Below are 41,122 nucleotides of genomic sequence, written 5' to 3'. Positions count from 1 at the left end.
CACGGAGGGACGGGCCGTCGCCGCGGTGGCCGGCTCGGTGGAGCCGGTCCGGTCTACTTCGCCTTCTCGATGATCTCCACGATCCGCCACCGCTTGGAGGCGGACAGCGGCCGGGTCTCGGCGATCAGCACGAGGTCGCCGACGCCGGCGGCGTTCTGCTCGTCGTGGGCCTTGACCTTCGACGAGCGGCGCATGACCTTGCCGTACAGGGCGTGCTTGACGTTGTCCTGCAGCTGCACGACGACGGTCTTGTCCATCTTGTCGGAGACCACGTAGCCGCGGCGGCTCTTGCGGTCACCGCGCTCGGGGGCCTGCTCGGCCCCGTTGTTGATCTGCTCGGTCACTTGGCGTCCTCCTCGGAGGTGGTCTCGGCGGTGGTCTCGGCGGAGCCCGCCTGGGGCCGGATGCCGAGCTCGCGCTCGCGCAGCACCGTGTAGATGCGGGCGATGTCGCGCTTGACCGCCTTCAGGCGGGCGTTGTTCTCGAGCTGACCGGTTGCGGACTGGAAACGGAGGTTGAACAGCTCCGTCTTGGCCTTGCGCAGCGCCTCACCCAGAGAGTCCTTGTCGAGGGCCGCGAGGTTCTCGATGCTGAGATCCTTGGATCCAACAGCCATTCTCATTCACCACCTTCGCGACGCACGATGCGTGCCTTCATCGGGAGCTTGTGGATCGCCAGGCGCAGGGCCTCGCGGGCGACCTCTTCGGAGACACCGGAGAGCTCGAACATCACGCGCCCGGGCTTGACGTTGGCGACCCACCACTCGGGCGAGCCCTTGCCGGAGCCCATGCGGGTCTCGGCGGGCTTCTTGGTCAGGGGACGGTCCGGGTAGATGTTGATCCAGACCTTGCCGCCACGCTTGATGTGACGGGTCATGGCGATACGGGCGGCCTCGATCTGACGGTTCGTCACGTAGGCCGGCGTGAGCGCCTGGATGCCCCACTCGCCGAAGGCGACGGTGGTGCCGCCCTTGGCGGCGCCCGTGCGCTTCGGGTGGTGCTGCTTGCGGAACTTCACACGACGTGGGATGAGCATTTAGTTACCACCCTCTGCGTTGGTCGCCCCCGCGGCCGGGGCCTGGGAGGCGGGGGCGGAGTCGCCGCGCTCACGGCGTCCGCCACGGTCGTTACGGTCGGTGCGACGACGGTCGCCGCCGCCACGACGCTCACCCGGACCGCCGCGGCGGTCACGGTCGCCACCACGGCCGCGCGAGGGAGCGGCGGCCTGCTGGGCCGCCAGTTCCTTGGCGGTGAGGTCGCCCTTGTAGATCCAGACCTTCACGCCGATGCGGCCGAAGGTGGTCTTCGCCTCGAAGAAGCCGTAGTCGATGTTCGCGCGCAGGGTGTGCAGCGGCACACGGCCTTCGCGGTAGAACTCCGAGCGGCTCATCTCGGCGCCGCCGAGGCGGCCGGCGCACTGGATCCGGATGCCCTTGGCGCCGGCGCGCTGCGCCGACTGGATGGCCTTCTTCATGGCGCGGCGGAAGGCCACGCGGGAGGCGAGCTGCTCGGCGACGCCCTGGGCGACCAGCTGGGCGTCCACCTCGGGGTTCTTGACCTCGAGGATGTTCAGCTGGATCTGCTTGCCCGTGAGCTTCTCGAGCTCTCCGCGGATGCGGTCGGCCTCGGCGCCGCGGCGGCCGATGACGATGCCGGGGCGAGCGGTGTGGATGTCCACGCGCACCCGGTCCCGGGTCCGCTCGATCTCGACCTTCGAGATGCCGGCGCGCTCCATGCCCGTGGACATGAGCTTGCGGATCTTGATGTCCTCACGGACGTAGTCCTTGTACCGCTGGCCCTCCTTGGTGGAGTCCGCGTACCAGTGCGACACGTGGTCGGTGGTGATGCCCAGCCGGAACCCGTGCGGGTTGATCTTCTGTCCCACTTAGCGGACCTCCTCGCTGTCAGGGCTCGCCACGATCACGGTGATGTGGCTCGTGCGCTTGTTGATGCGGTAGGCGCGGCCCTGGGCGCGCGGCTGGAACCGCTTCATGGTCGGACCCTCGTCGACGAAGGCCTCGCTCACCACGAGCTCGTCCTCCTTGAACGGCAGGCCGTCGCGGTCGGCCAGCTGGCGCGCGTTGGCGACCGCCGACTGGAGGACCTTGAACACCGGCTCCGAAGCGCCCTGGGGGGCGAACTTCAGAATCGCCAGAGCCTCATTCGCCTGTTGGCCACGAATCAGGTTGACGACGCGCCGGGCCTTCATAGGCGTCACGCGGATGTAGCGCGCAGATGCCTTGGCTTCCATTGCTTTCCTTCTCTCGTCTTCTCGAAGTGCTCACGCTGCGGGATCCCGAAGGATCAGCGGCGCTTGCCCTTCTTGTCGTCCTTCACATGGCCGCGGAAGGTCCGCGTGGGAGCGAACTCGCCGAGCTTGTGCCCGACCATCGACTCGGTGATGAACACGGGGATGTGCTTGCGTCCGTCGTGCACGGCGATCGTGTGCCCGAGCATGTCGGGGATGATCATCGAGCGGCGGGACCACGTCTTGATGACGTTCTTGGTGCCCTTGTCGTTCTCCTTGGCGACCTTCAGGAAAAGGTGCTGATCGACGAAAGGGCCCTTCTTCAGGCTGCGTGGCATGTGTCAGGCTCCTTAGCGCTTGTTCTTGCCGGTGCGACGACGGCGGACGATGAGCTTGTCGCTCTCCTTGTTGGGGCGGCGGGTGCGGCCCTCGGGCTTGCCGTTCGGGTTGACCGGGTGGCGGCCACCGGAGGTCTTGCCCTCGCCACCACCGTGCGGGTGGTCGACGGGGTTCATGACCACACCGCGGACGGTCGGGCGGACGCCCTTCCAGCGGTTGCGGCCGGCCTTGCCCCAGTTGATGTTCGACTGCTCGGCGTTGCCGACCTCGCCGACCGTCGCGCGGCAGCGGACGTCGACGTTGCGGATCTCGCCGGAGGGCAGGCGCAGCTGGCCGTACTTGCCCTCCTTGGCCACGAGCTGCACCGACGCGCCGGCGGAGCGGGCGAGCTTGGCGCCGCCGCCCGGACGGAGCTCGACGGCGTGGATCACGGTGCCGACGGGGATGTTGCGCAGCGGGAGGTTGTTGCCGGGCTTGATGTCGGCGCCGGGGCCCGACTCGACGACGTCGCCCTGGGAGAGCTTGTTCGGCGCGATGATGTAGCGCTTGGAGCCGTCCACGAAGTGCAGCAGCGCGATGCGCGCCGTGCGGTTGGGGTCGTACTCGATGTGCGCGACCTTGGCGTCGACGCCGTCCTTGTCGTGGCGACGGAAGTCGATGACGCGGTACTGGCGCTTGTGCCCGCCACCCTTGTGCCGGGTGGTGATGCGGCCGGTGTTGTTGCGACCGCCCTTCTTGGGCAGCGGCCGGACCAGCGACTTCTCGGGGGTCGTGCGCGTGATTTCTGCGAAGTCGGCAACGGAGGAGCCGCGACGGCCCGGGGTTGTCGGCTTGTGCTTACGGATAGCCATGTGTCAGTTCCTCGTTAAAGTGGTCTCCGCTCAGGCGAGCGGACCGCCGAAGATGTCGATGGTGCCTTCCTTCAGGGTCACAACGGCACGCTTGGTGCCCTTGCGCTGACCCCAGCCGAAGCGCGTGCGCTTCCGCTTCCCGGCACGGTTGATGGTGTTCACGGTCTCGACCTTGACGCCGAAGATCTGCTCGACGGCGTACTTGATCTCCGTCTTGTTCGAGTCGGGCGCCACGAAGAACGTGTAGCGGCCCTCGTCGATGAGACCGTAGGACTTCTCCGAGACGACGGGTGCAATGATGACGTCGCGGGGATCCTTGATGGTGGTCGCGCTCACTTGGCGTCCTCCTGCTTCTTCTTGCCGGCGGCCGCCACGAAGGACTCGAAGGCGTCCTTGGTGAAGACCACGTCGTCGGAGACCAGCACGTCGTAGGTGTTGAGCTGGTCGGCGTAGACGGTGTGGACGTCGTCGAGGTTGCGCACCGAGAGCGCGGCCACGTCGTCGTTGCGGTGGAGCACGACCAGCAGGTTCTTCCGGTCGGTCAGCCCGCGCAGGGTCGCCGTGGCGCCCTTGGTGCTGGGGACGGAGCCCTCCACGACGGCCTCCACGACGTGGATGCGGCCGTTGCGCGCCCGGTCCGAGAGGGCTCCGCGCAGGGCGGCTGCCTTCATCTTCTTGGGCGTGCGCTGGCTGTAGTCGCGCGGGGTGGGGCCGTGCACCACGCCGCCGCCGGTCATGTGCGGGGCGCGGATCGAGCCCTGGCGCGCGCGGCCGGTGCCCTTCTGCTTGAAGGGCTTGCGGCCGGCGCCGGAGACCTCGGCGCGGTTCTTGGTCTTGTGCGTGCCCTGGCGGGCGGCCGCCAGCTGGGCGACGACGACCTGGTGCAGCAGCGGCACGTTGGTCTGGACGTCGAAGATCTCAGCGGGCAGGTCGACGTTGACGGTCTGAGTTGCCATGGCCTATCAGGCTCCCTTCACTGCGGTGCGGACGAGGACGACCGAACCCTTGGGGCCCGGCAGGGCGCCCTTGATGAGCAGCAGGGAGTTCTCGACGTCCACGGCGTGAACCGTGAGGTTCTGCGTCGTGTGACGGACGGCGCCCATGCGGCCCGCCATGCGCATGCCCTTGAACACGCGAGCGGGGTAGGACGCGCCGCCGATGGATCCCGGCTTGCGGTGGTTCTTGTGGGCACCGTGGGACGCGCCGACGCCGGAGAAGCCGTGACGCTTCATCACACCGGCCGTGCCCTTGCCCTTGGTCTTGCCGATGACGTCGACCTTCTGGCCGGCCTCGAAGAGCTCGACGGAGAGCTCCTGGCCCAGCTCGTAGGTGTCGGCGTCCGCGGTGCGGAGCTCGACGACGTGGCGGCGGGGGGTGACGCCGGCCTTCTCGAAGTGGCCGGCCAGCGGCTGGGTCACCTTGCGGGGGTCGATCGCACCGAACCCGATCTGCACGGCCGAGTAGCCGTCCCGGTCCTGGTTGCGCAGCTGGGTCACGACGTTGGAGTCCGCCTTGACGACGGTCACCGGCACGAACTTCCCGTTCTCGTCCCAGACCTGGGTCATGCCGAGCTTCGTGCCCAGCAGGCCCTTCACCTGGCGTTCGAAAGTGGTAGTCATTGGGATGCGATCCTCTTTACAGCTTGATTTCGATGTTCACGTCAGCCGGCAGGTCGAGGCGCATGAGCGAGTCGACGGCCTTCGGCGTGGGGTCGATGATGTCGATCAGCCGCTTGTGGGTGCGCATCTCGAAGTGCTCACGGCTGTCCTTGTACTTGTGCGGCGAGCGGATGACGCAGTACACGTTCTTCTCCGTGGGCAGCGGCACGGGGCCGACCACCGTGGCGCCTGCGCGCGTCACCGTCTCAACGATCTTCCGGGCCGAGACGTCGATGACCTCGTGGTCGTACGACTTCAGCCGGATGCGGATTTTCTGTCCCGCCATGGCGTCGTGACTCTCTTTCTTCAAGTACTTCCCTGTGACGGAGCATGTGCTCCTTGTGCATGGCGCCGCCTGCTGGGCGCCCCTCCACGCAGACTGAATCCGGAATCCTCCGGGTTCCTCACCCTGCTGGAGCTCCGACCCCCGAACTCGGGCGTGTCGCCGCGTGCAGCACACGCGGGCGCACCGAATCCGCTGAACGGGGTGGGCTGTATGTGGTCCGTACGTGGCAGCGTCTCGGGCAGCTGGCCCTCGGTTCTGCTTCGGGTCCCGACGACTTCTCGGGTGGTGCCGGTTCGAACCGCTGAGAGCACACGTCGGCGCTTGAACAACGTCGTCCATCCTGCCAGAGATGGGCACCCGGTGCAAACGCACGCGAGCCCGCGGCGGCGCCGGCACCACCGCCGGCACCACGGCGTACCCGACCGTGCCGCAACCGTGAGGCTTCCGCGACCCGCGCCGGCGGGGGCGGCCGTATCCTGGCCGTGTCCGTGCACCGACGTCCGGGGAGATGGGTCCCATGCTGTCCACCACGCGACTGGTCGCGATCGTGCCCGTGCGGGACCTCGACCGCGCCCGTAACTTCTACGAGCAGACCCTCGGCCTCTCCCCCGGTGACGCCCCCGAACCGGAGGGCGTGCTGTTCAGCGAGGACGGGCACACCGGTCTGCAGCTGCTGCTGCGCCCGGACGCGCCCGTGTCGGAGCTGACGCAGGCCAGCTTCGAGGTCTCCGACGTCGAGGCCGCGGTCCGGGAGCTCGAGGGCCGGGGCGTCCGCTTCGAGGACTACGACCTCCCCGGCCTGCGGACCGTGGACCACGTGGCCACCACGCAGGGGATGCGGGCCGCCTGGTTCACCGACTCCGAGGGCAACGTCCTGTGCCTGCACCAGCGCACCGGCTGAGCCGGCCCCGGACATGGCAGGACCCCCGCCGCTGCGCGAGCGACGGGGGTCCTGCTGATCGGCAAGGAGCCCGGAGGGACTACTTGATGATCTTGGTCACGCGGCCGGAGCCCACGGTGCGGCCACCCTCACGGATGGCGAAGCCGAGGCCCTCCTCCATGGCGATCGGCTGGATCAGCGCGACCGTCATCTCGGTGTTGTCGCCGGGCATGACCATCTCGGTGCCCTCGGGCAGCGTGATGACGCCGGTGACGTCGGTGGTCCGGAAGTAGAACTGCGGACGGTAGTTCGAGTAGAACGGGTTGTGACGGCCGCCCTCCTCCTTGGAGAGGATGTAGACGTTGGCCTCGAAGTCGGTGTGCGGGGTGATGGAACCCGTCTTGCACACGACCTGGCCGCGCTCGACGTCGTCACGCTTGAGACCGCGCAGCAGCAGGCCGCAGTTCTCGCCCGCCATGGCCTCGTCCATCTGCTTGTGGAACATCTCGATGCCGGTGACGGTGGTCTTCTGGACCGGGCGGATGCCGACGATCTCGACCTCGGAGTTGATCGGCAGCGTGCCGCGCTCGGCACGGCCGGTCACCACGGTGCCGCGACCGGTGATCGTGAAGACGTCCTCGATCGGCATGAGGAACGGCTTGTCCATCTCGCGGATGGGGTCCGGCACGTTCTCGTCCACGGCCTCCATGAGCTCCTCGACCTTGGAGACCCACTCGGGGTCGCCCTCGAGGGCCTTCAGGGCCGAGACGCGCACGACCGGGGCGTTGTCGCCGTCGAAGCCCTGGTCGGAGAGGAGCTCGCGCACCTCCATCTCGACGAGGTCCAGCAGCTCCTCGTCGTCGACCATGTCGGACTTGTTCAGGGCCACCAGCAGGTAGGGGACGCCCACCTGGCGGGCGAGCAGCACGTGCTCGCGGGTCTGGGCCATGGGGCCGTCGGTGGCGGCGACCACGAGGATGGCGCCGTCCATCTGCGCCGCACCGGTGATCATGTTCTTGACGTAGTCGGCGTGGCCCGGGGCGTCCACGTGAGCGTAGTGACGCTTCTCCGTCTGGTACTCGATGTGCGCGATGTTGATGGTGATGCCGCGCTGCTTCTCCTCCGGGGCGGAGTCGATGGCGCCGAAGTCGCGCTGCTCGTTCAGGTCCGGGTACTTGTCCGCCAGGACCTTGGAGATGGCAGCCGTGAGCGTCGTCTTGCCGTGGTCGACGTGGCCGATGGTGCCGATGTTGACGTGCGGCTTGGTGCGCTCGAACTTGGCCTTCGCCATGGTTGTTCCTCCTAGAACATTTGTCGAAACTTGCTCAGCACTACCCCACCGGGTGTTGGTCGGGGGGAGCTGAGGCACTCAGCAGTACTGAAACCTCTGCAAGTCTACTTTGGCTGTGCGTGATTGATGAAATTCCCGGCCGGGGCCGAGGGGTGGTGCCTACTCGCCGCGGTTCTTCTGCACGATCTCCTCGGCGACGGCCTTCGGGACCTCCGAGTAGCTGTCGAACTGCATCGAGTACACGGCGCGGCCCTGGGTCTTGGACCGGAGGTCGCCGATGTAGCCGAACATCTCGGACAGCGGCACGAGGGCGCTGACCAGCTTGACGCCACTGACGTCCTCCATGGACTGGATCTGGCCGCGGCGGGAGTTCAGGTCGCCGATGACCTCGCCCATGTACTCCTCGGGGGTGCGCACCTCGACCGCCATGAGCGGCTCGAGGAGCACGGGCTGCGCCTTGCGGGCGCCCTCCTTGAAGACCATGGAGCCGGCGATCTTGAACGCCATCTCGGAGGAGTCGACGTCGTGGTAGGCGCCGTCGAGCAGCGTGGCCTTGACGCCCACGACCGGGTAGCCGGCGAGGATGCCGAGCCGCATGGCGTCCTGGATGCCCGCGTCCACGGAGGGGATGTACTCGCGGGGCACGCGGCCGCCCGTGACCTTGTTGTCGAACTCGTAGAGCTCCTCGGCGTCCAGCGGGATCGGCTCGAAGGCCATCTGCACCTTGGCGAACTGACCGGACCCACCGGTCTGCTTCTTGTGCGTGTAGTCGATCTTCTCGACGGCCTTCTTGATCGTCTCGCGGTAGGCCACCTGGGGCTTGCCGACGTTCGCCTCGACCTTGAACTCGCGCTTCATGCGGTCCACCAGGATGTCCAGGTGGAGCTCGCCCATGCCGCCGATCTCGGTCTGGCCGGTCTCCTCGTTGAGGGACACGGTGAACGTGGGGTCCTCGGCGGAGAGCTTCTGGATCGCGACGGAGAGCTTCTCCTGGTCGCCCTTGGTCTTCGGCTCGATGGCCACCGAGATGACCGGGTCCGGGAAGGACATGGACTCCAGCACGATCGGGTTCTGGATGTCGCACAGGGTGTCGCCCGTGGTGGTGTCCTTGAGCCCGATGGCGGCGTAGATGTGGCCGGCCTGGATGGTGTCGACCGGGTTCTCCTTGTTGGAGTGCATCTGGAAGAGCTTGCCGATGCGCTCCTTCTTGCCCTTGGTGGAGTTCAGCACCTGGTCGCCGTTGCCGGCCTTGCCGGAGTACACGCGGATGTAGGTCAGCTGCCCGTAGAAGGGGTGGGTGGCGACCTTGAACGCGAGCGCGGAGAACGGCGCGGTCGAGTCGACCGGGCGGGTGAGGATCTCCTCCTCGTCGTTGAGCGCGTGGCCCTCGACGTTCGGCACGTCCAGCGGGGACGGCAGGAAGTCGATCACGGCGTCGAGCATCGGCTGCACGCCGCGGTTCTTGAACGCGGAGCCGCACAGCACGGGGTAGGCCTGGGAGTTGATGGTCAGCTTGCGGATGCCGGCCTTCAGCTCGTCGAGGGTCAGCTCCTCGCCGCCGAGGTACTTCTCCATCAGGTCGTCGTCGGCCTCGGCCACGGCCTCGACCAGCTCGTTGCGGTACTGCTCGGCCCGCTCCTGGAGGTCGGCGGGGATGTCCTCGATCTCGTACTTGGCGCCCATGGAGACGTCGCCCTTGGAGTCGCCGGGCCACACGAAGGCCTTCATGGTGAGCAGGTCGACGACGCCGGTGAACGCGGACTCGGAGCCGATCGGAAGCTGCATGACCAGCGGCTTGGCGCCGAGGCGGTTGATGATGGTGTCGACGGTGAAGTAGAAGTCGGCGCCCAGCTTGTCCATCTTGTTGACGAAGCAGATGCGGGGGACGTCGTACTTGTCGGCCTGGCGCCAGACCGTCTCCGACTGGGGCTCGACGCCCTCCTTGCCGTCGAAGACGGCGACGGCGCCGTCGAGCACGCGCAGGGAGCGCTCGACCTCGACCGTGAAGTCCACGTGGCCGGGGGTGTCGATGATGTTGATCTGGTTGTCGTGCCAGTAGCAGGACGTCGCGGCCGACGTGATGGTGATGCCGCGCTCCTGCTCCTGCGCCATCCAGTCCATGGTGGAGGCACCATCGTGGGTCTCGCCGATCTTGTGGGAGATACCGGTGTAGAACAGGATGCGTTCGGTGGTGGTGGTCTTCCCGGCATCGATGTGGGCCATGATGCCGATGTTGCGGACCTTCTTGAGGTCGGTAAGCACGTCAAGTGCCACGGTGTTTCCCTTCAGGAGATGGTGCCGGCGGCCTGTCGGCCCGGTGGGGCCGACAGGCCGAAGAAGATTCTACCAGCGGTAGTGGGCGAAGGCCTTGTTGGACTCCGCCATCTTGTGGGTGTCCTCGCGGCGCTTCACGGCGGCACCGAGACCGTTGGACGCGTCCAGGATCTCGTTCTGCAGACGCTCCGTCATGGTGTTCTCGCGGCGGAGCTTGGAGTAGCCCACGAGCCAGCGCAGGGACAGGGCCTGGGCGCGGCCGGGCTTGACCTCCACGGGCACCTGGTAGGTGGCGCCGCCGACGCGGCGGGACTTCACCTCGAGGGCCGGCTTGACGTTCTCCAGCGCCTTCTTGAGGGTGGCGACGGGGTCGGCGCCGGTCTTGCCGCGGACGCCCTCGAGGGCGCCGTAGACGATGCGCTCGGCGGTGGACTTCTTGCCGTCCTGGAGGACCTTGTTGATCAGCTGCGTGACGACCGGGGAGCTGTAGACCGGGTCGACGACGAGCGGGCGCTTGGGAGCGGGACCCTTACGAGGCATTACTTCTTCTCCTTCTTGGCGCCGTAGCGGGAACGGGCCTGCTGGCGGCCCTTGACACCCTGGGTGTCGAGCGCGCCGCGGACGATCTTGTAGCGGACACCGGGGAGGTCCTTCACGCGACCGCCGCGGACGAGCACGATGGAGTGCTCCTGGAGGTTGTGGCCCTCACCGGGGATGTAGGCCGTGACCTCGACGCCGCCGTTGAGCTTCACGCGGGCGACCTTGCGCAGCGCGGAGTTCGGCTTCTTGGGGGTGGTGGTGTACACGCGGGTGCACACACCGCGCTTCATGGGGCTGCCCTTGAGTGCGGGCGCCTTGGTCTTGACGACCTTCGGGGTCCGGCCCTTGCGGACCAGCTGCTGGATTGTAGGCACAGTGTCTCCTGATTGGACGGGCCGCGGCAGCGGCCCGCTGGATGGTCGGCTCCCCCGCGACCGGCCGGGGCCGGGAACGGGTGCAGCGCCTGGCGTGGGCCCGGCGGGCAGGCACCACGGCGTCCGCGCTGCCGGCACGTGGGCAGACGAAAAGGATGGCATTTTGGTACACACCGCGTACCAGAGGACCGAGTCCGTTCTGCCATGGATTCCCGCGGCCCCCGGCGGCGCTGGTGAGCGCCGGCGGACGACCGTGCAATTCCTCGACAGCCTATCAGATCGGCCCGTTCCGGGAAAACAGGGGGCCGGGCGGGCTCAGCGCCCGGTCGCGGCGAGGTCCGCGGAGATCCGCCGGGCGCACTCGAGCAGCGCCGGGACGACGTCGCGCACGGGGTCCCCCGCGCTCGCGCCCGGCATGCCCACGCGCATGGACACGTTGACGGCCGCGACCACGCGCCCCGCCCGGTCCGTGACGGGGGCGGCGAGCGAGCGCAGGCCGATCTCCAGTTCCTGGTCCACGAGCGCCCACCCCTGGGCGCGGACCCGCCGCAGGTCGGCCTCGAGGGCGGCGGGGTCCGTGAGGGTGTGCTCGGTGAGGCGCTCGAGCCGGGCCGTGCGCAGGTATTCGGCGAGCTGCTGGGCGTCGAGTCCGGCGAGCAGGACCCGGCCCATGGACGTGGCGTGGGCCGGGAAGCGGGTGCCGACGGCGATCGCCACGGTCATGATCCGGTGCGTGGACACCCGGGCCACGTAGACGATGTCGGAGCCGTCCAGCACGGAGGCGGAGGTGGACTCCTCGACCTGCGCGGACAGCGCCTCCAGGTGCGGCCCGGCCAGGGCCGGCAGCGACAGCGCGGAGAGGTAGGAGAAGCCCAGCTGGAGCACCCGGGGGGTGAGCTCGAACAGGCGCCCGTCCGTGCGGACGTAGCCCAGCTCCTCCAGCGTCAGCAGGAACCGGCGGGCGGTGGCCCGGGTCAGGCCGGTGCGCCGGGCCACGTCGCTGAGGGTCATGCGGGGGTGCCGGGCGTCGAAGGCGGTGATCACCTGCAGCCCGCGGGCGAGGGACTGCACGAACTGCCCGGGCGTCCCCCGCTCCTCCGCGGGGTCGCTCCGGTCCTGCTCGGTCATCGGTGGCCTCCTCGGAGCCTGGGGCGGGTGCGCGGCGGGCCGCCGCGCACCCGGTGCCGGGCCGTGCTCAGCGGGCGGGCCGCAGCGGGACGTCGACGATCCGCCGCAGCTCCTCGAAGCTCGTGCCGAAGGTCTCGCGCACGCTCAGCCCGTCCGCCTCCACGAGGAAGACGGCCTGGTCGGTGTAGATCCGGGACACGCAGCCCACGCCGGTGAGCGGCATGGTGCACCGCTCCACCAGCTTGGCCTGTCCTCCCCGGCTCTGCAACGACATCATCACGAAGGTCTGCTTCGCCCCGGTGGCCAGGTCCATCGCCCCGCCCACGGCCGGGATCGCGTCCGGGTTGCCGGTGTGCCAGTTGGCGAGGTTGCCGTGCACGTCGACCTGGAAGGCCCCGAGCACGCAGCAGTCGAGGTGGCCGCCGCGCATCATGGCGAAGGAGTCGGCGTGGTGGAAGTAGGAGCACCCGGGGGTCTCGAGCACGGGGATCTTGCCGGCGTTGATGAGATCGGGGTCCACCTCCTCGTCCTGGGCCGCGGGGCCCATGCCGAGCATCCCGTTCTCGGTGTGCAGGGTGACGTCGTCCTCCGCGGTGAGGTGGTCGGCGACGAGGGTCGGCTGCCCGATCCCCAGGTTGACGTAGGACCCCGCCGGGATGTCCCGGGCCACGACGCGGGCCAGCTCCTCCGGGCGCAGGGGCGTCGGGGACGTCATGGGCACGACGCCCGCGCGCTCCTGGCCCGCGCTGTCCTGGCCTGCGCGCTCCTGGCCCGTGCCGTCCTGGCCCGTGCCGTCCTGGCCCGCGCCGCCGGTCCCGTCCGTGCCGGTGCCGGGGTCCGTCCCGCTGCTCGGGTCCGTGCCGCTGTTCGGGTCCGTGCCGGTGTGCTCGCTCATGTCAGCGCTCCTCTCGGGGGTCGGTCCGGGCCGGGGCGGGGATCCGCACGACCGTGTCCACGTAGATGCCGGGGGTGACGACGACCTCGGGGTCGAGCGCCCCGCGTGCGACGACGTCGGTGACCTGCACGATCGAGGTGCCGGCCGCGGCGGCCATGACGGGGCCGAAGTTGCGCGCCGTCTTGCGGTAGACGAGGTTGCCCGCCAGGTCGGCGACGTGCGCCTTGGTCAGGGAGAAGTCGGCCCGGAGGGGGTGCTCCAGGATGTGGTGCCGGCCGTCGATCTCCCGGACCTCCTTGCCCTCGGCCAGCGGGGTGCCGTAGCCGGTGGGCGTGAAGAACGCCCCGATGCCGGCCCCGGCGGCGCGGATCCGCTCGGCCAGGTTGCCCTGGGGCACGACCTCGAGCTCGATCTGCCCGGCCCGGTACTTCTCGTCGAAGTGCCACGAGTCGGACTGCCGCGGGAAGGAGCAGACGATCTTCCGGACCCGGCCCAGCTGGATCAGCCGGGCCAGCCCCACGTCACCGTTGCCGGCGTTGTTGTTGACGACGGTGAGATCGCCGGCGCCGTGCTCGATCAGCGCGTCGATGAGCTCGACGGGCTGGCCGGCCACGCCGAAGCCGCCGATCATGACGGTGGCGCCGTCGTGGATCGGGGCCACGGCCTGCGCGCAGCTCTCTGCGATGTTCAGCATGCGGTGTGCCTTCCTTCGGTGGTCTGGGTGCGGCCCGGCCGGGGTCTCAGGCGTTCTCGTTCTCGAGCACGACGGCCAGCCCCTGCCCCACGCCGATGCAGATGGCCGCCACGCCCCAGCGGGCCCCGGAGGCCTGCAGGGACCGCGCCAGGGTGCCGAGGATCCGCGTGCCGGAGGCCCCGAGCGGGTGGCCGATCGCGATGGCCCCGCCGTGCCGGTTGACGATGCCCGGGTCGACGCCCCAGGCGTCGAGACAGGCCAGGGACTGGGCGGCGAAGGCCTCGTTGAGCTCCACGGCGGCGACGTCGTCCCAGCCGATCCCGGCCCGGGCCAGCGCGAGGTTCGCGGCCTCGACCGGGGCGAAGCCGAAGTACTGGGGCTCGTTGGCGGCGGCCCCCCGGCCGGCGATCCGGGCCAGAGGCGCCAGGCCGGTGAGCTCGGCGGCCCGCTCCGAGCCCAGCAGGGCGGCCGAGGCCCCGTCGTTGAGCGGCGAGGCGTTGCCGGCGGTCACGGTGCCGCCCTGCTCCGGGGTGCGGAAGACGGTCCTCAGCCCGCCCAGCTTCTCGACGGTGGAGGAGGCCCGCACGGACTCGTCGCGGGTCAGCTCCGTGCCGGGCACCGGGACGGTGAGGTCGTCGTAGAAGCCCTCGTCCCACGCCTGCTGGGTGCGCTGGTGGGAGCGGAACGCGAACTCGTCCATCCGCTCGCGGGTGATCCCGTGCCGTTCGGCCAGCTGCTCCGTGGCCTCGCCCAGGGACACCGTCCACTCGGGGTCCATGTTCTTGTTCACGAGCCGCCAGCCCAGCGTGGTGGAGGCCAGGGCCAGGTCCCCCGCCGGGTAGGGCCTCTCCGTCTTCGGCAGCACCCAGGGCGCCCGGCTCATCGACTCGACCCCGCCCACGAGCACCACGTCGGCCTCGCCGGCGCCGATCTGCCGGGAGGCGATGATCGCCGCGTCCAGGGAGGAGCCGCAGAGACGGTTGACGGTGGTGCCGGGGATCCCCACCGGCAGGCCGGCCAGCAGCGTGGCCATCCGGGCGACGTTGCGGTTCTCCTCCCCCGCGCCGTTGGCGTTGCCCAGGACCACCTCGTCGATCGCGGCCGGGTCGAGCCCGGGAGCGCGCCGCACCTGCTCGCCGATCACCAGGGCGGCCAGGTCGTCGGGGCGCACCCCGGCCAGGGCGCCGCCGAAGCGGCCGAACGGGGTGCGCACGGCGTCGTAGATGTAGGCCTCGCTCATGGTGGTCCTTCCTGGCGTACGGGGAACGTCGGTCACGGGGTGCCGGTCACTGGGTGTCGGGCGGGGCGCGGCGGGAGGTCAGGAGGCCGGGGGCACGGAGTCGCCGGCGGCCTCCGCGTCGAGGGCGTCGAGGACCTGCTTCGCGTGCTTGAAGGCGTTGGCGGCGGAGGGCACGGAGAGGTAGATCGCCGACTGCAGCAGGATCTCCTGGATCTCCTCCCGCGCCAGGCCGTTGCGCAGTGCGGCGCGCACGTGCATCTCGAACTCCTCCCAGTGCCCGGCGGCGATGAGCGCGGTGAGGGTGACGGCGCTGCGCATCCTGCGGTCCAGTCCGGGGCGGGTCCAGATCTCGCCCCAGGCGTAGCGGGTGATGAGGTCCTGGAACGGCGCGGTGAAGGCGTCCTTGCCGGCCTCGGCGCGGTCCACGTGGGCGTCGGAGAGCACCTCGCGGCGCACGGCCATGCCCTCGTCGTGCGCCTGCTGCTCGGTTCGGCGGGGGTCCTGGCTCATGCCCGGGCTCCTTCGGGGTCGGTGGGGACGGCGGCGAAGTGCCCGGCCAGCAGGCGGGCGACCTCCAGCGGCGCCTCGGCGGGCAGCAGGTGGGCGGCGCCCTCGAGCACCACGGTGCGCCCGCCGGTGGCGGCGGCCAGCTCCGCCACGGCCTCGGGCGGGACCGGCTGGTCGTGCGCGCCGGCCACCGCCAGCACGGGCGCGTCCACGGCGGCGAGCCGTCCGCGGACGTCGAAGGCGCCGAGGGCCTCGCAGACCCGGGCGTAGGAGGCGCGGTCCGCGTCCTGCAGGTCGTGCAGCAGCTCCGTGGCCGTGACCGGGTTCCGCTGGAGGAACCCGGGGGCGAACCACCGCCGGGCCGAGCCCTCGACCTGGGTGGGGGTGCCGGCGGCGGCCACGAGCCGGGCGCGCTCGGCCCACCCGGCGGGCTCGCCGACGCGGGCGGCGGTGCCCAGCAGGACGGCGGCGCGCACCCGGCCGGGGGCGTCGAGGAGCAGCTGCTGGCCGACGCAGCCGCCCACGGAGTTCCCGGCGTAGAAGAACGGTCGTTCGACCGAGGTCGCCTCCTGGAAGCGGTCGACGGCATCGAGCACCCCCTGGGCGAGCTCGGCCATGCCGAAGGCTCCCGGGCAGGCCGGCGAGGCGCCGTGGCCGGGCAGGTCCCAGCCGACCACCCGGTAGTCGCCCTCGAGCGCGCGGGCGGTGGCCGACCACAGCGAGGTCACGGAAGTGCCGAGGGAGGGCCCGAGCACGACCAGCGGCGCGTGCGCCGAGGGGGCCGGGCGGTCGGTGAACTCGACGAGGGTCAGGGCGGGGACGCTCATGCGGGTGCTCCTGGGGTCGGGCGGGCGGCGGGCGGGGGGCTTCCGGCGGTGCGGCGGTGGCGCTCGAGCACGCGGTCGATCAGCAGGTCGTGGGCGCCGAGGTAGCCGGTGGGCTCCAGCAGCCCGGCCACGGTGGTTCCGTCCACCGGTGTCCCGTCGGGCAGGGTGGTGCCCGCGGCGAGCCGGAGCAGGGCCTCCTCCAGGGCCTGCCGGTCGGTGGCGTGCTCCCGCACGGCCGCCTGCACCTGCTGCGCGCCCGTGCTGCCGTCCGCCGCGGGCGGCAGCAGCGGGGCGAGCGCGGCGCTGATCCGCTCGGCGAGCACCCCGGGACCGGAGGCCTCGAGGTGGGCCCGCATCCGGGAGGCGTCCACGCCCAGCCCGGCGGTGAGCTCGGCCGCGTGCGAGGACGCCGCGACGGCCAGCCGGGCGAGCTCCCGCAGGGCGGGCCACTCGGCGTGCCAGGCTCCGTCGGGGCGCTCGTCCACGACCGCGGCGGCCGCGACGTGGAGCTGGGCCACGAGCTGCGGCGCGGTGAGCGCGGTGCGCTTGAGCAGCACCGACAGCACCGGGTTCTGCTTCTGCGGCATCGCGGAGGACACGCCCCGGCCGGCGGCGGCCGGCTCGCGCAGCTCCCCGAGCTCGGGCCGGGAGAGCAGCAGCACGTCGTTGGCGATCCGGCCCAGCGCCGCGCAGACGGCCGCGAAGGCGTGGGCGGCCCGCAGCACGGGCCGTCGGGCGGTGTGCCACACGTGGGGCGGGCGGTCCAGGCCGAGCTCCCCGGCCCAGGCCCCGGCGAGGTCCAGGGCCTGCTGCGCGGCGTCCGGGGCGCCGGGGAAGAGGGCCACGGTCCCGGCGAGGGTTCCGGCGGCCCCGCCGCAGGCCAGCGGGGGCCGGGCGAGCTCGGCGAGGTCCTCCTCGAGGTCCTGCAGCCCGGCGAGCCAGCCGGCCGCCTTGAGCCCGAAGGTGGTGGGCAGGGCGTGCTGGGTGAGGGTGCGGGCGGCCTGGACCGTGCCGCGGTGCTCGTCGGCGAGGCGGGCCAGGGCGTCCTGGGCAGCGCGCAGGTCCCGGGTGAGGGGTTCGGCGGCGCGGCGGACGACCAGCATCATCGCGGTGTCCATGACGTCCTGGCTGGTCAGCCCGCGGTGGACGAAGCGCACCGCGTCCGGGTCGAGCCGCCCCAGCCGGCGGCGGTAGTCGGCCAGCAGCGGGATGACCGGGTTGCCGCCGCCCTCGGCCCGCCGGGCCAGGTCCGCGGCGTCGTAGTCCTCGGCCCGGGCGGCCGCCCGGGCGGCGTCGGCGGCGGCCGCCGGGGCCAGTCCGGCCCCGGCCTGGGCGGCGACCCAGGCGGCCTCGGCGTCGAGCAGCGCCTGGAGGACCGCGGTGTCGTCCGTGGCCGCGGCGCCGCGGTGGGCTCCGGGGCTGAGCAGCCCGACGTCGGTCATGCGGGTCCTCCTGGGTGGTCGGCCGGCCGGCGCCGGTGCGGTGGGGGCGGCTCCCCGCACGGGGGCCCGGTCCGGCCGGGCCCCCTGTGCGGGGAGGTCACTGCTGGTGGCGGGTCACGGCTCGTGGCGGGGATAGGTGAGGAAGACGGTCTCCCCCTCCCCCTGCAGCCGCAGGTCGAAGCGCAGGGAGCCGTCGGCCTCCCGCTGGGCGATCAGGGTGCGGCGGCGCTCCTGCGGCAGCGAGACCAGCAGCGGGTCCTGCGCCAGCGCCTCGGCGTCCTCCGGCAGGTAGACGCGGGTGAACAGCCGGTTCGTGACGCCGCGGCCGAAGAGGGTCAGCGCGATGAACGGTGCCCGGCCCGGCTCGGTCGGGCCGGGGTCGACGGTCGTGAAGGTGTAGTGCCCTGCGTGGTCCACGGCCGCGCGGCCGAAGCCGGTGAAGGTCCAGCCGTCCCGCCGCAACGAGCCCGGCGCGGAAGGGACCGCGCCGTTGCCGTCGGCCTGCCAGATCTCCAGCAGGGCGTCGGGCACCGGCGCCCCGTGGCCGTCGACGACGTCCCCGTGCAGGCGCACCGCCTGCGGGTGCCCCAACGGCACGAGCTGCTCGCCGCCCTCGTAGGGCAGCGCGTAGCCGAAGAACGGCCCGACGGTCTGGCCGGGGGTGGCCGGCAGCTGGGTCCTCGTGGGGGTCTCATGCATCGGAGTCGCCTTCCGTCCAGGTGCGGTGGGAGCCGCTGAGCACGATGTCCCACCGGTAGCCGAGCAGCCACTCGTGCTCGGAGATCTCGTGGTCGTACCGCGCCACGAGCCGCTCGCGGGCCGCGGGGTCGACGATCGACCGGTAGATCGGGTCGAGGTCGAACAGCGGGTCGTTCGGGAAGTACATCTGGGTGATCATCCGCTGGGTGAAGTCCGTGCCGAACAGGGAGAAGTGCACGTGCGCGGGACGCCACGCGTTGCGGTGGTTCTTCCAGGGGTAGGGGCCGGGCTTGATGGTGACGAACTCGTAGGAGCCGTCCTCGCCGGTGAGGCACCGGCCCACGCCCGTGAAGTTCGGGTCGACGGGCGCCGGGTGCTGGTCGCGCTTGTGGATGTAGCGCCCGGCGGCGTTGGCCTGCCAGATCTCCACCAGCTGGCGGCGCACCGGGCGGCCGTCGCCGTCGAGGACCCGCCCGCGGATCTTGATCCGCTCGCCGATGGGCTCCCCCTGCGCCTGGACGGTCAGGTCCGACTCGAGCACGTGCACGTCCCGGTCGCCGAAGGCGGGGGCGTGCAGCTCGATGGTCTCCGGGTCCGCGTGGTGCAGGTCCTTGGTGGGGTGGCGCAGCACCGAGCTGCGGTAGGGCGCGTAGTCCAGGCGGGGCTGCGTCTCTGCGGCCCCCGAGGCGGCGTACTCCTCACCGATCCGGTCCATCTCCCGGCTCAGCTCCGCCTGGGTCTCGGCCGCGTCGTCGGCGCCCCGGGTCCACGAGACCGGCTCGAAGGCGCCCTCGAGCGCGTCCTGGTCTTCCTCTGCCATGGTTCAACTCCTCTGTTGCGGGGTGGCTGCGCTGGTGCAGGAGGGCTGCCGCACCGGACGGCCGTCCCGGTGGAGGACTCTCCGCACTCTAGCGCATCGGTGCGCTCTTCGTACAAGTGTTCGTGATGCGAACACAGCGGGCGGTGCCGGGCGACAGCTGCGGGTCAGTCCTCGGGCCAGCCGGTGTAGCACTCGGCGAAGTAGGCGGCGCCGCGGGCGGACGAGGTGATCGCGGTGAACTCCCCGTGCCGGCGCTTCTGGTGGAAGGGGTTCTCCCCCGGCTGGGCGTGCAGCAGGTTGGTCGCCCAGTAGGAGAAGTTCTGCGCCTTCCAGACCCGCTCCAGGGCGGTGGCCGAATAGCCGGCCAGCCCGGAGTCGTCGCCGTCCCGGAAGAAGCCGATCAGCGCCGGGGCCAGGGCGCGGACGTCACAGAACGCCAGGTTCAGCCCCTTCGCCCCGGTCGGCGGCACCGTGTGGCCGGCGTCGCCCACGAGGAAGAGGCGGCCGTGGCGCAGCGGCTCGCAGACGTAGGAGCGGAACTTCAGCACGGTCTTGTCGAAGATCGGCCCCTGCTGCAGCCGCAGACCGTCCGGTCCGTCGACGCGGCGCTGCAGCTCGGCCCAGATCCGCTCGTCGTCCCACTGGGCGACGTCCTCCTCCGGGTCGCACTGGAAGTACATGCGCTGGACGCTCTCGCTGCGCGAGGAGATCAGGGCGAAGCCGTGCTCGGAGTTCGCGTAGATGAGCTCGGGGGCGCTCGGCGGGGCCTCGGTGAGGATGCCGAACCACGCGAAGGGGTACTCGACGAAGTTGTCGGTGCGCGCGTGCTCCGGGATCGCGCGGCGGCAGACGCTCTGGGATCCGTCGGCGCCCACGAGGACGTCGCAGCGGACCTCGCACGGCGCGCCCTCGGCGTCGGTGAAGCGGATCCGCGGCCGGTCCGTGTCCAGGTCGAGGACCTCGGTGTCCGTGACCGACCAGCGGACGTCCCCGCCGTCGCGCTCGCGGGCCGCGGCCAGGTCCCAGAACACCTCGTTCTGCGGGTAGAGCCACACGGAGTGGCCGACGAGGTTTTGGAAGTCGATGCGGTGGCTCTCGCCCTGGAAGCGCAGGACGGTGCCCCGGTGCTCGTGGCCCTCGGTGAGCACGCGCCCGTCCACGCCCGTCTCGGTGAGCATCCGCACCGTGGCGGCCTCCAGGATGCCGGCGCGGTGGGTGGCGTGGATCGTGTCCCGGTCGCGCTTCTCCACCACGATGCTGTCGATCCCGGCCCGGTCCAGGAGATGGGCGAGCATGAGCCCCGCCGGGCCGGCGCCGACGATGCCGACGCGGGTCGAGGAAACGGTGCGCTCGGTGCTCATGGGTGCTCCTGGGACGGCGGACGGGATGTGTCCAGTCTCTCAGCGCCCTGTGGGGGCCACCACAGGGCTCCCGTTCAACGGGACAGGAGCGGGCCGCTCACTCGGCCGTGTCCCGGCGGGTCTGCCGCAGCGTGCGCCGGATGCCGTGCGCCGCGGTGTGCAGGGCCTGGACGATGGCCCCGGCCCGGGCGGCGGGGTCGCCGGCGGGCGTGATCACCCCCAGCCCCGCCACCACCTGTTCGCCCCGGCCGCGCACGGGGACGGCGATGCCGGCCGTGTCCGTCTCGAGGTAGCCCGTCTGCAGGGCGTGCCCGGCGCTCCGGATGCGGGCGAGCTCCTCCGCGAGCACCCCCGGGTCCGTGGGCGAGAGCTCGGTGAGCGCGGGGAGCGGGCCCTCGAGGTAGCTCTCCCGGAACTCCTCGGCGGCGTGGGCCAGCAGCACCAGACCCGTGGCCGACAGGTGCAGGGGCAGCCGTCCCGCCACCGCGGACCGGACGGGCACCGCCCGCGGGTGGGACAGCCGTTCCACCAGCAGCACCTCCCGGCCCTCCACGATGCCGAGCTGCACGTGCTGGCGCAGCACCGCGTGGATGTCCCCCATGAACGGCCGGGCGGCCTGCGCCAGGCCGAGCTCCCGGGAGGAGCGGTTGGCCAGCTCCCACAGCCGGGTGCCGACGACGTAGCGCCCGCCCTCGACGCGGTCGAGCCACCCCCGGCGGGCCATCTCCCGCACCAGGCGGTGGGCCGTGGCCGGGGGCAGTCCGGTGCGGGCGGCGATGCCGGCCCCGGTCAGCCGGGGCTCCTCCGCCGTGAAGGCCGCGAGGATGCGGTCCGCGCGCTCGAGCACGGACTCCCCGCTGGGTGAGTTGGCCATGGTCCTGCTGGTTCCTTTCCGGAGGCGGAGGGCGCACGCCGGGCGGCGCGCCCGGCGTGCGCCCTGCCGTGCTGATCACCGCGTGATCACGTCCCTGGCAGGACGCCGACCTCAGTTGGACCCGAAGTCGTAGTCCTCCAGCGGGATCGCCTGGAACTCGGCCGGCGCGGAGTTCTCCTCCGCGTAGCTGAAGTCCGAGAACGCCCCCGGCTCCGTGAACAGCGAGGCTTTCGCCTCGTCCGTCGGCTCCACGTCGATGTTGTTGTACCGCGCGAGCCCGGTGCCGGCCGGGATCAGCTTGCCGATGATCACGTTCTCCTTGAGGCCCACCAGCGGGTCGGACTTGCCCTCCATGGCCGCCTGCGTGAGCACGCGGGTGGTCTCCTGGAAGGACGCGGCCGACAGCCACGAGTCGGTGGCCAGCGAGGCCTTGGTGATGCCCATCAGCTCCGGTCGGCCGGCGGCGGGCCGGGTGCTCTCGGCCACCGCCTTCCGGTTGGCCTCCAGGAAGCGGACGTTCTCGACGAGCTCGCCCGGCAGCAGGTCCGTCTCGCCGGACTCGATGATCGTCACGCGGCGCAGCATCTGCCGCACGATGACCTCCACGTGCTTGTCGTGGATGCCCACGCCCTGCGAGCGGTACACGCGCTGCACCTCGTCCACGAGGTGCTTCTGCGCCTGCCGCGGACCGCGGATGCGCAGCACCTCCTTGGGGTCGACGGCGCCCGAGACCAGCTGCTGGCCGACCTCGACGTGGTCGCCCTCGGTGACGAGCAGCTTGGCGCGGCGCAGCACCGGGTAGCCGATCGCCTCGTCCCCGTTGTCCGGGGTCACGACGACCTTCAGCGACTTCTCGGTGTCCTCGAGGCTCACCCGCCCGGCGACCTCCGAGATCGGCGCGACGCCCTTGGGCGTGCGGGCCTCGAAGAGCTCCTGGATACGGGGCAGACCCTGGGTGATGTCACCGTCCGAGGACGCCACACCACCGGTGTGGAAGGTGCGCATCGTGAGCTGGGTGCCCGGCTCGCCGATCGACTGCGCGGCGATGATGCCCACCGCCTCGCCGATGTCCACAAGCTGGTTGGACGCCAGGGAGCGGCCGTAGCACGCCGCGCACACGCCGACCGCGGACTCGCAGGTCAGCACGGAGCGCACGCGCACCGTGTCGATCCCGCCGTTGAACAGCGCGTGGATCAGCGGGTCGGAGAGGTCCGTGCCGGCCGAGGCGAGGATCTCCCCGTTCGCGTCCACCGCGTCCACCGCGAGCACGCGGCCGTGCACGGTGTTCTCGATGTCCTCGTGCAGGGTGCGCGCACCGGTCTCCGCCACGTCGGCGAGCGGCAGGTTCAGGCCGCGCTCCGTCATGCAGTCCGCCTCGCGCACGATGACGTCCTGGGAGACGTCCACCAGGCGACGGGTCAGGTAGCCCGAGTTCGCCGTGCGCAGCGCGGTGTCGGCCAGGCCCTTGCGGGCACCGTGGGTCGCGATGAAGTACTCCAGCACCGACAGGCCCTCGCGGTACGAGGACTTGATCGGGCGGGGCATGATCTCGCCCTTCGGGTTGGACACGAGCCCGCGGATGCCGGCGATCTGGCGGACCTGCATCCAGTTGCCTCGGGCGCCGGAGGACACCATGCGGTTGATGGTGTTCAGCGGCGAGAGGTTGGCCTGCATGGCCTCGGCGACCTCGTCGGTGGCCTTGGTCCAGATGTCGATGAGCTCCGAGCGGCGCTCGTCGTCGTCGATCAGACCGCGGTCGTACTGGCCCTGGATCTTCGCGGCCTGCGCCTCGTAGCCCTCCATGATGGCGGGCTTCTCCGGCGGGGTGGCGATGTCGGAGATCGCCACGGTCACGCCCGAGCGGGCCGCCCAGTGGAACCCGGCGTCCTTGAGCTCGTCCAGCGTGTGCGCCACGGTCACCATCGGGTACCGCTCCGCGAGGTCGTTGACCAGCGCGGACAGGTGCTTCTTGTCCGCGACGGCCTCGTCCCAGGGGTAGTCCTCCGGCAGCGTGTCGTTGAACAGCACGCGGCCCAGGGTGGTCTCCACCAGGACCGGACGGCCCGGCTCCCAGCCCTCGGGTGCGGTCCAGCCCTCGAACGGCACGAAGTCGTCCAGCTCGATCCGGCACAGGGCGTTCAGGTGCAGCTTGCCCGCGTCGTGGGCCATGATCGCCTCGGCCACGGAGGAGAACGAGCGGCCCTCCCCCACCTCGCCCTCGCGGACGGTGGTGAGGTGGTACAGGCCGATGATCATGTCCTGCGAGGGCAGGGCGATCGGCTTGCCGTCCGAGGGCTTCAGGATGTTGTTCGAGGACAGCATCAGGATGCGGGCCTCGGCCTGGGCCTCCGGGGACAGGGGCAGGTGCACGGCCATCTGGTCGCCGTCGAAGTCGGCGTTGAACGCGCCGCACACGAGCGGGTGGAGCTGGATGGCCTTGCCCTCGACGAGCTGCGGCTCGAACGCCTGGATGCCCAGACGGTGCAGGGTGGGGGCACGGTTGAGCAGCACGGGGTGCTCGGTGATGACCTCCTCCAGCACGTCCCACACCTGGGGGCGGTAGCGCTCGACCATCCGCTTGGCCGACTTGATGTTCTGCGCGTGGTTGAGGTCCACGAGCCGCTTCATCACGAACGGCTTGAACAGCTCGAGCGCCATCTGCTTGGGCAGGCCGCACTGGTGCAGCTTCAGCTGCGGGCCGACCACGATGACCGAGCGGCCCGAGTAGTCGACGCGCTTGCCGAGCAGGTTCTGGCGGAACCGGCCCTGCTTGCCCTTGAGCATGTCGGACAGCGACTTCAGCGCACGGTTGCCCGGCCCGGTGACCGGGCGGCCGCGGCGGCCGTTGTCGAACAGCGAGTCCACGGCCTCCTGGAGCATCCGCTTCTCGTTGTTGACGATGATCTCCGGGGCGCCGAGGTCCAGCAGCCGCTTGAGGCGGTTGTTGCGGTTGATCACGCGCCGGTAGAGGTCGTTGAGGTCCGAGGTGGCGAAGCGGCCGCCGTCGAGCTGGACCATGGGGCGCAGTTCCGGCGGGATCACCGGGACGGCGTCCAGGACCATGCCCAGCGGGGAGTTGTCCGTGGTCAGGAACGCGTTGACGACCTTCAGCCGCTTCAGGGCACGGGTCTTGCGCTGGCCCTTGCCCGTGGCGATGGTCTCGCGCAGGGACTCGGCCTCCGCCTCGAGGTCGAAGGTCTCCAGGCGCTTCTTGATCGCCTCGGCGCCCATCGAGCCCTCGAAGTACATGCCGTAGCGGTCCACCATCACGCGGTAGAGCGCCTCGTCGCCCTCGAGGTCGTTGACCTTGAGGTTCTTGAAGCGGTCCCAGACCTGCTCGAGGCGGTCGATCTCCAGGTTGGCGCGCTTGCGCACGTTGGCCATCTGGCGGTCGGCGGAGTCGCGGAGCTTGCGCTTCTCGGCGGCCTTGCCGCCCTCCTCCTCGACGCGGCCGAGCTCGGCCTCGAGGTCACGGGCGATCGCGGCGATGTCGGCGTCGCGGGTGGCCTCCATCTGGGCCTTCTCCCGGTCCACGGCGGCCTGCAGGTTGGGCAGGTCGTCGTGGCGGGCGTCCTCGTCCACCGAGGTGATCATGTACGCCGCGAAGTAGATGACCTTCTCGAGGTCCTTCGGGGCGAGGTCCAGCAGGTAGCCCAGCCGCGAGGGCACGCCCTTGAAGTACCAGATGTGGGTCACGGGAGCGGCGAGCTCGATGTGGCCCATGCGCTCACGGCGCACCTTGGCACGGGTGACCTCCACGCCGCAGCGCTCGCAGATGATGCCCTTGTAGCGCACCCGCTTGTACTTGCCGCAGTAGCACTCCCAGTCCCGGGTGGGGCCGAAGATCTTCTCGCAGAACAGGCCGTCCTTCTCCGGCTTGAGCGTGCGGTAGTTGATGGTCTCCGGCTTCTTGACCTCGCCGTACGACCAGGTCCGGATGTCCTCCGCGGTGGCAAGACCGATCCGCATGAGGCCAAGTGAAGATTCGTTGGACATGAGGGTCCTTTATCTCTTTCTCTGGAAAGTTTGACGTCTCGTCGGGGGTGGAACGGAGGGTCTCAGACCTCTTCGACCGAGCTGGGCTCGGAGTGCGAGAGATCGATGCCCAGTTCCTCGGCCGCCCGGAAGACCTCGTCATCCGAATCGCGCATCTCGATGGTGTTGCCGTCGGCCGAGAGCACCTCGACGTTCAGGCACAGCGACTGCATCTCCTTGATGAGCACCTTGAAGGACTCGGGAACACCCGGCTCGGGGATGTTCTCGCCCTTGACGATGGCCTCGTAGACCTTCACGCGCCCGTGCACGTCGTCGGACTTGACCGTCAGCAGCTCCTGCAGCGTGTAGGCGGCGCCGTACGCCTCGAGCGCCCAGACCTCCATCTCGCCGAAGCGCTGGCCGCCGAACTGCGCCTTACCGCCCAGCGGCTGCTGGGTGATCATGGAGTACGGGCCGGTCGAGCGCGCGTGGATCTTGTCGTCGACCAGGTGGTGCAGCTTCAGGATGTACTGGTAGCCCACCGACACCGGGTCGGGGAACGGCTCGCCGGAGCGTCCGTCGAACAGCCGGGCCTTGCCGGACCGGTCGATCAGGCGCACGCCGTCGCGGGTCGGGTTGGTGTGGTCGAGGAGGTCGAAGATCTCCTCCTCGCGCGCGCCGTCGAACACCGGGGTCGCCACGTTCGTGGGACCCGACTGCTTCGGGAAGTTCGGCAGCCGGTCCAGCCACTCGGGGTCGCCCTCGATGGTCCAGCCCTGCTTGGCCAGCCAGCCGGTGTGCACCTCGAGGACCTGCCCCAGGTTCATGCGGCCGGGCACGCCCAGCGGGTTGAGGATGATGTCCACCGGGGTGCCGTCCTCCAGGAACGGCATGTCCTCCAGCGGCAGGATCTTCGAGATGACGCCCTTGTTGCCGTGCCGGCCGGCGAGCTTGTCGCCGTCGGTGATCTTGCGCTTCTGCGCCACGTACACCCGGACCACCTGGTTGACGCCCGCGGGCAGGTCGTCGTCCTCGTCGTCGCGGTCGAAGACGCGCACGCCGATGACGGTGCCGGACTCGCCATGGGGCACCTTCAGGGACGTGTCGCGCACCTCGCGGGACTTCTCGCCGAAGATCGCGCGCAGCAGCCGCTCCTCCGGGGTCAGCTCGGTCTCGCCCTTGGGCGTGACCTTGCCGACCAGGATGTCGCCGGCCTGCACCTCGGCGCCGATGTGGATGATGCCGCGCTCGTCGAGGGCGGACAGCACCTCCTCGGACACGTTGGGGATGTCCCGGGTGATCTCCTCGGCGCCCAGCTTGGTGTCGCGGGCGTCGATCTCGTGCTCCTCGATGTGGATCGAGGTGAGCACGTCCTCGGAGACCATCCGCTGGGAGAGGATGATCGCGTCCTCGTAGTTGAGGCCCTCCCAGGACATGTAGGCCACCAGCAGGTTCTTGCCCAGGGCCAGCTCGCCCTGGTCCGTGGAGGGGCCGTCGGCGATGACCGAGCGCTCCTCGACGCGCTCGCCCTCGGAGACGATCACGCGCTGGTTGTAGGTGTTGCCCGGGTTGGAGCGCGTGAACTTGTTGATCGGGTAGACGGTGGTCGTCCCGTCGTCGTTGAGCACGCGCACCAGGTTGGCGGAGACCTCCTCGACCACGCCGGCCTTGCGGGCCAGCACCGAGTCGCCGGCGTCCAGGGCCGCGTAGCGCTCCATGCCGGTGCCCACGAGCGGGGCCTCGGACTCGAGCAGCGGCACGGCCTGGCGCTGCATGTTGGCGCCCATGAGCGCGCGGTTGGCGTCGTCGTGCTCGAGGTACGGGATGAGCGCGGTCGCCACGGACACCATCTGCCGCGGGGACACGTCCATGAACTGCACGGCGGTCGGGTCGACCAGCACGGCCTCGCCCGAGCCGTCGGCGGCGCGCGCGAGCACGGCGTCCTCGGCGAACCGGTTGTCGGTGGTCAGCGGGGCGTTGGCCTGCGCGATCGTGACGCCGCGCTCGTCGTCGGCGGTGAGGTACTCGACGTCGTCGGTCACCACGCCCTCCACGACCTTGCGGTACGGGGTCTCGATGAAGCCGAACGGGTTGATCCGCCCGTAGGTCGCCAGCGAGCCGATGAGGCCGATGTTGGAGCCCTCAGGGGTCTCGATCGGGCACATGCGGCCGTAGTGCGAGGGGTGGACGTCACGGACCTCCATGCCGGCGCGGTCGCGGGAGAGACCGCCCGGGCCCAGCGCGGACAGGCGCCGCTTGTGGGTCAGCCCCGCCAGCGGGTTGTTCTGGTCCATGAACTGCGACAGCTGCGAGGTGCCGAAGAACTCCTTGATCGCCGCCACGACGGGACGGATGTTGATCAGGGTCTGCGGGGTGATCGCCTCCACGTCCTGGGTGGTCATGCGCTCGCGCACGACCCGCTCCATGCGGGAGAGCCCGGTGCGGATCTGGTTCTCGATCAGCTCGCCGACCGCGCGGATGCGGCGGTTGCCGAAGTGGTCGATGTCGTCGACGTCCACGACGATCTCCCGGGCCTCGCCGTTGCGCACGCCCTGGATGGTGCCGCCGCCGGCGTGCAGGGTCACGAGGTAGCGGATCATCGCGACGATGTCGTCGACGGACAGCACCGAGGCGTCCTCGTCCTCGAACGCCTTGTCCAGGCCCAGCTTCCGGTTGATCTTGTAGCGACCCACCTTGGCGAGGTCGTAGCGCTTGGCGTTGAAGTACATGTTGTCCAGCAGCGCCTGCGCGGCGTCGACCGTGGGGGGCTCCCCCGGGCGCAGCTTGCGGTAGATGTCCAGCAGCGCGTCCTCGCGCGAGTCGACGGTGTCCTTCTCGAGGGTGGCGCGGATCGAGTCGAACTCCCCGAACTCCTCGAGGATGCGGGACTCGCTCCAGCCCAGGGCCTTGAGCAGCACGGTGACGGACTGCTTGCGCTTGCGGTCCAGGCGCACGCCCACCTGGTCCCGCTTGTCGATCTCCAGCTCGAACCAGGCCCCGCGGGAGGGGATGATCTTGGCGGAGTAGATGTCCTTGTCCGAGGTGCGGTCCTGGCCGCGCTCGAAGTAGGCGCCCGGGGAGCGGACGAGCTGGGACACGACGACACGCTCGGTGCCGTTGATGACGAAGGTGCCCTTCTCGGTCATCAGCGGGAAGTCGCCCATGAACACGGTCTGCTGCTTGATCTCGCCCGTGTTGTTGTTCATGAACTCGGCCTTGACGTACAGGGGCGCCGAGTACGTGGCGTCCCGGTCCTTGCACTCGTCCATGGTGTACTTGGGCTCGTAGAACTCCGGCTCCGAGAAGGACAGGGACATGGTGCCCTGGAAGTCCTCGATCGGGGAGATCTCCTCGAAGATGTCGGAGAGCCCGGAGGTGCGGGCGATGCCCTGCTCACCGCTCTCGACGGCCTGCTGGACGCGGGCCTGCCAGCGCTCGTTGCCGACGAGACGGTCGAAGCTGTCCGTCTGGAGGGCCAGCAGGTTCGGCACGTCCAGCGGTTCGTGGATCTTGGCGAAGGAGATGCGGCGCGGGAGGTTCCCGTCGGCCGGGCGGTTAGCGGTTACGTTCGAATCGGTGCTCGAGGCGACCAAGATGGATTCCTTCCACAGACCTGCAGTTGAATCGCGCAGTTCCCGAGATCGGGGTTACGGGTGTGCGCGGGCCAGCGCGCTGAGCCGCTGGTTCGCGCCCCGGGGGTGCCCACCGCTATATGAAGGCACGCAGAATGAGGGACAACGCAAATATCCAGCATAGGCCGGAGCGGCCGGTCTGTCCACCCGGCCGGTGGACGCGGGCGCCCACCGGCCGTAGGATGAGGAATTTCGTGCCGTGCGTCTCAGCTGCGGCGATAGAAGGGCAGCCCGACGACCTCCACGGGGGCGCGGCGGCCCCGCACGTCGGCCTCGAGCGGGACCCCGGCCTCCAGCGCCGCCGGCCGCACGAGGGCCATGGCCACCGGGTGGCCGAGGGTCGGTGACGGGACGCCGCTGGTGACCTCGCCGACCGTCTCGTCCCCGGCGAGCACCGTGTTGCCGGCCCGGACGGGGCGGCGGGTGAGCCCCCGCAGGCCCACCAGCACCCGGGCCGGGGGCGCGGCCGCCTGCTCCTCGAGCGCCGCCCGCCCCACGAAATCGCCCTTGCTCCGCAGCGCCGCCTCCACGAGCCGGCCCAGCCCGGCCTCGAACGGCGTGATGTCCGGGCCGAGCTCGTGGCCGTACAGCGGCATCCCCGCCTCGAGGCGCAGCGAGTCGCGGGCGGCGAGCCCGGCGGGCACGACCCCGCGGTCCTCCCCCGCCGCGAGCAGCGCGTCCCACACGGTGCGCGCGTGCTCGGGGGCCACGTAGAGCTCGAAGCCGTCCTCGCCCGTGTACCCGGTGCGGGCCACGAGCGCGGGCGCCCCGGCGACCTCGGTGGTCGTGCAGGCGTAGTACCCCAGCTCCCGCACGGCGTCCGGGTCGGCGCAGCCGGCGGCGAGCAGCGTGTCGTGGGCCGCGGGGCCCTGGACGGCCACCAGGGCGGTGGCCTCCGTGCGGTCCTCGACCGCGACGTCGTGGCCGTCCGCGCGCTCCTCCAGCGCCCGCAGCACGGTCGCCGTGTTCGCCGCGTTGGGCACCACCAGGAACCGGTCCTCGGCCAGGCGGTAGGTGATGAGGTCGTCCAGGACCCGGCCGGCCTCGTCGACGAGGAGCGAGTACTTCGCCCGGCCGGGGGCCACGGCGCTCATCCGGGCGACGACCGCCGCGTCCAGGAACGCGGCCGCGTGCGGGCCCTCCACGGCGATCTCGCCCATGTGGGACAGGTCGAAGACCCCGGCGGCCCGGCGCACCGCGTGGTGCTCGGCGACGTCGTTGCCGTACTTGAGGGGCATCTGCCAGCCGCCGAAGTCGGTGCTCACGGCACCGGCCTCCCGGTGGGCGGCCTCCAGCGGAGTGGTGCGGGGGCTCATCGGGCGGCCTCCGCCGGCGCGGCCGAGGCGAAGGCCTCGATCGGCGGGCAGCTGCAGACCAGGTTGCGGTCCCCGGCGGCGTTCTCCACCCGGCCCACGGGCACCCAGTACTTCGCCAGCCGCAGCTCGGGCAGGGGGTAGGCGGCCTGGGAGCGCGGGTAGGCGCGCTCCCAGGAGTCGGCCGTGAGCACCTCCGCGGTGTGCGGGGCGTAGCGGAGCACGGAGTCCTCGAGCGCCACCTCGCCGTCGGCCACGGCCTGCATCTCGGCGTGGATCGAGCGCATCGCGGCCACGAAGCGGTCCAGCTCGGCGAGGTTCTCCGACTCGGTGGGCTCGACCATGAGGGTGCCGGCCACGGGGAACGCGAGCGTGGGGGCGTGGAAGCCGTAGTCGACCAGCCGCTTGCACACGTCCTCGGCGGTGACCCCGGAGGCCTTGGTGAGGGGGCGCAGGTCGAGGATGCACTCGTGGGCCACGAGCCCGCCGGGGCCGGTGTACAGCGTCGGGAAGACGTCCGCGAGCCGGGCCGAGACGTAGTTGGCGCTGAGGATCGCGGTGCGCGAGGAGGCGGTGAGCCCCTCGGCGCCGGCCATGGCGATGTACATCCAGGAGATCGGCAGCACCCCCGCGGAGCCGTAGCGGGCCTGGGAGACGGGGAAGGTCTCGGCGCCCGCGCCCGCGTCCGCGGCGGCGGGGTCCTCGGGCAGGAACGGCACCAGGTGCTCGGCGACCGCCACCGGCCCCACCCCGGGTCCGCCGCCCCCGTGCGGGATGCAGAAGGTCTTGTGCAGGTTCAGGTGGGAGACGTCCCCGCCGAAGCGGCCGGGACGGGCCAGGCCCATGAGGGCGTTGAGGTTGGCGCCGTCCACGTAGACCTGCCCGCCGGCGTCGTGCACGGCCGCGCAGACGGCGGTGACCTGCTCCTCGAACACCCCGTGCGTGGAGGGGTAGGTGATCATGATCCCCGCGAGCTCGTCCCCCACGGCCGCGATCTTCGCCTCGAGGTCGTCCAGGTCCACGGAGCCGTCCGCGGCCGTGGCCACCACCACGACCTTCAGGTCGGCGAGCACCGCGGACGCCGCGTTGGTGCCGTGGGCGGAGGACGGGATGAGGATGGTGGTGCGCCGGTCGTCCCCGCGGGAGAGGTGGTAGCGGCGGATCGCCAGCAGACCGGCGAGCTCCCCCTGCGACCCGGCGTTGGGCTGGACGGACACGGCGGCGTAGCCGGTGATCTCCGCGAGCCAGGACTCCAGCTGGGCGATGAGCTCCCGGTAGCCGACGGTCTGCTCCTCGGGGGCCAGCGGGTGGATCGAGGCGAACTCGGGCCAGCTGATGGGCTCCATCTCCGCGGCCGCGTTGAGCTTCATGGTGCAGGAGCCCAGCGGGATCATGGTCCGGTCCAGGGCCAGGTCCTTGTCCGCGAGGGAGCGCAGCCAGCGCATCATCGCGGTCTCGGAGCGGTGCAGGGTGAACACCGGGTGGGCGAGGTAGGAGTCGGTGCGCAGCAGCGCGGCCGGCAGGTCCCAGCCGGCGGTCCCGTCCGCGGGGGCGGAGGCCCCGAAGGCGGCCAGCACCGCGTCAACGTCGCGCTCGTCGTGCGGCTCCCCCACCGAGACGGACACGTGGTCGGCGTCGGCCCGGCGGACGTTGACGCCGCGCTCGGCGGCGGCCGCGACGACCGCGTCGGCGCGGCCGGGCACCTCGGCCAGGACGGTGTCGAAGAACGTGCCGTGCACCACCGGCACCCCGGCGGCGGAGAGCCCCTCGGCCAGCCGCGCGGCGAGCCCGTGCACGCGCTCGGCGATGGCGCGCAGCCCGTCCGCGCCGTGGTAGGCGGCGTAGGCGCCGGCGACGATGGCCAGCAGCGCCTGGGCCGTGCAGATGTTGGAGGTGGCCTTCTCGCGGCGGATGTGCTGCTCGCGGGTCTGCAGCGCCAGGCGGTAGGCCGGCCGGCCGGAGGAGTCCACCGAGACGCCCACCAGGCGGCCGGGCAGATTGCGCTCCAGGCCCTTGCGGCAGGCCATGAACGCGGCGTGGGGCCCGCCGAAGAACAGGGGCACCCCGAAGCGCTGGGCGGAGCCGACGGCGATGTCCGCGCCCTGCTCCCCCGGGGAGCGCAGGAGGGTGAGGGCCAGCAGGTCGGTGGCGACGGCCACCAGCGCGCCCTGCGCGTGGGCCTGCTCCGTGCGCTCCGCCAGGTCGGCGACGTCCCCGTCGACGCCGACCTGGGTCAGGACCACGCCGAAGAACTCGCCCTCGGGCAGGCCCTCGGCGAGGTCGGCGACGACCAGGTCGATGCCCACGGCCCTGCAGCGCCCGCGCAGCACGGCGAGGGTCTGCGGCAGGGTGCGGGAGTCCACGGCGACGCGGCGGCTGCCGGACCTGCGGTTGGCGCGGCGCATCATGAGCACGGCCTCGGCCACGGCGGTGGCCTCGTCGAGCAGGGAGGCGTTGGCCAGGTCGAGGCCGGTGAGGTCCATGACGGCGTTCTGGAAGGTCAGCAGGGCCTCGAGGCGGCCCTGGGAGATCTCCGGCTGGTACGGGGTGTAGGAGGTGTACCAGGCGGGGTTCTCGAGGATGTTGCGGCGCAGCGCGGGCGGGGTGACGGTCTCGGCGTAGCCCTGGCCGATCATCTGGGTCATCACCCGGTTCTTCGCCGCGATCCGGCGCAGGGCGGTGAGCGCCTCGTGCTCCGACATGGGCTCCGGCAGCCGCAGGGGCTCGTCGCCGGCGATGCTGCGGGGGACCGCGCGGGCGACGAGCTCGTCGAGGTCGGCCGCGCCGACGGTCTCGAGCATGATCCCGGTCTCGGCCGCGTCCGGTCCGAGGTGGCGTGGAAGGAAGGACAAGGTCAGCTCCTCGTGGTTCGAGGCCCGGTGGGGCCCGTCCGGCCCTCCCCGCTCTGTTCGCTGACCTGAGAGTTTTCACCGGCTCCGCGCGGGGGCCGGCTTGCACCGTCGGTGGTCCCCGCCCGGGGCCGGTGGCCGGGGGCGGTTGACCTCTTCAGAGTGGCCTGCTCGCAGCGGTACGGGTGCCTGAGAGATTCCCGGGGAGGATTTGCTCCTTCGGCGCCGCCGGCCGTCCGGGGGCGGACGGCGGCGGACTCTCCCGCTGCGGGTGGGCGGCCGATGTGGTTGTGCCTCCAGTGTCCCACACCCCGGCGGGCACGGCACGAGGCCCCGGACGCCGTGCGTCCGGGGCCTCGTGGGATCGGGTGCGCCGTGGCGCCTCCGGGAGGGTCCTACTTGAGGGTGACGGTGGCGCCGGCGCCCTCGAGGGCCTCCTTGGCCTTGTCCGCGGCCTCCTTGTTGGCGCCCTCGAGGACGGCCTTGGGGGCCGAGTCCACGAGGTCCTTGGCCTCCTTGAGGCCGAGGGAGGTCAGCGCGCGGACCTCCTTGATGACCTGGATCTTCTTGTCGCCGGCGGCCTCGAGCACGACGTCGAACTCGGTCTGCTCCTCGGCCTCCTCGGCGGCGGCGGCCGGAGCGGCGGCACCGGCGACGGCCACGGGGGCGGCGGCGGTGACGTCGAAGGTCTCCTCGAAGGCCTTGACGAACTCGGAGAGCTCGATGAGGGAGAGCTCCTTGAACGCGTCGATCAGTTCAGCGGTGGTGAGCTTGGCCATGGTGTGGCTCCTTTTCGATGGTGTGCCCCGGCCGGGTTCGTCGGCGCGGGACGGTCTGGTTCCGTGGTGAGAATGTGCCTCGCGGCGGGGTGCTGGTCAGGCGCCCTGCTCCTCGACCTTGGCGCGCAGCGCCTCGGTCGTACGGACGGTCTTGGACAGCGGGGCCTGGAACAGCGCCGCGGCCTGGGACAGGGACGCCTGGGCGGCACCGGCCACCTTGGCCAGCAGCACCTCGCGGGACTCGAGGTCCGCGAGCTGCTTGATCTCCGCCTCGCTGAGGGCCTTGCCCTCGAGGTAACCGCCCTTGACGACGAGCTGCGGGTTCGCCTTGGCGAAGTCACGCAGGCTCTTGGCGGCCTCGACGGGGTCCCCCGAGATGAAGGCGATCGCGCTCGGGCCGGCGAGCTGGCCGTCGAACGCGTCGATGCCCATCTCCTTGGCCGCGATCGCGGTCAGCGTGTTCTTCACCACGGCGTATTCGGCGTTCTCACCGAGCGAGCGGCGCAGCTCCTTGAGCTGGGCCACGGTGAGGCCGCGGTACTCAGTCAGGACAGCGGCGTCCGAGTTGGAGAACAGTTCCTTCAACTCGGCGACCGCGGCTGCCTTTTCCGGGTTCGCCATGGTACTCCTTCCGGTCTTCGATGCCGGCCGCTGCCGGAAGGGCCCGGGCACAGAAAAAGCCCCGCGCAGATGCCCGGGGCTCCGCGGCCCACCCCTGGTCCGGGGCGTGCTCGCTGTGCTGGTTCACCTGCGCTGGCCGTTCCTGGCGGAACTCTTACGGCTGCTCCCCGTTCCGCACGCTCCTGAACGGGGCGCACGAGGCAGGGAGAACACGACCGGCGGTCTTTGGTACAGTCCACCCTACCCGAGGGCCCCGGGCCCGCCAAATCGGCGCCGCCCGCGCGAAGCGGCTCGGTCCCCGGGCGGTCAGGCCGCCGGGAACTCCCGGGACCACACCCCGCTGCGCCCGGCGACCCGGAAGCCGAGGCGGTGGTTGACCCGGCTCATCCGGTCGTCGCCGCTGTGGGACCACGAGTACACGGTGCGCACGGCCGGGGCCAGCCGTTCGAGCTGCTGCAGGTTCGCGAGCTTGAGACGGGTGGCGAGCCACCGGCGGCGGTGCTCGCGCAGCACCACGGTCTCGTCCTGCATCCCGATCACCGGGTCCTCCCCCGCCAGGACGATCTCCGTCATCCCGACCAGGCGCCCGGTGGTCCCGTGCTCGGCGACGGCGACCAGGGACACGTTGCCGGCCTCGGCGCGCAGCTGCTCGGTGCGGCGCACCCGCTCGGCGTCCCAGGGCTCCGGGTCGGCCTCCACCGGGGCCAGGAAGGAGTCGGCGGCCATCCGCGAGTGCAGGGCGGCGAGCTCGTCGAGCCGCTCCTCGGGGGCGGGCCCGGTCCACACGTGGATGCGGTACGCCTCCGGGGCCGGCGAGGCCGCGACCTCGCGCAGCAGGGCCTGCACGCGGGCCGGCGGCAGGGGGACCTCCAGGACGCCGAAGTCGCTGACCGACTCCAGCCGGTACCCGGCGTGGAGGGCGAAGCGGGTCTGCCGGTTGGAGACGGGCAGGCGGCCGGAGCCGTCCGCGGCGTCGACCCATTCGACCATCCCCGGGGTGATCACGGGGAAGACCCCGGTCACGCTGCCGTCGCCCTGGATCTCCTCCGGGCCGGGGTGCTCGGTCTGGATCCGCAGGTGCCGGCGGGACTCGCCCACCGCGAGCTGCTCGGCCGCGCCGAGCAGCTCGCTGCCCGTGCCCTGCGAGGTGACGTCGGGGTCCACGTCGACGGTGATGTGCGCGGTCCCGGTGGAGGCCACCAGGGGCATGCGCACCTCGGCCCGGCCCGCGAGCCGGTCCCCGGCCCAGGCCAGCAGCACCACGACCCGCTCGAAGGGGTCCAGCAGGTCCCGGTAGAGCTCCTGCGCGTCACCCGTGAGGTCCGAGATGCCCCACACGTGCTGACGGGACCGGCGCACGAGACCGGCGACCCGGCCCAGCAGCTCCTGGGCGGCGTCGTCGAAGTCGTCGGGGATGCGCATCTGCTCGATCCGCACTGGGGGGTGCTCGATCACGGGGACTCCCTTCCGGAGGGCGGCGGTGCCCCCGGGCTCGCGTGGGTGGAACGACGGGGGGCCCGGCCGCAGCGGCCGGGCCCCCCGTGCGGGCCCGCTGGGGCCCGGTGTGCGGCGTCAGGCGCCGACGACGACCTCGGTGGCGTTCGGGTCGACCGGGATGCCCGGGCCGAACGTGGTCGAGACGGTCGCCTTGGTGATGTAGCGGCCCTTCGAGGCGGAGGGCTTCAGACGCAGGATCTCCTCGAGCGCGGCGCCGTAGTTCTCGGCCAGCTTCTCGACCTCGAAGGAGGTCTTGCCCACGATGAAGTGCAGGTTCGAGTGCTTGTCGACGCGGAAGTCGATCTTGCCGCCCTTGATGTCGTTGACGGCCTTGGTCACGTCCATGGTGACGGTGCCCGTCTTCGGGTTCGGCATGAGGTTGCGCGGACCGAGCACCTTGCCCAGGCGCCCCACCTTCCCCATCATGTCCGGGGTCGCCACGGCGGCGTCGAAGTCGGTCCAGCCGCCCTGGATGCGGGCGATCAGGTCGTCGGAGCCCACGTGGTCGGCGCCGGCCTCCTCCGCGGCGGCGGCCTTGTCGCCGGTCGCGAAGACGACGACGCGGGCGGTCTTGCCGGTGCCGTTGGGCAGGTTGACCGTGCCGCGGACCATCTGGTCCGCCTTGCGGGGGTCCACGCCGAGCCGGAGGACGACCTCCACGGTGGAGTCGGTCTTGGCGGTGTCGATCTCCTTGGCCAGGGCCACGGCCTCGGCCGGGCTGTAGAGCCCCTCGCCGATCCGGGCCGCTGCCGCCTGGTATGCCTTGCTGCGCTTTGCCATCTGCTTCTTCTCCTTGTGCAGTTGTGGTCTGCGGACCGCGCTCGGTCCTGCCACGTCAAAAACGGTGGGTGGTGTCAGCCGAGGCTGATCACTCGACCTCGATGCCCATCGAGCGGGCGGTGCCGGCGATGATCTTCGCCGCGGCGTCGATGTCGTTGGCGTTGAGGTCTTCCTTCTTGGTCTCGGCGATCTCCCGGACCTGGTCCATGGTGAGCTTGCCGACCTTCTGGGTGTGCGGGACGCCGGAGCCCTTGGCGACGCCGGCGGCCTTCTTGATGAGCTGCGCGGCGGGCGGGGTCTTGGTGACGAACGTGAACGAGCGGTCCTCGTACACCGTGATCTCCACGGGGACGATGTTGCCGCGCTGGGACTCCGTGGCCGCGTTGTAGGCCTTGCAGAACTCCATGATGTTGACGCCGTGCTGACCGAGGGCCGGGCCCACGGGGGGCGCCGGGTTGGCGGCGCCTGCCTGGATCTGCAGCTTGATGAGGCCGGAGACCTTCTTCTTCTTGGGAGCCATGTGCTGGTCCTTCTTCTGCTGGACGTACCGGCGCACAGGAGCGTACGACGGCGGGTGGCCGCCGTGGCGCGGCGGCCGGTCGGCCCCGGCGGCGAAGCATGCGCCGCGGGGACGGGAACGGTGGGCGGGCGGTCGCGCCCGCCGGGTCAGATCTTGGAGACCTGGTTGAAGCCGAGGGTGACGGGGGTCTCGCGCTCGAAGATCGACACGAGGACGACGAGCTGCTGGGACTCCACCTTGATCTCGGAGATGGTGGCGGGGAGGGTCTCGAAGGGACCCTCCTTGACGATCACGGACTCCCCGACCTCGAAGTCGACGTCGATCTGCGGCTGCGCGCTCGGCTGGGCGGCGGCCTCGCCGCCGGCGCCCTGCGGGGCCTCGAACACCGGGTTGAGCATCTCGAAGACCTCGTCCAGGCGCAGGGGGACGGGGTTGTACGCGTCCTGGCCCACGAAGCCCGTCACGCCCGGGGTGTGGCGCACCGCGCCCCAGGAGGCGTCGGTGAGGTTCATGCGCACCAGCACGTAGCCGGGGATCCGCACCCGGCGGACCACCTTGCGCTGGGCGTTCTTGATCTCGACGACCTCTTCCATGGGCACCTCGATCTGGAAGATGTCCTCCTCCATGTTGAGGGACTGGATGCGGGTCTCGAGGTTCGTCTTCACACGGTTCTCGTAGCCGGCGTAGGTGTGGATGACGTACCAGTCACCCTCCTGGCGGCGCAGCTTGGACTTGAACTCCTCGACAGGGTCCACCGCGGGGGCCTCGTCCGGAACGGGCGCCTCCTCGGCGAGGGGTGCCGCCGCGGACTCCTCCGGGGCGTGGGCGGCCGCGAAGTCCTCCTCCTGCACGGAGGACTCGGACTCCGGCAGCGCCGGGGCCTGCTGGTCGACCTCGGCCGGTGCCTCGGTGCCGTTTTCGAGCTCGTGCTCGGTCACTGGATCTCCCTGTTCTGTCGTGGATGTCGTGCTCTGCTGGGCCACGGTCGCCGTGCGCGGTCCGTGCGCCGCCCGGGTCATCCGGCGGCGTCGCCCTGCCCGAAGATCCACAGCGCGGCCTGCCCGAACGCGAGGTCCAGGACGGAGATGAGCACCATCATGAACGCGACGAACACGAGGACGACCAGCACGTAGTTCACCAGTTCGCGCCGCGTGGGGGTGACGACCTTCCGGAGCTCCCCGACGACCTGGCGCAGGAAGAGGAACAGGCGCCCGAAGATGCCGCGAGGACTCTCGGCGCCCTGCCCCGGGGGCTGGCCCGACGCCCTGCCGGCGGTGGTCTGCGACATCGGCTCTCCCTGTGTGGACTCGTGCGGGCCGTGCGGTGCTGCCGGCCCGCCGTCGCCGTGCGGGCCCGGCGCCCCCCGGAGGGGGCGCCGGATCCGCTCCGGACTGGAGCAGGGCAGACAGGACTCGAACCTGCAACCTGCGGTTTTGGAGACCGCTGCGCTACCAATTGCGCCACTGCCCTTCGCGCCTCACGGCCTCGACCGGCGTGCGCACGCCGGCCTCGATCGCTCGGACCCGGTCACCGACTCTACCACCCGGCACCGCCGCGACGGCGCGCCCGGGCAGGCGTCGATGACACCAGTCGTCCATCCTAGGGGACCGGGGCGCGCCGGTGCAATCCGCCCGGGAACGGCGGCGCGCCCCGCCCCCGGGCCCCCGGGCGGCCCCGAGTAGCATGGGGCAGGTCCGCACCGCCGCCGCCGCGCACGGCGGCGCCCGTCCGTCCCCCTTCCAGGAGGCCCCCGGTCATGACCGCATCCCGCATCTCCCGGCGCGTCGGCGCCATCGCAGAGTCCGCGACGCTCGCGGTGGACGCCAAGGCGAAGGCGCTCAAGGCCGCCGGCCGCCCCGTGATCGGCTTCGGGGCCGGGGAGCCCGACTTCCCCACCCCGCAGTACATCGTGGACGCCGCCGCGGCGGCCCTGCAGGACCCGGCCAACTTCCGGTACACGCCGGCCGCGGGCCTGCCCGAGCTGCGGAAGGCGGTCGCCGAGCAGACCGCGCGGGACGACGGGTACGCCGTGGAGCCCTCGCAGGTGCTCGTCACCAACGGCGGCAAGCAGGCCGTGTTCCAGGCCTTCGCCACGGTCGTGGACGAGGGCGACGACGTCCTGCTCCCCGCCCCGTACTGGACCACGTACCCGGAGGCCATCAAGCTCGCCGGCGGCAACCCGGTAGAGGTCTTCGCCGGCCCGGAGCTCGGCTACAAGGTCACCCCGGAGCTGCTCGAGGAGGCCTGCACGGAGCGCACCAAGGCGCTGCTGTTCTGCTCCCCGTCCAACCCCACCGGCGCGGTGTACTCCCCCGAGGAGACCGCCGCCGTGGGCCGCTGGGCGGCCGAGAAGGGGATCTTCGTGCTCACCGACGAGATCTACCAGCACCTCACCTACGACGGCGTCCCGTTCACCTCGATCGCCGCCGCCGTGCCCGAGCTGGGCGACCGGGTGGTGATCCTCAACGGCGTGGCCAAGACCTACGCGATGACCGGCTGGCGCGTGGGCTGGATGATCGCGGCCCCGGACGTGGTGAAGGCCGCCACCAACCTGCAGTCCCACCTGACCTCCAACGTCAACAACGTCGCCCAGCGCGCGGCGCTGGCCGCGGTGTCCGGGCCCCTCGACGAGGCCCACCGGATGCGGGAGGCGTTCGACCGCCGGCGCCGGACCATGGTGGAGGCGCTGAACGCCGTCGAGGGCGTGGAGTGCCCCGTGCCCACCGGCGCCTTCTACGCCTACGCCGACGTGCGCGGGCTGCTCGGCCGCCGCTTCGGCGACGCCGTGCCGCAGACCTCGGCGGAGCTGGCCGAGCTGATCCTCGAGCGGGCCGAGGTCGCCGTGGTGCCCGGCGAGGCGTTCGGGCCCTCCGGCTTCCTGCGGCTGTCCTACGCCCTGGGCGACGACGACCTCGCCGAGGGCCTGCGCCGGCTCCAGGAGTTCCTGGGGAGCGCCGCGTGAGCGCCCTCGACGGCGCCGTGGCCGCCGCGGAGTCGGTGCCCGCCGCCGTGCTCGTGACCGGCGGGCTGATCGGCGGCTACGCGACCGCCCGGGCGACCGGCGTCCGCCCCCTGGGCGGGGCCGTGCTGGCCGCCGCGGGGGCGGCGGCCGCCCACTCGTGGTGGCACCGCGGCGGCCCGGCGGCCACGGCCGCGCTCGGTGGGCTCTACGTCCTGGGCTTCGGGCTCTCGCACCCGCTGGCCAAGCGGATCGGCGCCTGGCCCTCGGTGCTGGCCGTCACCGCCGTCAACGCCGCCGCCAACGCCGTGCTGGTGGACCGTCCCGGCCGCTGAGCCGCGCCGACCCGCGACGCCGCCCGTCCCCTCCCCGGGGGACGGGCGGCGTCGTCGTCGGCCGGGCCGGGGCTCAGTCGCCCACGGCGTCGCGGCCGCGCCGGACGATCAGCGGGTCGGGCGGATAGACCACCGCCGGGTCCTTGTCCTCGTAGTCGAACTGGTCCAGGAAGAAGCGCATCGCGTTGAGCCGGGCCCGCTTCTTGTCGTTGGACTTCACCGTGATCCACGGGGCGTGGTCGGTGTCGGTGCGCAGGAACATCTCCTCCTTGGCCTCGGTGTAGTCCTCCCACCGGTCCAGGGAGGCCAGGTCCATCGGGGAGAGCTTCCAGCGGCGCACCGGGTCGATCTGGCGGATCGCGAAGCGGGTGCGCTGCTCGTGCTGGGTGACCGAGAACCAGAACTTGGTCAGGTGGATGCCCGACTCCACCAGCATCTTCTCGAACACCGGGGCCTGGACCATGAAGTCCTCGTACTCCGCGTCCGAGCAGAAGCCCATCACCCGCTCCACGTTGGCCCGGTTGTACCAGGAGCGGTCGAACATCACGATCTCCCCGGCGGTGGGCAGGTGGCCGATGTAGCGCTGGAAGTACCACTGCCCCCGCTCCCGGTCGGAGGGCTTGGTGAGGGCCACC

At 71.3% G+C, this 41,122-nt stretch carries 40 protein-coding genes, 1 tRNA gene, 1 pseudogene and 1 riboswitch; of the genes and pseudogenes, 3 read left to right on the top strand and 39 right to left on the bottom strand.

Features of this window, described 5'->3' with window-relative positions:
* Positions 1-53: 53 nt before the first annotated feature.
* From rpsQ to rpsJ, 11 genes are read right to left on the bottom strand one after another with little or no spacing between them, the layout of a single operon-like run.
* Positions 54-344, bottom strand: a complete 291-nt coding sequence (gene rpsQ, locus ABL57_RS13150) for a 30S ribosomal protein S17 (RefSeq protein ID WP_047803929.1) — start codon at positions 342-344, stop codon at positions 54-56.
* Positions 341-616, bottom strand: coding sequence for a 50S ribosomal protein L29 (gene rpmC, locus ABL57_RS13145; RefSeq protein WP_047803928.1), 276 nt, complete (start codon positions 614-616; stop codon positions 341-343). The genes rpsQ and rpmC overlap by 4 nt, the downstream gene beginning before the upstream one ends.
* A gap of 2 nt (positions 617-618) precedes the next feature.
* Entirely contained in the window at positions 619-1,035 is a 417-nt protein-coding gene (rplP, locus tag ABL57_RS13140; RefSeq protein ID WP_047803927.1) for a 50S ribosomal protein L16, read from the bottom strand.
* Positions 1,036-1,884 (bottom strand): 30S ribosomal protein S3, encoded by an 849-nt coding sequence (gene rpsC / locus ABL57_RS13135; protein ID WP_047803926.1) that lies wholly within the window; start codon positions 1,882-1,884, stop codon positions 1,036-1,038. It abuts the gene before it with no gap.
* The gene (gene rplV, locus ABL57_RS13130; protein WP_047803925.1) at positions 1,885-2,250 is read right to left on the bottom strand and encodes a 50S ribosomal protein L22; all 366 of its coding nucleotides are present in this window, start codon (positions 2,248-2,250) and stop codon (positions 1,885-1,887) included.
* Positions 2,251-2,303: 53 nt separating this feature from the next.
* Entirely contained in the window at positions 2,304-2,585 is a 282-nt protein-coding gene (gene rpsS / locus ABL57_RS13125) for a 30S ribosomal protein S19 (RefSeq protein WP_047803924.1), read from the bottom strand.
* 12 nt (positions 2,586-2,597) lie between these two features.
* Complete coding sequence (rplB, locus tag ABL57_RS13120) at positions 2,598-3,437, bottom strand: 50S ribosomal protein L2 (protein WP_017833299.1); 840 nt, start codon at positions 3,435-3,437, stop codon at positions 2,598-2,600.
* Between the two features lie 30 nt (positions 3,438-3,467).
* Positions 3,468-3,773 (bottom strand): 50S ribosomal protein L23, encoded by a 306-nt coding sequence (gene rplW, locus ABL57_RS13115; RefSeq protein WP_047803923.1) that lies wholly within the window; start codon positions 3,771-3,773, stop codon positions 3,468-3,470.
* Complete coding sequence (rplD, locus tag ABL57_RS13110) at positions 3,770-4,393, bottom strand: 50S ribosomal protein L4 (protein ID WP_047803922.1); 624 nt, start codon at positions 4,391-4,393, stop codon at positions 3,770-3,772. Before rplD ends, rplW begins: the two co-directional genes overlap by 4 nt.
* Positions 4,394-4,399: 6 nt before the next feature.
* Positions 4,400-5,056, bottom strand: a complete 657-nt coding sequence (rplC, locus tag ABL57_RS13105; RefSeq protein ID WP_047803921.1) for a 50S ribosomal protein L3 — start codon at positions 5,054-5,056, stop codon at positions 4,400-4,402.
* Positions 5,057-5,072: 16 nt separating this feature from the next.
* Positions 5,073-5,381 carry a 30S ribosomal protein S10 gene (gene rpsJ / locus ABL57_RS13100; protein ID WP_003803825.1) on the bottom strand — a complete coding sequence of 103 codons (309 nt, stop codon included), beginning with the start codon at positions 5,379-5,381 and terminating at the stop codon, positions 5,073-5,075.
* A 517-nt stretch (positions 5,382-5,898) separates the two neighbouring features.
* On the opposite strand from rpsJ, the gene ABL57_RS13095 reads away from it, so the two are divergent.
* On the top strand, positions 5,899-6,282 hold the full coding sequence (locus ABL57_RS13095) for a VOC family protein (RefSeq protein ID WP_047803920.1): 384 nt from the start codon (positions 5,899-5,901) through the stop codon (positions 6,280-6,282).
* 79 nt (positions 6,283-6,361) lie between these two features.
* On the opposite strand, the gene tuf is transcribed toward ABL57_RS13095, so the two are convergent.
* From tuf to ABL57_RS12960, 27 genes are all read right to left on the bottom strand, one after another.
* Entirely contained in the window at positions 6,362-7,552 is a 1,191-nt protein-coding gene (gene tuf, locus ABL57_RS13090) for an elongation factor Tu (protein ID WP_047803919.1), read from the bottom strand.
* Positions 7,553-7,711: 159 nt separating this feature from the next.
* Positions 7,712-9,826 carry an elongation factor G gene (gene fusA / locus ABL57_RS13085; RefSeq protein ID WP_047803918.1) on the bottom strand — a complete coding sequence of 705 codons (2,115 nt, stop codon included), beginning with the start codon at positions 9,824-9,826 and terminating at the stop codon, positions 7,712-7,714.
* 69 nt (positions 9,827-9,895) lie between these two features.
* On the bottom strand, positions 9,896-10,366 hold the full coding sequence (gene rpsG, locus ABL57_RS13080) for a 30S ribosomal protein S7 (protein WP_047803917.1): 471 nt from the start codon (positions 10,364-10,366) through the stop codon (positions 9,896-9,898).
* Positions 10,366-10,740, bottom strand: a complete 375-nt coding sequence (rpsL, locus tag ABL57_RS13075; protein WP_017833291.1) for a 30S ribosomal protein S12 — start codon at positions 10,738-10,740, stop codon at positions 10,366-10,368. The genes rpsG and rpsL overlap by 1 nt, the downstream gene beginning before the upstream one ends.
* Positions 10,741-11,055: 315 nt before the next feature.
* Complete coding sequence (locus ABL57_RS13070) at positions 11,056-11,868, bottom strand: IclR family transcriptional regulator C-terminal domain-containing protein (protein ID WP_047803916.1); 813 nt, start codon at positions 11,866-11,868, stop codon at positions 11,056-11,058.
* A gap of 67 nt (positions 11,869-11,935) precedes the next feature.
* Positions 11,936-12,583, bottom strand: coding sequence for a 3-oxoacid CoA-transferase subunit B (locus ABL57_RS13065; protein WP_047803931.1), 648 nt, complete (start codon positions 12,581-12,583; stop codon positions 11,936-11,938).
* 181 nt (positions 12,584-12,764) lie between these two features.
* Positions 12,765-13,457: a 3-oxoacid CoA-transferase subunit A gene (locus tag ABL57_RS13060; protein ID WP_047803915.1), complete on the bottom strand. Its 693-nt coding sequence runs from the start codon at positions 13,455-13,457 to the stop codon at positions 12,765-12,767.
* A 46-nt stretch (positions 13,458-13,503) separates the two neighbouring features.
* Positions 13,504-14,697 (bottom strand): thiolase family protein, encoded by a 1,194-nt coding sequence (locus ABL57_RS13055; protein WP_047803914.1) that lies wholly within the window; start codon positions 14,695-14,697, stop codon positions 13,504-13,506.
* Positions 14,698-14,775: 78 nt separating this feature from the next.
* Positions 14,776-15,207 (bottom strand): 4-carboxymuconolactone decarboxylase, encoded by a 432-nt coding sequence (gene pcaC / locus ABL57_RS13050; RefSeq protein ID WP_047803913.1) that lies wholly within the window; start codon positions 15,205-15,207, stop codon positions 14,776-14,778.
* Positions 15,204-16,031, bottom strand: a complete 828-nt coding sequence (locus ABL57_RS13045) for an alpha/beta fold hydrolase (protein ID WP_047803912.1) — start codon at positions 16,029-16,031, stop codon at positions 15,204-15,206. The genes pcaC and ABL57_RS13045 overlap by 4 nt, the downstream gene beginning before the upstream one ends.
* Positions 16,028-17,473 (bottom strand): lyase family protein, encoded by a 1,446-nt coding sequence (locus tag ABL57_RS13040; protein WP_047803911.1) that lies wholly within the window; start codon positions 17,471-17,473, stop codon positions 16,028-16,030. Before ABL57_RS13040 ends, ABL57_RS13045 begins: the two co-directional genes overlap by 4 nt.
* A 114-nt stretch (positions 17,474-17,587) precedes the next feature.
* A complete protein-coding gene (gene pcaG, locus ABL57_RS13035) occupies positions 17,588-18,172 on the bottom strand; it encodes a protocatechuate 3,4-dioxygenase subunit alpha (protein WP_047803910.1) in 585 nt (194 codons plus the stop codon).
* On the bottom strand, positions 18,165-18,992 hold the full coding sequence (gene pcaH / locus ABL57_RS13030; RefSeq protein WP_047803909.1) for a protocatechuate 3,4-dioxygenase subunit beta: 828 nt from the start codon (positions 18,990-18,992) through the stop codon (positions 18,165-18,167). Before pcaH ends, pcaG begins: the two co-directional genes overlap by 8 nt.
* A gap of 164 nt (positions 18,993-19,156) precedes the next feature.
* Entirely contained in the window at positions 19,157-20,353 is a 1,197-nt protein-coding gene (locus ABL57_RS13025) for a 4-hydroxybenzoate 3-monooxygenase (protein ID WP_047803908.1), read from the bottom strand.
* Between the two features lie 97 nt (positions 20,354-20,450).
* Positions 20,451-21,227 carry an IclR family transcriptional regulator gene (locus ABL57_RS13020; protein ID WP_047803907.1) on the bottom strand — a complete coding sequence of 259 codons (777 nt, stop codon included), beginning with the start codon at positions 21,225-21,227 and terminating at the stop codon, positions 20,451-20,453.
* Between the two features lie 111 nt (positions 21,228-21,338).
* Positions 21,339-25,223, bottom strand: coding sequence for a DNA-directed RNA polymerase subunit beta' (locus ABL57_RS13015; RefSeq protein ID WP_047803906.1), 3,885 nt, complete (start codon positions 25,221-25,223; stop codon positions 21,339-21,341).
* 62 nt (positions 25,224-25,285) lie between these two features.
* A complete protein-coding gene (rpoB, locus tag ABL57_RS13010) occupies positions 25,286-28,795 on the bottom strand; it encodes a DNA-directed RNA polymerase subunit beta (protein WP_047803905.1) in 3,510 nt (1,169 codons plus the stop codon).
* Positions 28,796-29,040: 245 nt separating this feature from the next.
* The gene (gcvT, locus tag ABL57_RS13005) at positions 29,041-30,150 is read right to left on the bottom strand and encodes a glycine cleavage system aminomethyltransferase GcvT (RefSeq protein ID WP_047803904.1); all 1,110 of its coding nucleotides are present in this window, start codon (positions 30,148-30,150) and stop codon (positions 29,041-29,043) included.
* Complete coding sequence (gene gcvP, locus ABL57_RS13000; protein ID WP_047803903.1) at positions 30,147-32,999, bottom strand: aminomethyl-transferring glycine dehydrogenase; 2,853 nt, start codon at positions 32,997-32,999, stop codon at positions 30,147-30,149. Before gcvP ends, gcvT begins: the two co-directional genes overlap by 4 nt.
* Before the next feature lie 164 nt (positions 33,000-33,163).
* A riboswitch (glycine riboswitch) is annotated at positions 33,164-33,271 on the bottom strand.
* Positions 33,272-33,391: 120 nt separating this feature from the next.
* Positions 33,392-33,775 carry a 50S ribosomal protein L7/L12 gene (gene rplL / locus ABL57_RS12995; RefSeq protein ID WP_047803902.1) on the bottom strand — a complete coding sequence of 128 codons (384 nt, stop codon included), beginning with the start codon at positions 33,773-33,775 and terminating at the stop codon, positions 33,392-33,394.
* A gap of 96 nt (positions 33,776-33,871) precedes the next feature.
* Entirely contained in the window at positions 33,872-34,396 is a 525-nt protein-coding gene (gene rplJ, locus ABL57_RS12990) for a 50S ribosomal protein L10 (RefSeq protein ID WP_047803901.1), read from the bottom strand.
* Between the two features lie 306 nt (positions 34,397-34,702).
* Positions 34,703-35,851, bottom strand: a complete 1,149-nt coding sequence (locus ABL57_RS12985) for a GNAT family N-acetyltransferase (protein WP_047803900.1) — start codon at positions 35,849-35,851, stop codon at positions 34,703-34,705.
* 117 nt (positions 35,852-35,968) lie between these two features.
* The gene (gene rplA / locus ABL57_RS12980) at positions 35,969-36,673 is read right to left on the bottom strand and encodes a 50S ribosomal protein L1 (RefSeq protein ID WP_047803899.1); all 705 of its coding nucleotides are present in this window, start codon (positions 36,671-36,673) and stop codon (positions 35,969-35,971) included.
* Between the two features lie 88 nt (positions 36,674-36,761).
* A complete protein-coding gene (rplK, locus tag ABL57_RS12975) occupies positions 36,762-37,193 on the bottom strand; it encodes a 50S ribosomal protein L11 (protein WP_047803898.1) in 432 nt (143 codons plus the stop codon).
* Between the two features lie 146 nt (positions 37,194-37,339).
* On the bottom strand, positions 37,340-38,131 hold the full coding sequence (nusG, locus tag ABL57_RS12970; RefSeq protein WP_047803897.1) for a transcription termination/antitermination protein NusG: 792 nt from the start codon (positions 38,129-38,131) through the stop codon (positions 37,340-37,342).
* Between the two features lie 77 nt (positions 38,132-38,208).
* A complete protein-coding gene (gene secE / locus ABL57_RS12965; RefSeq protein ID WP_047803896.1) occupies positions 38,209-38,481 on the bottom strand; it encodes a preprotein translocase subunit SecE in 273 nt (90 codons plus the stop codon).
* Positions 38,482-38,590: 109 nt separating this feature from the next.
* Positions 38,591-38,663, bottom strand: a tRNA-Trp gene (locus tag ABL57_RS12960).
* 286 nt (positions 38,664-38,949) lie between these two features.
* Between ABL57_RS12960 and ABL57_RS12955 the strand changes: the two genes are divergently transcribed.
* Both ABL57_RS12955 and ABL57_RS12950 read left to right on the top strand, forming a co-directional pair.
* Positions 38,950-40,155 (top strand): pyridoxal phosphate-dependent aminotransferase, encoded by a 1,206-nt coding sequence (locus ABL57_RS12955; RefSeq protein ID WP_047803895.1) that lies wholly within the window; start codon positions 38,950-38,952, stop codon positions 40,153-40,155.
* The gene (locus ABL57_RS12950) at positions 40,152-40,487 is read left to right on the top strand and encodes a hypothetical protein (RefSeq protein ID WP_082157441.1); all 336 of its coding nucleotides are present in this window, start codon (positions 40,152-40,154) and stop codon (positions 40,485-40,487) included. Before ABL57_RS12955 ends, ABL57_RS12950 begins: the two co-directional genes overlap by 4 nt.
* A 73-nt stretch (positions 40,488-40,560) precedes the next feature.
* Here ABL57_RS12950 and ABL57_RS12945 read toward each other — a convergent pair.
* Positions 40,561-41,122, bottom strand: a pseudogene (locus tag ABL57_RS12945) (polyphosphate kinase 2); the annotation flags it as partial.

Origin of the sequence: Kocuria sp. SM24M-10, assembly GCF_001027955.1 — a bacterium.
Lineage (GTDB): Bacteria > Actinomycetota > Actinomycetes > Actinomycetales > Micrococcaceae > Kocuria > Kocuria oceani.
This window is presented reverse-complemented; position numbering and strand designations above follow the sequence as displayed.

Bases quoted from the DNA above. Each gene is read 5' to 3' on its own strand.
- ABL57_RS13065 (WP_047803931.1), bottom strand. From the start codon at position 12,583: ATGACGTCCCCGACGCCCCTGCGCCCGGAGGAGCTGGCCCGCGTCGTG.
- rplK (WP_047803898.1), bottom strand. From the start codon at position 37,193: ATGGCTCCCAAGAAGAAGAAGGTCTCCGGCCTCATCAAGCTGCAGATC.
- rplD (WP_047803922.1), bottom strand. From the start codon at position 4,393: ATGGCAACTCAGACCGTCAACGTCGACCTGCCCGCTGAGATCTTCGAC.
- rplL (WP_047803902.1), bottom strand. From the start codon at position 33,775: ATGGCCAAGCTCACCACCGCTGAACTGATCGACGCGTTCAAGGAGCTC.
- rpsS (WP_047803924.1), bottom strand. From the start codon at position 2,585: ATGCCACGCAGCCTGAAGAAGGGCCCTTTCGTCGATCAGCACCTTTTC.
- ABL57_RS13020 (WP_047803907.1), bottom strand. From the start codon at position 21,227: ATGGCCAACTCACCCAGCGGGGAGTCCGTGCTCGAGCGCGCGGACCGC.
- tuf (WP_047803919.1), bottom strand. From the start codon at position 7,552: ATGGCGAAGGCCAAGTTCGAGCGCACCAAGCCGCACGTCAACATCGGC.
- rpmC (WP_047803928.1), bottom strand. From the start codon at position 616: ATGGCTGTTGGATCCAAGGATCTCAGCATCGAGAACCTCGCGGCCCTC.
- ABL57_RS13060 (WP_047803915.1), bottom strand. From the start codon at position 13,457: ATGCTGAACATCGCAGAGAGCTGCGCGCAGGCCGTGGCCCCGATCCAC.
- pcaH (WP_047803909.1), bottom strand. From the start codon at position 18,992: ATGGCAGAGGAAGACCAGGACGCGCTCGAGGGCGCCTTCGAGCCGGTC.
- ABL57_RS13070 (WP_047803916.1), bottom strand. From the start codon at position 11,868: ATGACCGAGCAGGACCGGAGCGACCCCGCGGAGGAGCGGGGGACGCCC.
- rplB (WP_017833299.1), bottom strand. From the start codon at position 3,437: ATGGCTATCCGTAAGCACAAGCCGACAACCCCGGGCCGTCGCGGCTCC.
- rplP (WP_047803927.1), bottom strand. From the start codon at position 1,035: ATGCTCATCCCACGTCGTGTGAAGTTCCGCAAGCAGCACCACCCGAAG.
- rpsG (WP_047803917.1), bottom strand. From the start codon at position 10,366: ATGCCTCGTAAGGGTCCCGCTCCCAAGCGCCCGCTCGTCGTCGACCCG.
- rplJ (WP_047803901.1), bottom strand. From the start codon at position 34,396: ATGGCGAACCCGGAAAAGGCAGCCGCGGTCGCCGAGTTGAAGGAACTG.
- ABL57_RS13095 (WP_047803920.1), top strand. From the start codon at position 5,899: ATGCTGTCCACCACGCGACTGGTCGCGATCGTGCCCGTGCGGGACCTC.
- rplV (WP_047803925.1), bottom strand. From the start codon at position 2,250: ATGGAAGCCAAGGCATCTGCGCGCTACATCCGCGTGACGCCTATGAAG.
- ABL57_RS13040 (WP_047803911.1), bottom strand. From the start codon at position 17,473: ATGACCGACGTCGGGCTGCTCAGCCCCGGAGCCCACCGCGGCGCCGCG.
- ABL57_RS13015 (WP_047803906.1), bottom strand. From the start codon at position 25,223: ATGTCCAACGAATCTTCACTTGGCCTCATGCGGATCGGTCTTGCCACC.
- pcaG (WP_047803910.1), bottom strand. From the start codon at position 18,172: ATGCATGAGACCCCCACGAGGACCCAGCTGCCGGCCACCCCCGGCCAG.
- ABL57_RS13045 (WP_047803912.1), bottom strand. From the start codon at position 16,031: ATGAGCGTCCCCGCCCTGACCCTCGTCGAGTTCACCGACCGCCCGGCC.
- ABL57_RS13055 (WP_047803914.1), bottom strand. From the start codon at position 14,697: ATGAGCGAGGCCTACATCTACGACGCCGTGCGCACCCCGTTCGGCCGC.
- rplA (WP_047803899.1), bottom strand. From the start codon at position 36,673: ATGGCAAAGCGCAGCAAGGCATACCAGGCGGCAGCGGCCCGGATCGGC.
- rplC (WP_047803921.1), bottom strand. From the start codon at position 5,056: ATGACTACCACTTTCGAACGCCAGGTGAAGGGCCTGCTGGGCACGAAG.
- ABL57_RS13025 (WP_047803908.1), bottom strand. From the start codon at position 20,353: ATGAGCACCGAGCGCACCGTTTCCTCGACCCGCGTCGGCATCGTCGGC.
- gcvT (WP_047803904.1), bottom strand. From the start codon at position 30,150: ATGAGCCCCCGCACCACTCCGCTGGAGGCCGCCCACCGGGAGGCCGGT.
- pcaC (WP_047803913.1), bottom strand. From the start codon at position 15,207: ATGAGCCAGGACCCCCGCCGAACCGAGCAGCAGGCGCACGACGAGGGC.
- rpsJ (WP_003803825.1), bottom strand. From the start codon at position 5,381: ATGGCGGGACAGAAAATCCGCATCCGGCTGAAGTCGTACGACCACGAG.
- secE (WP_047803896.1), bottom strand. From the start codon at position 38,481: ATGTCGCAGACCACCGCCGGCAGGGCGTCGGGCCAGCCCCCGGGGCAG.
- ABL57_RS12955 (WP_047803895.1), top strand. From the start codon at position 38,950: ATGACCGCATCCCGCATCTCCCGGCGCGTCGGCGCCATCGCAGAGTCC.